Below are 57,201 nucleotides of genomic sequence, written 5' to 3'. Positions count from 1 at the left end.
GGGGTCTGGGGGCTGTGGCCCGCGACGGAGAGCCCGGCGGGGGACGCCTCGGCGACGGAGCGCTCGTAGGCGAGTTGCGACTCGCTGTCGGCCCGGGCGTACGAGAGCCCGATGCCGCCCTCCAGCACGGACTGCTTCGGCAGATTCACCTCCCAGCCCGGCTGCGTGACGTCGGCGTCCATGGCCTCCGGCAGCAGGCGCAGCACACCCAGCGCGGTGCCCGCCTCGGCCATGACCCGTCCGGCGGGCTTGTCCTCGTCGGAGATCGGCGGTTGCCCCTCGTCGGAGGGAACGGGGGGTGGGGTGGTGGGAACGGTCTGCGCCGTGGCGGGTGCGGCGAGCAGTAGGAGCATCGCGGCAGCCGTGGGCAGGGCGAAGGCGTGAGCGCGACGGTGGCGCTTCCGGCACATGCGGACTAGTCCTCCTGGTGACCAACATGCCGACGGACGTTGTCGGCATCCTGATCAACGACGACGGCCCCCACCGGTGACGCGCAAAAGTGGGGTGGTTATACTCGTGGGCAGCCGGGTTCGCCCCGCGCCGCCTTAGCTCAGTCGGCCAGAGCGGCTCACTCGTAATGAGCAGGTCGGGGGTTCGATTCCCCCAGGCGGCTCCGCAAGAAGCCCCCTCCACGACGGAGGGGGCTTCTTCGTATCTCGGCGATCGTCACGGCCCGGCCCGGTCCGTAGGGTGTGCTCATGCCGCTGTTCTCCTTCGAGGGCAAGAGCCCCACAGTGCACCCGGAAGCCTGGATCGCTCCCACCGCGACCTTGATCGGCGACGTGGTGGTCGAGAAGGGCGCCTCCGTGTGGTACGGCGCCGTGCTGCGTGGCGACTTCGGTCGGATCGTGGTGCGCGAGGGCGCCAACATCCAGGACAACACCGTGGTCCACGTCAACGACGGCGTGTGCGAGATCGGTCCCCGCGCGACCGTCGGACACTCGTGCATCGTCCACGACTGCACCATCGGTGAGCAGGCGTTGATCGGCAACGGCTCCGTGGTGCTCGACAGGGCCGTGGTGGGCAGGCGCAGCCTCGTCGCGGCGGGCGCGACCGTCACGCCGAACACGCAGGTGCCCGAGGAGTCGATCGCGAAGGGCAGCCCGGCGAAGGACTTCAGCCCGCTCACCGCCTCGGCGAAGGCGTGGGTGGACCACAACGCCGAGATCTACCGGTCGCTCGCGCGTCGGCACGCCGAGGGCGTCGAGGAGATTCACTCCTAGGCCGCTCCGCCCGCCCGAGCCGTCACGACCGCCGTTCCCGGACGAACGAAATCGGGCCCCGCCGCGAGGTGCGACGGGGCCCGATTCGAGGTCAGCTCACTGCTTCTCGGCGGCAGCCCGCTCCTTCTTGCGGGCGGCCTCCCGGTCGTACGACCGGTTGATCTCGGCCTCGGCCTCGGCGCGGCTCACCCAGGTGGAGCCCTCGACGCTCTTGGCCGGCTCCAGGTCCTTGTAGACCTGGAAGAAGTGCTCGATCTCCAGCTTGTGGAACTCGTTCAGGTGGTGGATGTCGCGCAGGTGCTCCATGCGCGGGTCGTCCGAGGGGACGGCCAGGACCTTGTCGTCCGGGCCCTTCTCGTCGGTCATGCGGAACATGCCGATGGCCCTGCACCGGATCAGGCAGCCGGGGAAGGTGGGTTCCTGCACGAGCACGAGCACATCGAGCGGGTCGCCGTCCTGGCCCAGCGTGTCGTCGATGAAGCCGTAGTCGGCCGGGTACTGCGTGGCCGTGAACAGGGTCCGGTCGAGCCGGATGCGCCCCGTCTCGTGGTCCACCTCGTACTTGTTGCGCTCCCCCTTGGGGATCTCGATCGTGACGTCGAACTCCACGCCGTCCTCGCTGACTCGTCTCTCGTGCCGCCGTTCATCCGGTCACCCGGGCGGCTAATACATGATCACTTCGGTCTTCACTAGTGTGGACCACGCACCGGGTGGGCGTGGCACGCATGGTGTCAAATGTGACGTCTGCCCTCTTGACCGCGAGGAGGGACTTTGCCTGACGCCGGAGATGGTTCGGGCCCGAGATGGCCGTCGGCCGACCATGATCCTGAACGGGCGCCGGACAAGTCTGACTCTTCGTCGGAGCAGACGACAGTCAGAGTGAGCATTCCCACGAATGCGAATCGCAATCCTCCCGGCGCCCGCTCGACCGAGGAACCGGAGAGGCAGCCGACGTCGGACGAGCCGTCCTGGCCGGAGCGAAGCGTCGAGTCGGACTCCCGTCCGACGTCGTCGGCTGAGCACACCGCGCCGCCGGGCTTCGCGGGAGCCCAGGCGCGCACGCAGCAGTTGCCGCAGCCGTCACAGCCGCCGCAGCACTCCCGGCAGCCGTGGCAGTCGCAGCATCCGCACCTGCAGCAGGGCGCTCAGCAGCCGCAGTGGAGTGGGGCCGAGCAGCCGCGGCAGGGCGCTCACCACCCGCAGCGGGGCGGGGTCGAACACTCGCAGCAGGGCGCTCAGCAGCCGCAGCGGAGCACGGCCGAACAGCCCCAGGCTGCTCCGGAACGGCCCGCGCAGAATCCGCCCAGTCGGTCGCCGCAGCCGGAGCAGCAGCACCGTGGCGAGGCGTGGCCGCACCGAGCGCCCGCGCCGCCCCGGCCCCATCCGGGAGCCGTCCCGCCTGCGGGCAGACAGGCGTGGCCGCAGCGCATCGGCCCTGAGCACACGGGCGAGCAGCAGGTGGTGTCCCAGAACGATGCCCACGGCGTGCCGCGCACGCCGGAACCCGGTCCCGCGCGTCCTGCAGGAGGGGCGGACACCGGAACCCAGGCCGCGGTGGCGTCGGCGGCCGAGCCCGAGCCCGAGTCCGGTGGCCCCACCGACCCACCCGCCGCCGAGGCGACCGAGAGCGGTGGTGGCGGTGGCAGGCGTCGTCGACTGCTCGTGGCCGTCGCCGTCGGCGTGGTGGTGTTGCTGGCGGCCGGGGTCACGCTGGCGCTGCCGCCCGTGTCGAACCGGCTCGGACTGCCGTGGGCGCCGAACGCCCCGCTCGCCGACCCACCGGCGCCGCAGGACGTGCGACTCGCGCTGCAGGAGGCGGCGGCGTCCGGTGCCGCGCCCACACCGCAGGGGGTCGCCGCCGCGATCGAGGAGCTCGCCGCGGACTCCGATCTCGGGACACTCCACGGCAGCGTGGTGGACCCGGCGACGGGTCAGGTGCTGTGGGAGCGCGACGCCGATGTCCCGGCGACGCCCGCGTCGACCACCAAGGTGCTCGTCAGCGCCGCCGCGTTGTTGTCGCTCGACCACGACATGAGGTTGCCGACCAGGGTCGTGGCGGGCGACGAGCCCGGGACCGTGGTGCTCGTCGGTGGGGGTGACGTCACGCTGTCCTCGCTGCCGGTGGGCGAAGAGTCGATCTTCCCCGGTGCCGCGCATCTCGACGACCTTGTCGAGCAGGTGAAGGAAGCCACCGGAGGTGCCGTCGAGCGGGTCGAACTCGACCTGTCGGCCTACACCGGGCCGGAGACCGGAGCCGGGTGGGCGCCGGAGGACGTGCCGTCGACGTTCATGGTCAAGGTGCAGCCCGCGATGCTCGACGGCGGCCGGACGAACCCGAAGGACAAGGCGTCGATGGGCCAGTCCGACCCGGCGGGCAACCTCGCCGAGGAGTTCGCGAAGCGGCTCGGTGCAGAGGTCGGTGGTGAGACGACGGCTCCGGAGAACGCCGAGGTGCTCGGCGAGGTGTGGTCGGCGCCGGTCGACGAGCTGGTGCGGCACACGCTCGTGGAGTCCGACAACCTGCTGGGCGAGGTGCTGGCGCGGCAGGTGGCCGCCGAGGAAGGGCGGGAGCAGTCGTTCGAGGGCGGTGCCGCCGCGACCCTGGAAGTGTTGCAGCGCAACGGCATCGACGTCTCCGACGCGGAGTTGAACGACGGCAGCGGGCTGTCGCCGCGCAACTCCGTCCCGGCGGCGACGTTGACCCGGATCCTCCAGCTCGCCGCGGCCGAGAACGACGACGACGAGGTGACGGCCAAGCTCCGGCCCCTGCTCATCGGGCTGCCCGTGGCGGGCGGCAGCGGCACCCTCGCCCCGCGCTACGACGAGGAGTCGTCGGCGGCCGGACGTGGCTGGGTGCGGGCGAAGACGGGAACGTTGTCGGGGGTGCACACGCTCGCCGGCGTGGTGCTGACCGAGGACGACCGGGTGTTGACGTTCGCCCTGATGTCCGACGGCAAGGACCAGAACCGGGCCCGTGCGGCGCTCGACCGCATCGCGGCGGCCCTACGTGGCTGTGGTTGCCGCTGAGGGCGGGTAGCGTCGGAAGTCGAGGTGCCAACGCGGCGAAAGGACGACACGTGAGCGCATTCGGTGCCGACAGCGTGATGTCGACCGTCCCGAAGAAGTCGTCGTGAGTCAGGCAGCGCAGCGCGGGACGCCGACCCCGCTGGTGGACTGGTCGGTGGCCGCCTCGACGGGTGCCTACCTGGTCCGGGGTGGTCCCGTGGTCGACCGTGCGGAGGCGGAGCGAGTCGTCACCGAGCTGTCGTCCTTCACGGTGGAGGCCGAACGCCATGTCAGAGAACTGACCGGCCTGGGAACCGACCTGCCGCTGTTCCCCGGGGAGGTCGTCGACCGGCCTGGTTGGGTGCGGGCGGCGGCCTCGGGGTTGGAGGCGTTGACGACCAACGCCGTTCCGGACGACGCCAGGAGAGGGGCGCTCACGCCGCTGCTGGCGGGAAGTGCCGGTGTCCAGACGGGTGTGGTGCTGGCGTTCCTCGGCACGAAGGTGCTCGGTCAGTACGACCCGTTCGGCGGTGACGACCACACGGGACGGCTGCTGCTGGTGGCGCCGAACGTGGTCACTGCACAGCGCGCCATGCGCGTGTCCGGTCGGGACTTCCGGATGTGGGTGTGTCTGCACGAGTGCACCCACCGCCTTCAGTTCACCGCGGTCGACTGGTTGCGGGAGCACTTCGCCTCCGAGGTCGGCAGGCTGGTCACCGGGTTCGCCGAGTCGGACGGGCTGGGGACGTTGCTGTCCCGAGTCGCCGACAACGTGCGACAGCGTCGGGACGCGCGGGAGCCGGGCGCGGTGGGCCTGGCCGAGCTGGTCCAGACGCCGGCGCAGCGCGAGGTGTTCGACCGGCTGCTCGCGCTGTCCACGCTGCTCGAAGGGCACGCCGACTACGTCATGGACGCGGTCGGCCCGGAGGTCGTGCCGAGCGTGGCCGCGATCCGACGGCGGTTCACCGTCCGCCGTAAGGGCGGAGGCCCGCTCGACCGGCTCCTGCGCGCGTTGCTCGGGGTCGACGCGAAGGTGCGCCAGTACGCGTTGGGCTCCACCTTCACGCGCACCGTGGTGGACGCGGTCGGCATGGAGGGGTTCAACGCGGTCTGGACGTCGCCGAACACATTGCCGAGCCGCGACGAGATCAGGGACCCGAAGGCATGGCTGCGTCGCGTGCACTGACGCCCCGACGCCCCCGTCTCGACGCCGTGCTGGCGGTACGCCGAGCGGTGCGGACGTTCCTCGACGACCCCGCCTCGGAAGCTCACCTGGCGTCCGGCGAACTCGCGGTGGCCGTCTCCGGAGGCGCGGACTCGTTGGCGCTCGTCGAGGCGGCCGCCCACACGGCACGCCGTCGCGACCTGCGGGTGTGCGCGTTGGTGGTCGACCACCGGCTGCAGGACGGCTCCGCCGACGTCGCGGAGGTCGCTGCGCAGGAGTCGATGCGGTTGGGCGCGCACACGGCGAAGGTGTTGCCGGTGACCGTGTCGGGGCCGGGCGGGCCCGAGGCCGCCGCTCGTCGGGCGCGGTACGCGGTGCTGCGCGAACACGCGGGGGAAGGCACGTTGGTGCTGCTCGGGCACACTCTCGACGACCAGGCCGAGACCGTGCTGCTCGGCCTCGGCAGGGGATCGGGGTCGCGTTCCCTGGCGGGGATGCGGCCGCTCGACCCGCCGTGGGCACGACCGCTGCTGCGCACTCCGCGGGCCGTGACGCGGGCGGCCTGCGAGGAACTGGGACTCACGCCCTGGGAGGACCCGCACAACGCCGATCGACGGTTCCGTCGCGTGCGGGTGCGTCACGAGGTACTGCCGCTGCTGGAGGACGTCCTCGCCGGTGGGGTGGCCGAGGCGCTGGCCAGGACGGCGCGGCAGCTCCGGGAGGACTGCGAGGCCCTCGACGCGGTGGCGGAGGACGTTGCTCGACAGGCCCGCGACGGCGCGGCGCTCCGTGTGGCTGTGCTCGCCGCGGCCCCGCCCGCGATCCGGCGACGGGTCCTGCGCGCGTGGCTGCTGCGACACGGGGCGAAGGAGTTGGCCGACGCGCACCTGCGTTCGGTCGACGACCTCGTGGGGGCGTGGCGTGGCCAAGGCGGCGTTTTCCTACCCGGCGGTGTCGAGGTGAAGAGGGCTCATGAAAAGCTCGTTTTGAACAACCGCCAACCCACCACACAAGGGAGCTGACCGTGTACGAAGGCGACATCGCCTCCGTGCTCATCGCCGAGGAGCAGATCAAGGACAAGGTCGCCGAGCTGGCCGAGAAGGTCGCGGCGGACTACCCGGTCGACAAGACGACCTCCGACCTCGTGCTCGTCGGGGTGCTGAAGGGCGCGGTCATGTTCATGACCGACTTCGCCCGCGCGCTGCCGATCCCGGCGCAGCTCGAGTTCATGGCCGTCTCGTCCTACGGATCGTCCACCTCGTCCTCCGGCGTGGTGCGCATCCTGAAGGACCTCGACCGCGACATCGCGGGCCGCGACGTGCTCATCGTCGAGGACATCGTCGACTCGGGGCTGACGCTGTCGTGGCTGCTCAAGAACCTCGCCAGCCGCAACCCCGCCTCGCTCAACGTGTGTTCGCTGCTGCGCAAGAAGGAAGCGGTGAAGGTCGACGTGCCGGTGCGTTACGTCGGCTTCGACATCCCGAACGAGTTCGTCGTCGGCTACGGGCTCGACTACGCGGAGCGTTACCGCGACCTGCCGTTCATCGGAACGCTGGACCCGCGGGTCTACTCGTCGTAACGGTCCGGCATCGTCCGCGATTACTTCCTGCGAACACGGAACCCGAACAGGCGAGAACGCGTCGTAGACGTACCTCGAGTGCGTTAGCCTTAGCGAAGATCGCAGGTGCTGAGCCTAGTCGGGTTTGTGCTGGGGACAGGAGAGCGAACACATGCCGAATAGCAGCTACGCGGACGCCGCCGCGTTCAGGGAGGCCGCGGCGAAGGGTCAGGTCGGCCTCGACCCGGACGCCGCTCAGGCGGTTCTGAAGAAGATCCGTACCGGCAAGGACGCGGTCGCAGCCCTGCTCGACAACACCGGGTTCCTCGCGACCTCGCCCAAGCTGGGGGCCAACCCGGTGGGCGAGGCGATCGCCAACAAGTTCGCCGAGCGTGCGGCCGGTATGAACGACTCCTACGCCCAGGCCTTGCGCAACCTGTACACGCAGTACGACGAGGCCGAGCACGCGATCGTCGAGGCGATGAGTCGTTACGACGAGTTCGACAGCTCCACGGCCCAGTCGCTGCGCGGGCAGCTCTGATCACTAGGGGGAAGCGGAAGACATGTACGCGGACGAGAGCGGTGTCGACCAGCCCGGCAGGACGCCTGGTTCTCCGGGGTACGGCTACGGCGTGAACACCGGGCCGACGGATGTCCGATGCGTCATGCGTGACGAGGGTGCCGAGGTCGCCGACCTGGTCAACCGGGCGCGGAGCCGTTCGGACGGCTTCCAGTACGGCAGCGACCGCGCCATCGGTGCTCGCCCGAACTGGGCCGCCAGGGGCAGCGAGCAGTTGTACACCTACGCGACGGTGAACAACGAGCCGGCCACCGCGGAGGAACTCGGCCAGACCTGGGGCAACCACGGTGGCGAGCTGGCCCGCATCGCCGACGACCTCTACAACGCGATCAAGGAACTCGGCAGCGCGTGGGTCGGTCAGGGTGCCGGCGCCGCCCAGGGTGCGCTCGTGGGCATCGCCAACTCCAGCGCGCAGGCGTCCGAGGCGGCGCACACGATGCGCGACCGGCTCGCCCAGCAGGCCTCGGCGGCGGCCAAGCTGAAGACGATGCCGCAGCCCAAGGAGTTCGACCCGGCTGCGCAGATGGGCTCTCTGCTCGCCGGTGGTCCCGCCGCGATGGTCATTGACATGAAGCGGCAGCACGCCGAGGCCCAGGCGGTGAAGGCCCAGCAGATCATGTTCCTGGAGGCCTATACCGAGGAGCTGTCGCAGATCGACAGCACGACCCCGAGCTTCGGCCCGGAGTCGCTCGGTCTCAAGCCGCTCGGCAACGGGGTCGCGGTGGAGGCACGGTCGCTCGGTGCCTCCGGTACGTACTCCGTCTCCGGCGTCGACAGCGGTGCCCCGTACGGCTCCGCCGGTGTGCCGAAGGCGGCGGTCAACACGGCGGTCGACGCGTACACGAACCTCTCCAGCGCGGTCTCGACCGAGACCCACGGTGTCGCCACGGGTTCGGCGTCCACGACGGGCTCGGGTCAGGTGCCGGCCTCCGCGCCCACCGGCGGTGTCAACGCCGGGTCGGCGCTCGGGGCGGCTGCGGCCGGTGGCGCCGTCGGGTACGCGGGTCTCAAGGCGGCCAAGGGCCTGTCGGGCAAGCGCACCGGCGCGAAGGGTGAGGTCGCCACCTCCGACACGGTCGCGTCGACGGCCGACCGCAGCGGCAGCGTGGCTCCCAACGCCGTCGGTTCGGGTTCCGCGCCGGCACAGGGTGTCGCCACGGCGGCTCCCGCGCCGGGTGGCCCGGTCGGTGCCGCGCCGTCCCCGGCCGCCGCAGCCGGAGCGCCCATGGGCATGGGCGCTGGTGCGGGTCGCAAGGACGAGGACAAGGAGCACACGCACGCGTCCTTCCTCATCGAGCCGGATCCCGACGAGACCTTCGGCGCCACGGAGGCGGCCGCGCCGCCGGTGCTCGGTGCGTGGGGCCCGGACGAGGGGTGATGACACGTGCGCGTCCAGCTCACCGAGGTCGAACTCGACTTCCTGTGGGAGTCGAGCGGCCTCGGTGAACTGCCGTACCCGGTGACGGTGCGTTCCCACGGCGACACGCTGGAGGAACGCGCCGCTCTGCGCGTGCAGGTCCTCACCGACCTCGCGCGCCGTGGGCTGGCCGACGACAACGGTCGGCCCGTTCCCGCCCTGGAGGACGCCTTCGGGTGCCTGGCCAGGGCGGAGTTGAGTCTCGACTCCGTGTTGATCAGCGCTCCGAACGCCGAGGCACGCACCGCCGTCGCCGCGGCGGCGGGTGGCCACGGCGTCCTGCTCGTGCAGGAGGCGGGCACGGTGCGGCTGGAGGACGTGCCCACGGACGGGCTCGCGAGTGCCATCGTGGGGCAACTTCCCGGTGCCCCGAGAGGCCGCGAGAAGTCGATCAACATGCCGCTCGAACAACTCGTGGCCGGTCCGGGTGCCGACTTCATGCAGCGGCGGCCCACGACCTCCGACGGCACCACGGCGCGTGCCGACGACGACCGCAAGGCGTTGGCCCGACTGCACGCGCAGGAACGCGAGCGGGGAGGTCAAATCGGGGCCAACGCCAGGAACTCCTCGGGCGGGAAGAGTCGCTCACCGGTGCTCAGTTGGTTCGACACGGAGAGCGGCCGCTACCTCACGCAGGCCAGTAGAGGCCCCGACGGTCGTGACTGGATCGTCATCGCCCCGGCGGACGCTCCCACGCTGCGGCACCGGTTGTCGGAGATGCTGGCGTCCGTCGCACGGGCCACCGCCGTGAGTCTCTGACCGCTATCCTTCTCGATCACCACGGAAACGGTCGTCGCGACAGCAGTTCGGGGGACATCGTGTCTGCGCAGGAATTCTTCACACTCGCCACCTTCGACATCCTGTGGGAGAAGGCCGAGGTGGGAGAGCTTCCGTACCCGTTCACCGTGCCGTCGCACGGTGCCGACGAGGTCGAGCGCGCCGCGCTGCGCAAGCGTGTCGAGACGGAACTGGCCGCGAGGGACATCGACAATTCGCCGGTCCACCAGTGGCTTGAACTGCTGTCGAGGCCGTCGGTGAGCATCGACGCGCTGCACATCCCCGAGTTCCGGAAGCCGCCGATCGCCGCGCTGGCGGCTTCGGACGGCACCAAGGCCGTGCTCGCGGTGCAGGACGCCGACGGTGTCTGGCTCCGCCCGCTCTACCCCGACGGGCTCGCCTCCGCGATCGTCGACCTGCTGCCCGCGGGATCGCGAGGCACCGAGTCGTCCATCACCCTGCCGCTCGACGAGGCGATGCGGATCCAGCCCTCCCGGACCGCCGCCGCGAGCGCGACGGGCAAGCGGAGCGGCCTGGCCGACCGGTCGCACGACCCGGTCGAGACGTACGCACAGCTCATCGCGCAGCCACGGCTCCGAGGTGGGCAGCTCGCGGCCAACAGCCGTGACGAGGTGGGCGGCAAGCGTCGCTCGCCGGTGCTCGCGTGGTTCGACACCGCGTCCGGGCGCTACCTGAGCCTGTCCCGGACGGGACCGGACGGCCGGGAGTGGGTGACGGTCGCCCCGGCGGACGCGAAGACGTTGCGCAGTCGGCTGGGCGAGATGGTCACCGACGTCACACGCTGACAGCCGCGACGACGGACCGGGGAACACGGCGTCGAGGTCGGCCGTTGACAGTAACAGCATCCAGGAGCGCCCGGCATCTCACGGGAGCCGGACTGTACGCTGGTGGAACGGCGACTCCGTAGCGCCCGCGCATCTGTCAACACCGCGACGGCGGATGTCACAACCTACCGCCTAGCCAGGGAGGGTCGAGGCCACTACGGCCGGATCGAATGGACCGCAAGCGCCTGCTCAGGAACCCACTGCTGTGGATACTCGTGGTTCTGCTGCTGATCTTCGGCATCAGCACCCTCAGCGACAGTGACCGCGGCTACACCGAAATCCCGACGTCGCAGGCCATCGAGCAGATCCGCTCCGGCAACGTCAAGGAAGCGACGCTCGAGGACCGCGAACAGCAGCTCAAGCTGACCCTCGACAACTCGATCGCCGTCGACGGCCAACAGGTCGAGCAGGTCCTCACGAAGTTCCCGGCGGGCGCGTCCGACCAGCTCTACAACACGCTGCTCAACTCCAGCACCGGTGAAGAGAACGTCAAGTTCAACACCACCGTCACGCAGGAGAGCTTCTTCACCCAGCTTCTGATCTACATGATCCCGCTGGGCATCCTCGTGCTGTTGCTCATGTGGATGATGAACAGCGCTCAGGGCGGCGGCAACCGGGTGCTGAACTTCGGCAAGTCCAAGGCCAAGCAGCTCAACAAGGACATGCCGACCACGACCTTCAACGACGTCGCGGGCGCCGACGAGGCCGTGGAGGAACTCCACGAGATCAAGGACTTCCTCCAGAACCCGGCGCGTTACCAGGCGTTGGGCGCCAAGATCCCCAAGGGTGTGCTGCTGTACGGCCCGCCCGGCACCGGTAAGACGCTGCTGGCCCGTGCGGTGGCCGGCGAGGCCGGGGTGCCGTTCTACACGATCTCGGGTTCCGACTTCGTCGAGATGTTCGTCGGTGTCGGTGCGTCGCGGGTGCGGGACCTCTTCGAGCAGGCCAAGCAGAACGCGCCGTGCATCATCTTCGTCGACGAGATCGACGCCGTGGGCCGTCAGCGTGGTGCCGGTCTCGGTGGTGGCCACGACGAGCGCGAGCAGACGCTGAACCAGCTTCTCGTCGAGATGGACGGGTTCGACTCGCGCGGCGGCATCATCCTCATCGCCGCCACGAACCGTCCCGACATCCTCGACCCGGCGCTGCTGCGTCCCGGCCGCTTCGACCGCCAGATCCCGGTCTCCGCCCCCGACCTGTCCGGCCGGAGGGCGATCCTGGAGGTGCACTCGAAGGGCAAGCCGCTCGCCGACAACGTCGACATCGAGGCACTCGCGAAGCGCACGGTCGGCATGTCGGGCGCCGACCTGGCCAACGTCATCAACGAGGCCGCGCTGCTCACCGCGCGTCAGAACGGCACCGTGATCACCGACGCGGCGCTGGAGGAGTCGGTCGACAGAGTGATCGGCGGTCCGGCCCGCAAGAGCCGGATCATCTCCGAGCACGAGCGCAAGATCACCGCGTACCACGAGGGTGGTCACGCGCTGGCCGCGTGGGCGATGCCGGACATCGAACCGGTCTACAAGCTCACGATCCTGCCCCGTGGCCGCACCGGTGGGCACGCGTTGATCGTGCCCGAGGACGACAAGCAGCTCATGACGCGCTCCGAGATGATCGGCCGTCTCGTGTTCGCGATGGGCGGTCGTGCGGCGGAGGAACTCGTCTTCCACGAGCCGACCACGGGTGCGTCGTCTGACATCGAGCAGGCCACGAAGATCGCCAAGGCGATGGTGACCGAGTACGGCATGTCGCCGCGGCTCGGCGCGGTGAAGTACGGCCAGGAGCACGGTGACCCGTTCCTCGGTCGGTCGGCGGGCCGTCAGCCGGACTACTCGCTGGAGGTCGCGCACGAGATCGACGAAGAGGTGCGCAAGCTCATCGAGACGGCGCACACGGAGGCGTGGGAGGTTCTGACGACCTACCGCGACGTGCTGGACGACCTCGTGATGGAGGTGTTGGAGAAGGAAACCCTCCAGCGCCGAGACCTGGAGCGCATCTTCGCCTCGGTGGAGAAGCGGCCTCGCATCACGACGTTCAACGAGTTCGGCGAGCGGCTGCCGTCGGACAAGCCGCCGATCAAGACTCCGCGTGAGCTGGCGATGGAGCGCGGCGAGCCGTGGCCGCCCGAGAGCGAGAGCGACGACCGGAAGCCCGCCGAGACCGAGCCGGAGCCCACGCCGGTGGCCACCGCTCCCGGTGCCGGTGACCTGCCCGGAGGTCCGCCGCATGGACAGCCGGAAACCGCGGCCCCCTCGTCGACCTACAATCCGTACGCTCCCCCGTCCGGGGACGCCCAGCCGAACGGAACCCGGCGGAACAACAGCGGTGCGACTCCGTGGCCGTCCAACGGCGGCCAGCCGAGTGGCGGAAGAACCAACGCCGGTCCTCCGCACTACGGGGCTCCTCCGGGCTGGACTCCGGCGACGCAGCCGAGCGGACGCAGCGGATACCCGTGGCGCGACCAGAACCCCGCGCCGCAGCAGCCGCCTGCTCCGCCGACTCCGGACGCGAAACCGGCCGAGCGCAACGACGACAACGATCAGGACGGCAACACGCCTTCGTGATCGAGGAAGGCAGTGACGTGACGGGCAACGGTTACTCTCCGCTCGAAGTCGACGCGGAACTCCCCAGGGCCGGTCACGCGGTGTTCGACCAGGAGAGGGCGGAGCGCGCGATCCGGGAACTGCTGCTGGCATGCGGTGAGGACCCGGAGCGCGACGGTCTCAAGGAGACGCCGGCCCGGGTCGCGAGGGCCTACCGCGAGATGTTCGCGGGCCTGTACAGCGACCCGGATCACGTGCTCGACCGGACCTTCGACGAGAGCCACGAAGAGTTGGTGCTGGTCACCGACATCCCGTTGTTCAGCCTCTGCGAGCACCACCTCACCCCGTTCCACGGGGTCGCCCACGTCGGCTACATCCCCAACGGCCAGGGCAAGGTGACGGGCCTGTCGAAGCTCGCCCGGCTCGTCGACCTCTACGCCAAGCGCCCGCAGGTGCAGGAGCGGCTCACCTCGCAGGTGGCGGACGCGCTCAACCGCAAGTTGCGGCCCCGCGGCGTCATCGTGGTGGTGGAGGCCGAGCACCTGTGCATGGCCATGCGCGGGGTGCGCAAGCCCGGCGCTCGCACGACGACGTCGGCGGTGCGGGGCCTGTTGCAGACGTCCGCGTCCTCGCGGGCCGAGGCGTTGGAGCTCATCAAGGGCGGCCGCCGATGACTGGCCTACCGCGTCCGGGCCGGTGCGCGGTGATGGGAGTCCTCAACGTCACCCCCGACTCGTTCTCGGACGGTGGCCGGTACCTGAGCACGGAGGACGCCCTGGCGCACGCCCACGCGATGTGGCGCCGGGGTGCCGACGTCATCGACGTCGGCGGCGAGTCGACGCGTCCGGGCTCGCAGCGGGTGGACGCGGAGACGGAGTCGGCCCGGGTGCTGCCCGTGGTGAAGGCGCTCGCGGCCGAGGGGCTGGTGTTGTCGGTCGACACCACCCGTGCGCGGGTGGCCGAGGCCGCGATCGAGGCGGGTGCCCGGATCATCAACGACGTGTCCGGTGGGCTGGCCGACCCCGACATGGCGAAGGTCGCCGCCGACTCGGGAGTGCCGTGGGTACTCATGCACTGGCGGGGCCACAGCCGCCACATGAACGAACTCGCCCACTACGACGACGTGGTCGCCGACGTTCGCGCGGAACTGAGCGCGCGGGTGGACGACGCGATGGCCGCCGGGGTGCGTGAGGAAGCGATCGTGCTCGACCCTGGCCTGGGCTTCGCCAAGCACGCCGAACACGACTGGGCTCTGTTGCACGGGCTCGACGCCCTGCTCGACCTGGGCTTCCCCGTTCTGGTGGGGGCGTCGCGCAAACGGTTCCTCGGGCGGTTGCTCGCGGACGCCGAAGGGCAGCCGCGCCCGCCGTCGGGCCGGGAGGTGGCCACAGCCGCCGTTTCCACCCTGGCCGCCCACGCCGGTGCGTGGGGCGTGCGAGTGCACGACGTCGGCGCGTCGTTGGACGCGGTCGCCGTGGCCGAGGCGTGGCGGAGGGGCCGTGCCTGAGGGCGACCGCATCACGCTGACCGGCCTGCGGGTCTTCGGCAGGCACGGGGTCTTCGAGCACGAGAAGCGCGACGGCCAGGAGTTCGTCGTCGACCTCACGGTGTGGCTCGACCTGTCGGCAGCGGCGGAGTCGGACGAGCTGTCCGACACGCTGAACTACGGGGAGCTGGCCCAGCGCGCGGCCGACGTGGTGGCGGGCCCTGCCCACGACCTCATCGAGCGCGTGGCGGGCTTGATCGCCGAGGACGTGCTGCGGGACGAGCGGGTGCGTGCCGTCGAGGTCACCGTCCACAAGCCGTCCGCACCGATTCCGCTGACGTTCGCCGACATCGCCGTCACCGTGCGGAGGGAACGGCGATGAGCAGGGCGGTGCTGTCACTCGGGTCCAATCTGGGCGATCGCTACGGCTACCTGCGGCTCGCGGTGGACGGACTGCGGGACGTGCTCGTGGCCGTGTCGTCGGTGTACGAGACGGCGCCGTGGGGAGTGACGGACCAACCTGACTTCCTCAACGCCGTGTGCGTGGTCGACGATCCTGGTCGAGACCACTGGGCATGGCTGCGGACGGCCCAGGAGCTGGAGCGGCGTGCCGAGCGGGTCCGGGAACGGCGGTGGGGGCCACGGACGCTCGACGTCGACGTCGTGACCGTGGACGACGTTCGTTCCGACCATCCCGAGCTGTTGTTGCCGCACCCGGGTACGCCCGAGCGGGCGACGGTGCTGATCCCGTGGCTGGAGATCGACCCGGACGCGGTGGTTCCCGGCCGGGGGCGTGCCGATGCGTTGCTTGCGGCGTTGGGCGAGGACGAGCGCGCGGGCGTACGGCGGCGCTCCGAATTGACACTCTGACCGCGCGCCCGCTTCGACCGCGCCGAGTCGGTTCCCGAAATCGGTCCGGATTGGTGGAGCGAACCGGTGCGCGTCGATCCTCGGTACGGTGGTGACCATGCACTTCACGCGGGCCCGGGATCTCCTCCTCGCCGCGGTGATCGGCTTCGGTGCGACGTTCTCGCTGTATCGCGTCGCGTTCGGATCGCTGCCCGATCTGCCCACGCTGGCCGGGGTGACCTTGCTGGTCCTGGCTCTCGGTGAGACCGTGCTCGCCTTCTCCGTGCGGTCGCGAATCCGGGAGCGTCGGGTGGAGTCGGGGATCGGCATCGCCAGAGCGGTCGCGTTGGCGAAGGCGTCGTCGTTGTTGGGGGCGCTCATGGTCGGCGCGTGGCTCGGTGCGCTCGCCTACCTGGCACCCCGGTCGAGTGAAATCGTGGCGGCGGCGAATGACGTCCCGGCGACCGTCGTCGGCGCGTGTTGTGCGGGGCTGCTCATCGGTGCCGCACTGTGGCTTGAACAGTGCTGTCGCACTCCGAGGAACGGAGAGCGCGATCCGGACGGTCCACCGACCGATTAGCGCAGCCACGCTGCCGCTCGAAGTACCGGAAAGGTCTCGGAAGGATCACTGGACGGTACGGTGTGGGGCATGAGTGGCGTGGGCGAGGACTCGCGGGACCGATCAGCGGCGAAGCCGTGGCTGGCTGTTGGCTTTCTCCTCGCCATCGGCGCCACGCTGGCCTTGGTGCTGACCGACGACCTGCGGTGGATTCGACTCGCGGTCGTCGCCGCCTTGTGGGCCGCGTTGATCGGTGCGCTCATGGCGGCGAAGTACCGCAAGCAGGCCGCGGTGAACGAGAAGTCGGTCGCCAAGGCGCAGAAGATCTACGAGCTCGAACTCCAGAAGGAGATCGCCGCGCGGCGGGAGCACGAGCTGGAGATCGAGGCCGAGACCCGGCGACGGGTCGAGGAGGAGAAGCGCGACGAGCTGGAGGCGTTGCGGGAGGAACTGCGGAGTCTGCGGGACAACCTGCAGAACCTCTTCGGTGGCGAGGTGCTGTGGGAGCGCGTGGCCTTGACGGCGCAGTCGACCCGCATGCGCAAGCTCGGTGACGACCAGCGGCTCGTCACGGCGGGCGAGGCGGAGGGACGGCCCGCGCTCACGGTCGATGCCGAGCAGGCCGACCAGGACGACCCGCCGACCGAACTGATCGGCCGCATCCGCGACCTCGACGCCGAACCGGAGGACGACGCCGAGGAACCGATGATGCCCCGGGTGGAGCCTCCTCGCCGACGGGAACCCGGTGCCGGGCGCAGCCGCTTCGTCCCGCGCTCGGCGCGTCCCGCGGAGGACATGCGTCAGCAGCCCGGCGAGCCCGCCGCCCGTCGCGTGCCGCCTCGCCCGGGGTCGGCTCTGGCGAGGGCGAGCGAGGCCGCCAGCCGGGCCCGCGCGGAGATGTCCCGCCCGCAGCAGCGTCCGGTCGCGCCCCCGAACGGCCCGGCCGGTCCTGCCTACGCGCCGCGTCGGCCCGCCGACGCCGAGGCACCACGGCCTCCGGCTCCGCCGCGGGAGGGGCACCTGGCTCGCTCGCTGAACCCGGAGACTCCCGCACGCCCTCAGCAGCCCGCGGTGGAGGAGGCTCCCACGCGGACGCAACGCGCCGTGGACCCGCGGACGGCGGTCACGCCGCCGGTTCGGCCTGGTGACACCGACGGCAGGGGAACGGGCTACCGCGCACCCGTCGAGCCGCCACGGCGTCCGATGGAGCCCCGGCCGACCGAGTCGCCCGCAGAGGCGACTGTCGCGGCGCGGGTCGACCCGCCCGCGCCGACGCAGCCGGAGCCGAATCCGACGCTGCCTCCCGAGGTCAGGGACGCGACGCCGTCCGGCGGTCGCAGGCGACGTCCGGAGCCCGACGAGCCCGCGCCGTCCTCCGGCGGTGGTCGGCGGCGTCGCGACGACGACGAGAAACCCGCGTGGTTGGACTCGGCGGCGTCCGGTGCACGGCACTCCCACGCGGAGGAGAGCGAGCCCGAACCGGCGGGTTCCCACTCCGAGGGGCGCTCGGTGAGCGAGTTGCTCGCCGCGTACGGCGCGAGTGGTTCCCGACCTCGTCGTCGCCGCCGCGCCGACGACTGACGACTGGCGGCGTGTCCGTCGGGCGGTCTCGCTAAGGTTCCCGCGTGAAGGGAGCCACCACCGACCGTCAGCCTTCGTCGTCCTCCACGCTGCGCAGGCACACGCCTCGGCGAGTGACCGTGCTGCTGCCCCTGGTCGGGATCGCCTGCCTCGCCTTGTCGGGACTGCTCGTGCTGGGCCTGGCCACCGTGCGTGTGGGAGCGCTCGCGGTGTTGATCGGCGTGGTCGCGGCCGTGGTGCCCGTGCTGGTCGTCGTGGCCGCGTTCCTGTGGATCGACCGCTGGGAACCGGAACCCGCCAAGCTGCTGTTGTTGACCTTCGCCTGGGGCGCGTGCGTCGCGACGCTCACCGCGCTGCTGGTCAACGACACCGCTCAGGCGTTGGGGGACATGCTGCTCGGCAGTGGCCAGGGCGGCAAGGTGAGTGCACTGGTGTCGGCGCCGCTGGTCGAGGAGGCTCTCAAGGCCGTCCCCGTCCTCGTGCTCATGCGGCGACGCAAGCACGAGTTCGACGGGGTCGTCGACGGCATCGTCTACGCGGGCTTCAGCGCGGCGGGCTTCGCGTTCACCGAGAACGTCTACTACTTCGGCAGGGCGTTCGTGGACCACGGCCTCGGGGACGGGGTCTCGGCGGGTGTCTTCGCGGCGTTCCTGCTGCGTGGCCTGCTGTCGCCGTTCGCGCACCCGCTCTTCACGGTGTTGATCGGGATCGGCGTGGGGCTGGTGGTGCACTCGCGGCACCGCGGCTTGAAGTTCGGCGTGCCGGTGGCCGCCTACGTCGCGGCGGTGCTGCTGCACGCTCTGTGGAACGCCTCGGCGACGCTCGGGGGCGGTGACGTCTTCCTCAACGTCTACTTCCTGATCATGGTGCCGATCTTCACGGCCGTGGTGCTGATCATGATGTGGCAGCGGCGACGTGAGCAGCGCATCATCGAGGCGACCCTGCCGGGTATGGCCGAGGCCGGCTGGATCGCTCCCTCCGAGATCCCGTTGCTGGCCGATCTGCGGGAACGCAAGAAGTGGCGGCGGCAGGCGCGGGCGGAGTCCGGCAGGGAGGCGGCGAAGGCCGTGGCCGCCTACCAGGCCGCAGTGACCGAACTGGCGTTCGCGCGTCGCTGGGAGGGCTCACCCGTGTCGGAGCGGATGCGCACCGACTACCTGTCCATGCGCCAGGCGTCCCTGCTGGCCGTGTTGAAGGAGACCCGAGCCGAGGCGGTGCGGCTCGCGCGTGGCGGCGCCGACGGGTGAAGCTGGTCACCTCGTGGGCGTGCGCACGCGCAGGTGGGGCTAGTCTCGCGCCGTCGTCTGGTACCCGCGACACAGGGTGGGACTGGAACGAGCTTGGGAGTCGATGTGCGTCCAGTGGGGCACGCAGTGAGCCGCCCTGCGCGGCTTGCCGTCGGTGTGGTGTCGGCGGGCCGGGTCGGGAGCGTGCTCGGCGCTGCGCTCGCCCGTGCCGGTCATCCCGTGGTCGCCGCCTCGGCGGTGTCCGACGCGTCCGTGCAGCGAGCCGAACGGTTGTTGCCCGGCGTGCCGCTGCGACCACCGGACGAGGTGGTGAGCAGCGCCGATCTGGTGTTGCTCGCTCTGCCCGACGACGTGCTCGGCCCGATGGTGACCGGCCTCGCCAACGCCGGTGCGTTCCGGGCCGGACAGATCGTGGTCCACACGTGCGGGGCTCACGGAATCGGGGTCTTGCGGCCCGCGACGGAAGCAGGAGCCCTGCCTCTGGCGTTGCATCCGGTGATGACGTTCACCGGGGCAGTCGAGGACTTGCAGCGGCTCGACTCGTGCGCCGTCGGGGTCACCGCGGCGGACGACGACGATGTCGCCTGGAACGTGGGCGAGGCCCTGACCATGGAGATGGGCGCGGAGCCCGTCCGCCTTCCGGAGGCCGCCCGCCCCCTTTACCACGCCTCCCTCGCCCACGGTGCCAACCACCTCGCGACGTTGGTGGCGGACTGTGTGGAATTGTTACGGCGCAACGGCGTCGGTGAACCCGAGCGGCTCCTCGCCCCGCTGTTGTCCGCCGCGCTCGACAACGCCCTACGACACGGCGATCGCGCGCTCACCGGACCGGTCGCGCGAGGCGACGTGGGAACGGTGCGGACTCATCTGCGGGTGCTCGCCGAACAGGCTCCGGAGATCCGTCCCGCGTACACCGCGTTGGCCCGGCGGACCGCCGCCAGAGCGAGCGAAGCCGGGTTGCTCGACTCCGACGCCGCCCGCGAGATCACCGACCTGCTCGACAACGGACGTGAGGGCACGTGACCACATCGAAGATCACCCCGAAGTTCACCCGTGGCCAGGTGAACGTCTACCGCACACCGAACGACGTGCGCCAGGTCACCGCGGCGCTGCGCTCGGTGGGACGCAACGTGGCGCTCGTCCCCACCATGGGGGCGCTGCACGACGGGCACCGTGAACTGCTGCGGAGGGCGAAGCGGCTGCCCAACACCGTGGTCGCGGCCTCGATCTTCGTCAACCCGCTGCAGTTCGGTGAGGGCGAGGACTTCGACGCCTACCCGCGCACCCTGGAGGCCGACCTGGAGGTGTTGGCCGACGCGGGCGTTGAGATTGCGTTCACCCCGAGCGCGGAGGAGCTGTACGCGCCGAACGCGTCGGTCACCGTGCACCCGGGCCCGCTGGGGGACGAGCTCGAAGGTGCTTTCCGGCCCGGTCACTTCGCGGGCGTGCTCACCGTGGTGGCGAAGCTTTTCAACATCGTGCGTCCGCACTACGCGCTGTTCGGGGAGAAGGACTACCAGCAGCTCGTGCTCATCAAGCGCATGGTGGCCGACCTCGACCTCGACGTCCGGGTGCTGGGCGTGCCCACGGTGAGGGGGGCGGACGGCCTCGCGTTGTCCTCCCGCAACGTCTACCTGACGCCGGAGCAGCGGGAGCTGGCGACGGTGCTCTCCAAGGCATTGGTGGCCGGTGTGCACGCGGGTGGTCGGGGAGCGGAGGCCGTGCTCGACGCGGCGCGCAGCACGCTCGCGGCGCGCCCCGAGGTGGCCGTCGACTACCTCGAACTGCGTGACACGGAGTTGGGACCCCCGCCGGAGGACGGTGAGGCCCGGTTGCTGGTGGCGGCGCGGGTCGGCAGCACCAGGCTCATCGACAACGTCGGGCTCCTGCTCGGCGCGGCGGCCGAGTACGGCATCGAGCAGTGAGACGCGAGAGCTAGGAGAGGGAATCTCGCCATGTATCGGACCATGCTCAAGTCCAAGATCCACCGGGCGACGGTCACGCAGGCGGACCTGCACTACGTCGGTTCGGTCACCGTCGACAAGACCCTCATGGAGGCGGCGGACCTGCTGCCGGGCGAGCAGGTCACCATCGTCGACGTCACCAACGGCGCGCGACTGGAGACCTACGTCATCGAGGGCGAACGGGACAGCGGTGTGCTCGGCATCAACGGTGCCGCCGCGCATCTCGTGCACCCGGGGGACATCGTCATCCTCATCGCGTACGGCCAGATGGACTCCGCCGAGGCGGCGTCGTTCACGCCGCGGATCGTGTTCGTCGACGGAGAGAACCGGATCGTCGAACGTGGCGCTGACCCGGCGTCGGTGCCCGACGGGTACGGGCTGGCCAGCGGGGCGGTGACCGAAGGTTCCGCGCCCGCCGACGGCGAACTGCCGACCGCCGAGACGGCCGACGCCGCCCGGCTCGACGCGTTGCTGCACGCGGAGCACTGATTGCTGCTCACCGTCGACGTCGGCAACTCCAACATCGCCCTCGGCCTGCACACCGGTCGCGGTGAGGCCGCGCGCCTGGTGCGTGACTGGCGAATGCGCACCGATCCCCGCATGACCGCCGACGAGATGGCGCTGACGATGCGGGGACTGCTGGGACGCCACGCCGACGGAATCACCGGCATCGCCGCGTTGTCCACGGTTCCCGCCGTGCTGCGGGAACTGCGCGTGATGCTCGACCGGTACTACCCCGAGGTGCCCACGGTCATCGTCGAGCCGGGGGTGCGGACCGGGGTGCCGTTGCTCGTGGACAACCCCAAGGAGGTGGGTGGCGATCGGTTGGTGAACACCCTCGCCGCCCACCACCTGCACAACACGGCGTGCGTCGTCGTCGATTTCGGCACGTCGACCAATGTGGACGCCATTTCCGCGAAGGGTGAGTTCCTCGGCGGAGCGTTCGCGCCGGGAATCGACATTTCGGTCGACGCCCTCGCCTCCCGGGCCGCCGCGTTGCGGAAGGTCGAGCTCGTCAGGCCCCGCTCGGTGATCGGCAAGAACACCGTCGAGTGCCTGCAATCGGGGATTTTGTACGGTTTCTCCGGTCAGGTCGACGGACTCGTCAGAAGGATCGCCCGAGAGCTGACGGGCAGTTCCGGCGAGCCTGTCGAGGTGATCGCGACCGGTGGTCTTGCCCCACTCGTCGTGAACGAGTCCGAAACGATCACCGAACACGTGCCGCACCTCACGCTCCTGGGCCTTCGGCTCGTTTTCGAGAGGAACACCGCCGACCGGAACGTTCCTCCGGGTCGCCGCGCACGGTCCTGAGCACGTCGTTCTCGTTTCCGCCAGTTCGCCGAGCGGGATTGTGTTGGCCGCATAAGGACATGCCAACGACCCAGACAATGGCTGAAGTTGATTTGCGTTATTCTGCACGTGCGGGTAACAATATGCTCGGTCAAGGCTTTTAGCTCGGGCGCGGGCACCACGTGATCTCAGCATGTCCCAAGCAGGAGGAATCAGATGGCGCAGAAGGTCCTTGTCTCCCTCGTGGACGATCTGGACGGGTCCGAGGCGGAGGAGACCGTCGAGTTCGGTCTCGACGGCGTCAACTACGAGATCGATCTCTCCGCCGAAAATGCGGAAGAATTGCGTGACGCTCTTGCTCAGTACGTCGAGCACGCTCGCCGGGCCGGTGGGCGGAAGCGGACGTCGAGCCGGAGTGCCGTGAAAGCTCCTGCCCGCTCGGCTGCTGTGGATCGCGAGCAGAACCAGGCAATTCGCGCCTGGGCGCGGAAGAACGGTTTCGAGGTCTCGGATCGTGGACGCATCCCGTCCGAGGTCGTGGAAGCGTACCACCGCAGGAACTGAAAGACTCTCTGCGGTATGGCCTCTCGGGTCCGGCTCGGGAGGCCATATTCAGTTTCACCTCCCTGCTTGGTTACTTTCTGTCGCCGCGCGTATGCTCCGGGCGGTGTACCGACGAGTGACGTGAAATCGCGGACGAAATGTGCCTGGTCGTTGTCGCCGAGTTCGGTGGGCGACGCTGTCCGGGGCGACGGGGAATCGGACGCGAGCGGCGACATCGTTTGAGGCCGGTGGCCCCGGACGGTCCCCGTCCTCCCGTTCCGATATGGGTGCTGAACAGTCACCGCATGCGCGCACCGTCATTCCCGTCCGCCTCGTGGGGTGCGTCGCTCGGGTGACGACCGGGTCGGCGGCGGTCGTGGAGACCACGGTTCTCGCGGCCCGATCGGAGTCGGTGAGCGGTCTGATCCGGCCGGTGAACAGCCGATCGAAGTTCGAGGCCCGCGTCCACCCGCAACATCCGGGACGATCTTCGCCGACGTGCCAGCCTCGATGCGTCCGTTGTTCCGTTCGATTGTTCCGTTCGACGACGCTGCCGTTCCACTCCCCGGAGCGCCCGCGTCGTCCGGCCGTGACCCGCTCGGAGCAGGTGATACGCCCTCTCAGACCCTTTCCGGCGTATTTGTGTGAAATCTCTGTCAGAGCGTGACTAACGCGCTACTCTCCGACGCATTCGCTTCGTGTGGGGCTCATGCGGAGGTGGGGATGACTGCGGCCGATGGCTGGTTGTCTGACGTGACGTTCTGGGTGGACGGCGTGGCGGCCGGAGGGTCGGTCGGGCCGCCTCCGCCGGGTGGTGGGTCCGGTTCCGTGCCCACCGGCGCACAGGGCTTCAGCCTGAGCAGGGAAGAAGCTCAGAAAGCGCTGGACGACTTCGAGGAGATCTCCAACAAGCTCAGGGAAATGCAGGGGAAGGCCCACAGCCTGGTCATGCTGGAACGGGCCGCGGACGACCCCGCGAGCAGCTCGTTCCATCTGACCCTCGCCAACGGTGGGGGACGAGGCGGTGGCGCCTTCGACGCCGGTTACGAGCACATCCAGCGGGAGATCGCGTTCTTCGAGGTCCTCGTGGCTCGCCTCAAGACGGCGCTGGGTGAGGTGACCGGTGCCGACGAGGACGCCGAAGCACAGATCGGAAGTGCGGGTGCTCTGCCCGGTGAGGACAAGGGGTATCTCGAATGACACGTCTCCTGCGTGTGGTGGCGGGCCTGGGCGTCATCGGTCTGCTGGCAGCGGGATGTTCGACGGCGTCGGAGGCGGGCGACCAAGCCTCCCCGGAGACGTCCTCCGCCTCGCGGTCCGCGACTGCCGGTGACGACGAGGCGGGCATGTTGCCGCACAGTGGCGCACCGGCCGTGAGCGAGCCATTGCCGATCTCCGCGTTGCCCCCCGACCCGTGCCAGACCTTCACCCGCGCGCAGGTCGAGGAAGCACTCGGCGAGGACGCCCCGGAAGGGAAGCGGGACGACATCGAGACCGGCCCCTGGTGTTCGTGGCAGGACCCCGACACCGGCGCGACGATCTCGGCGAGCTTCCTCGTCACGACGAAGCAGGGGCTCAGCGGCCTCTACCGGAACGCCAAGCCGATCGCCAAGGTGTGGCAGGAGATCCCGAGTGTCGGTGGCTTTCCCGCGGTGGCGTTCCAACTGGCGGAGAACGAGGTGTCGTGCTCGGTGCACATCGGACTGGCGGACGAGTACTCGCTGGGAGTCACGGTGGCGCCCGCACGAGAGAGCCGAGGCGATGCCTGCGCGTTCTCCCAGCGACTGGCCGAGATCGCGGTGGCCAATCTGAGAGAGGGAGCGAGGTCGTGACGGGTGGTGGCAGCGATCGGCTCGGCGGCCTCTATTCCATCGCCGAGATCGTGCGGATGGTGCACGCCGGTGATGCCTCACTGTGGCTGGAGGGGGTGAGGACGGCACAGGATCTCTCCCGTGAACACGCGGTCGTCAGCGATAGCGGGCGGCGAGCACTCACGGATCTCGAGAGTTCGTGGACCGGTGGGGGCGCAGAGGCGGCCCAGGAGCGCATCCGTCCCGCAGTGGAGGCGACCTACCAGGCTTCGGAGGCCTACCAGGACAACGCGAGCACGCTCTCGGAGGTCGCGTCCTCGTTCGAGTGGCTGAAGGCCACGTTGGAGCCGATGCCCGACGAACCGCCGACACGGACCTTCTGGGATCGCATCACGCCGTGGGACACCGACAACGAGGTGGCGATCAACCAGTACGCCGAGCTGGAGGAGCGTAACCGGCGGATCTACGAGACGTACGTGGAGCACACCCAATCGGCGCAGGATCGAGTCACGTACGACTACGGCTGGCTCGACGAGTGGGACAGCGAGATCGCACTGCGGCGCGTCGGTGAGGGGCACGAGCAGAGCGAGACCGTGCGCACGTTGAGCGAGCGGCGTGACTCCGGTGACTCCACCTCGAAGGACAGTTCCGACGCGAAGCGCGGCGGAGGCGATGCGCGCAGCGACACGCAGCGAGACGACACGACGCGCGATGAGCCCGGGCTAGTCCACCCGTCGGAGCCGCGCGACGACTCGCCCGTCCGCGTCCACGAGCGGGACACGACCGGCAACGACGACTCGTCGTTCTCCGATCGGACGTCGTCGTCCGGCTACCGGACGACGACCGACCCGACGACCTACCGACCTGCGGCGCAACTGCCGTCGTCCCCGCCCGCCGGCGGTCCCGCGCCGACCGGGCCGACCGGGCCAGGTGCGCCGAATACCTGGTCTGTCGGTGGCACGCCTGTCACGGGGTACACCGGAGCGCCGGGTGGCGGCGCGACGGGCGGCTCGGGCGGGTTCGGTCCGGGCGGTGCGAGGTCGGCCGTGCCAGGCGGCCCGGGCAACGCCCCGGCACCGGGTCGTGGCAGCGGGGCGATGCCGTTCGGGCCGGCGGCGAACGCCGGGCAGGCCGGGCCCAGGGCAGCAGCCGGTATGGCCGGACGCGCCGGGATGATGCCGATGGGTGCCATGGGCGGCGCCGGTGGTCGTGGTCAGGGCGGTGAGGACTCCGAGCATCAGCGTCGCTTCGTCCAGGACACCGACGAAGCGTTCTCGTTGGACGGCGGTGACGACGACCTGCGTGATCCCGAGACGGGTCACTTCGTCGTGCCACCCACCCTCGGCGAGTAGGCGGTGAGTGTCGTGTTGCACCAGGCGGTCGCCGTCCCCAGGGCGGCTCTGCTCCACGCGTGGAATCTCGAAGCTCCCGGGGATGTCCACCCCGCGCTGCGATCGTCCGGCCTGTACGTGCCGGACGACCGTGCCGAGGAGGTCACCAGGGAAAGCCTCCGGCTGCTCGCCGAGGCCGGACTGCCGTCGGGGCAGGACGGGACGCTCCGCGAGGTCCTGTACACGCTGGCCCGGCCGAGCCGCGAGGTGTACGGGTGGAGCAGCTACGCCGATCCGAGTCTGGACACCGCGTCGTTGGTGGCCGAACGCGAGGGGGTCGCGGTGGGGGTGACCGTCCACGGCGATCAGGTCCTGCTTCGGCCGGTCGAGCCACGTGATCTCGTCGAGGAGCTCGTGACGAGCCTGCCCGCCGTGCCGGCCGCGGCCGTGCCGCCGCTTCGCGTCGCCCGAGCCGAGATCGACGGTGAGGGGGAGGACGGCCGGTGGCGGTCCGGCGTCACCGAGGTCGAGGGCTTTCGTCGACAGCTCGCCCGCCCCCGGGACGGGGCCCACCAGTTGTACGGCGCCGTGACCGTCGACGGCGTGCGCCGTCGGAGTCGCCCGCTGTCCGTGCTCGACGTCTCCGGGCTCGGTCGCATGCTGGTCTTCCTCGACGCTGACGATCACGTCCACCGCCGACCGGGTACTCCCGCCGAGCTCACGGGCGCACTGCACACCACGTTGAGCGGCCTGTGACGGCCGGCGAGCGCTCCGGGACGGCGTCTCGACACACGGACCGGCCTTGTCGGGGTCGGTCCGTGGCATCGGAGCCGCTCGCGACCTCGTTGTGTCGAGGATCACGGCTCGAATCCGAGGCCGACTCGGGGTCGGGTCGGCCTCGTGATCGAGAAGGTGCTCGACTGGCGAAGGTGTCCCGACGCGGCCTCCCGCGGTGGTCGCACTCGCCCGGCCGACACCCCGGCGAGCGGCGTGTTCGCGGTGAGCGGACAACGCCCCGCACCGGAATTCCCCCATGGAGCGCTTCGTTGTTCCGTACGTCAGCAGCCAGCAACGAGTCGACTGTGAGCGTGTCCTCCGCGAGTGCTCGCGGCGCTTCAGGGCCTGCTCCGTGAGGTTCCATCCGCACGAGTGGTAGCCACGCAACGTGTGCTCGGCTACTACAGTGGTCATACGGTGCCGAGCTCACCGGTGGAGCGAACCGGTAGGAGTGTCGGGCCGCCGGCGCAGCAGTCGAGGGAGTGGGAATGTTCGAAAGGTTCACCGACCGCGCGAGGCGGGTGGTTGTCCTGGCCCAGGAAGAGGCCCGGATGCTCAACCACAACTACATCGGCACCGAGCACATCCTCTTGGGTTTGATCCACGAGGGTGAGGGTGTCGCCGCCAAGGCGCTCGAGTCGTTGGGTATCGCGCTGGAGGGTGTCCGCCAGCAGGTCGAGGAGATCATCGGCCAGGGCCAGCAGGCTCCCAGCGGGCACATTCCCTTCACTCCGCGAGCCAAGAAGGTGCTGGAGCTGTCTCTGCGTGAGGCGCTGCAGCTCGGCCACAACTACATCGGTACCGAGCACATCCTGCTGGGCCTGATCCGCGAGGGTGAGGGCGTGGCGGCGCAGGTGCTCGTGAAGCTGGGCGCCGACCTCAACCGGGTTCGTCAGCAGGTGCTCCAGTTGCTGTCCGGCTACCAGGGCAAGGAGCCCGCCGAGGCCGGTACGGGCCGTGGCGAGGGCACCCCGTCGTCGTCGCTGGTGCTCGACCAGTTCGGGCGCAACCTCACCGCCTCCGCGCGGGAGAACAAGCTCGACCCGGTGATCGGGCGCAGCAAGGAGATCGAGCGGGTCATGCAGGTGCTGTCCCGCCGTACGAAGAACAACCCGGTCCTCATCGGTGAGCCCGGCGTCGGCAAGACCGCCGTCGTGGAGGGTCTCGCCCAGAACATCGTCAAGGGCGAGGTGCCCGAGACGCTGAAGGACAAGCAGCTCTACACGCTCGACCTCGGGTCGCTGGTGGCCGGTTCGCGCTACCGCGGTGACTTCGAGGAGCGGTTGAAGAAGGTCCTCAAGGAGATCAAGACCCGGGGCGACATCATCCTGTTCATCGACGAGCTGCACACGCTCGTCGGCGCGGGTGCCGCCGAGGGTGCGATCGACGCGGCGAGCATCCTCAAGCCGATGCTGGCCCGTGGTGAGCTCCAGACGATCGGTGCGACCACGCTCGAGGAGTACCGCAAGTACATCGAGAAGGACGCCGCGTTGGAGCGCCGGTTCCAGCCGATCCAGGTCGGCGAGCCGTCGCTGGAGCACACGATCGAGATCCTCAAGGGGCTGCGCGACCGTTACGAGGCGCACCACCGCGTGTCGATCACCGACTCGGCGCTGGTGGCCGCGGCGACGCTCGCCGACCGCTACATCAACGACCGCTACCTGCCGGACAAGGCGATCGACCTCATCGACGAGGCCGGTGCGCGGATGCGCATCCGCCGGATGACCGCGCCGCCGGACCTGCGCGAGTTCGACGAGAAGATCGCCGACGTGCGGCGGGAGAAGGAGTCGGCCATCGACGCGCAGGACTTCGAGCGGGCCGCTCGACTGCGCGACGAGGAGAAGACTCTGCTCGGCCAGAAGTCCGAGCGCGAGAAGCAGTGGAAGGACGGTGACCTGGACGTCGTCGCCGAGGTCGACGACGAGCAGATCGCCGAGGTCCTTGCCAACTGGACCGGTATCCCGGTGTTCAAGCTCACCGAGGAGGAGACCACGCGTCTGCTCCGCATGGAGGACGAGCTGCACAAGCGGATCATCGGCCAGGAGGACGCGGTCAAGGCCGTGTCGCAGGCCATCCGCCGTACGCGGGCCGGTCTGAAGGACCCGAAGCGCCCGTCCGGTTCGTTCATCTTCGCCGGTCCGTCCGGTGTCGGTAAGACCGAGCTGTCCAAGGCGCTGGCCAACTTCCTGTTCGGTGAGGACGACGCGCTCATCCAGATCGACATGGGTGAGTTCCACGACCGCTACACCGCCTCGCGGCTGTTCGGTGCCCCTCCGGGCTACGTCGGCTACGAGGAGGGCGGCCAGCTCACCGAGAAGGTGCGCCGCAAGCCGTTCTCCGTGGTCCTCTTCGACGAGATCGAGAAGGCCCACCAGGAGATCTACAACACGCTGCTGCAGGTGTTGGAGGACGGTCGCCTGACCGACGGTCAGGGTCGCACGGTCGACTTCAAGAACACGGTGCTGATCTTCACCTCGAACCTGGGCACGCAGGACATCTCCAAGTCCGTGAGCCTCGGCTTCTCTTCCGGTTCCGACGAGACCGGTCGGTACGAGAAGATGAAGCAGAAGGTCAACGAGGAGATGAAGAAGCACTTCCGGCCCGAGTTCCTCAACCGGATCGACGACATCATCGTCTTCCACCAGCTCACGCAGGAGCAGATCATCCAGATGGTGGACCTGATGGTGTCCCGCGTGGAGGAGCAGCTCAAGGCCAAGGACATGGCTCTGGAGCTGACCGACAAGGCGAAGGCTCTGCTGGCCAAGCGGGGCTTCGACCCGGTGCTCGGCGCCCGGCCGCTGCGCAGGACCATCCAGCGGGAGATCGAGGACCAGCTGTCCGAGAAGATCCTGTTCGGCGAGGTGCAGCCCGGTCAGATCATCATCGTGGACGTCGAAGGCTGGGAGGTCGGCGACGCTCACGACGACCAGGCGAAGTTCATCTTCCGTGGCGAGCCGAAGCCGTCGGACGTGCCCGATGCCCCGCCGGTGAGCATCGCCGCCGCGGGTACCGAGGAGCCCGGCGAGTCCGAGCAGGAGTGACCGACAACTGAAAAGCCAGTCCGGAGGGCCCTCGCACAGCACGTGCGGGGGCCCTCCGGCGTGTCGGAGTGAGGGACGCTCTGCCGTCCCGAGCCCCGATTCAGGTCAGGAGTTCGTCGAGCGTCGTGAGAGCGGCCAGCGCGCCGACGGGCAGGGAGACCCCGCGGCCGTGGCGGACCTCGGGCTCACGGGGATTGATGCGAACGAGGCCGCCGTTCGCCGCGCTCGCCAGTTCGGCCTGCCTGCGCACGGTGGGGACGGCGCGCCCCGCGCCGAGTTCCACGACCACGAGGGAGCGCTGGGTCCGCCGCCACGCGGTGAAGGCGTCGAGCTGTCGTTGTGAGCGGTCGGGCACCCAGTCGTAGTCGCCGAACATGAGGATGTTCGGCCGGGCGAGCGACCCGCAGCGCGGGCACGACGGCAGGGGAGTGCGGGCGCGCATGGACTCCGGGTCGACGTCGATCACGACGTCGTCGGCGGGCCAGATCCCGATCCCGCAGTGGGCGAGACACTGGAGGTGGTGGATCGAGCCGTGCACCTCCGCCACGTCGGCGAAACCGGCCCGCTGGAACTGACCGTCGACGTTCGACGTGAAGACGTGCACCCCGCCCGGCTTGGCCTCACCCCACTTCCGCAGAATCGCGAACCCGTCGTGGGGGTGTGTCCGCCGGTACAGGTCGAGCCGGTGTCCGTAGAAGCCCCAGGCCAGTTCCGGGTCGGCGGCGAAGTGTTCGGGGTCGGCGATCTCGACGAACCGCAAGCCGAGCCGTGCGTACGGCGGGTAGGCACGCCAGAACCCCTCGTCGCCCCGGAAGTCCGGCAGCCCGGAGTCGACACCCATGCCCGCTCCCGCGCACACGAGCAGCGCGTCGGCCGAGGAAATCAGTTCGGCCGCGCGCTGGTACTGCTCGTGCATCTAGGAGGCGGGACCGGAGCTCTGTACGACCTCGAACTCCAGCAAATCCGCTCCGTTGGCCACGGACTTGCCCTGGTGACCGGCGTGGGCCTCGCGGGCGGGACCGTTGGCCCATGCCTGGAAGTGTTCCTCCGACTCCCACTTCGTGTAGACGAAGTAGCGGTCGTCGCCCGCGACGGGGCGCAACAGCTCGAAGCCGAGGAAACCGGGCTGGTTGTCGACGGCGTGCAACCGGGCGGCGAACCGCTTCTCCAGTTCGGGACCCGCTCCCTCGGGAACGGAGATTGCGTTGATCTTCACGACTGCCATACCGAACACGGTAGTCGTCGTTCGGCGACCGGCTCGGGTCAGCGGGGCTTCGGGTGCAGGTGCTCCTCGGCAGGGCGCTCGGTGCCGCGGAACCAGGCTTGGAAGAACTCGTCCAGGTCCTCGCCCGACACCTGCTCGACGAACTCCTCGAAGTCCTCCCACCGGGCGTTGCCGTGGGCGTGTTCGGTGGGCCAGCGGCGCAGTACCTCGGCGAAGGCCTCGTCACCGATGCGCAGGCGCAGAGCGTGCACGGCCACGGGGCCCTTCTGGTACACGGCGCCGAACTCGTTGCCCGCGCCCATGTCGTAGAGGGGCAGCGACCAGAGCCCGTCACTCATGTTCGCCACCTGCGTGCGGTACCGGGCGTCGAGGTCGGCGTCCCGGGTCTCCTCGGCCCACAGCCAGGTGGCGTAGCCGGCGAAGCACTCGTTGAGGCAGATGTCGGCCCACGAGTGCACCGACACGGAGTTGCCGTACCACTGGTGGGCGAGCTCGTGGACGAGGAGGTCGGCGTCCGCGTCGAGCGGGTAGGTCGGGGTGCCCTGGGTCTCCAGGGCGAAGCCCGGATTCGTGTCGAGGTAGACGCCGCCGACGGTGCTCGCGGGGTAGTCGCCGAAGTGGGACTCGAGGAATTCGACGATCCGCGGGGTGTGCTCGGCGGCGGCGCGAGAGGTGTCGGCGCCGGGGGAGAAGACGTTGCGGACGGGCGTGCCGTCCGCGAGTGTCGCGGTCTCGACGTCGAACTTGTCGACGGCGAACAGGGTGAGGTAGCTCGCCACCGGCGTGTCCTCGGTCCACGTCGTGGTGGTCCAGCCGTCCTTCGTGGTGGCCTTGCCCGTCCGACCGACCGAGACGGCGGTCCAGCCTTCGGGGACGGTGGCGGTGAGGGAGAACGCTGCCTTGTCGCGGGGATGCTCGTTCGCCGGGTACCAGAACGACGCCGATTCGGGCTCGCCGAAGACGTAGGCGCCTCCGGACGGCGTGCGGTACCAGCCGTTGCCGCCGAGCTGTCCGCGGTTGGCGACCACGGGCGTGCCTTCGTAGCGCACGCGGGTGCGGAACTCCGTCCCCTCGCGCACCGGGTTCGCGGGCGTGACGACGAGCTCGGCCGCTCCTTCCCTGGTGAACTCGGCGGGCTCGTCGTCCACCTCCACGGAGGTGATCGCGAATCCCCGCAGGTCGAGGTGGAATTGCGAGAGGTCCTGGGAGGCCCGCGCGACGACCGTGGTGTCGCCGGTCAGCTCGTGCTCGCCCGGGTCGTAGCGGACGTCGATTTCGTAGCGGTCGACGTCGTACCCGCCGTTGCCCGCCTCGGGGTAGTACGCGTCACCGATTCCCGCTGCCCCGTGGGTCGGCGCGGGGGCGGGTTCGGACGGAGCTTCGGTGTCGGTGCACGCGGCTACGATGCAGGCGATCCCACACAGTGCTGCCAGCCTGGCGCGGCGGTCGACCATGGAGTGAGCCTAATGCCAGTTCGATCTTCCCTGGCCCCGAGTGTGGTCGACTTCGGCGGCAGCGGGCGGCCCATCGTGCTGTTGCACGGGCTCATGGGGCGGGCGACCACGTGGTGGCGGGTGGCCCGATGGCTGACGTCGTACGGCCACGTCGTGGGGCTCGACGCCCGGGCGCACGGTCGGGCGCGGCGGCGAGGCTCGTGGCGCACGGAGGAGTTCGCCGACGACGTCGCTGATCTCGTCGCGGACCTCGACGCCGGGCCGGCGGTCCTCATCGGACATTCGATGGGCGGGCTGCACGCGTGGGTCACGGCGGCGCGCGCGCCTCAGCTCGTCGACGCCGTGGTGACGGAGGACATGGCGCCCGACCAGCGCGGCAAGACCGTGGACGCATGGCGTTCCTACTTCGAGGCGTGGCCTGTGCCGTTCCGGTCGCTCGCCCACGTGTCGGAGTTCTTCGGCGACCTGGGCGACTACTTCGTCGAGTGCGTGGAGGAGCGCGACGACGGCTACCACTTGATCGCGGATCTGGAGGACCTCTACGCCATCGCCTCCGAATGGGGACGGCGTGACTACTGGGACTACCTCGACGCGGTGCGGTGCCCGATGCTCGTGATCGAGGCTGAGCACACCAGCATGCCGCCCGGCCAACAGGCCGAGATGGCGAGACGAGCCCGCAACGGGCGTCACCTCGTGGTCGCGGACGCGGGGCACGTCGTGCATCACGACCAGCCGGAGGTCTACCGGGGAGCGGTCGAGGCGTTCCTGAGCGAGCTCGACTCCCGATGACGCCGCGGCGCCGAAGGCCGCCGACAGCGGTGTACCCGTGTGGCCGGGCCATCCCCCTCAGCGGCCCGGCCACGCTCGGCCGGTCGATCCGGCCGAGCCCGGGTAGGTCGGAGGACGCGGCGTCCTTGTTGCCGCAGTCCGAGGAAAACAGTCGTCTTGCCGAGGAAAACTGCTGGTCACGCTCGTGGTTCGAGCGAAGGGGCGTAGTGTAGTTAAGGCTCTTAACGACAGCGGCGTGAGGATAGCAGACGACTGTGTCGGTGTCACAGTCGTTCGCGTATGCTGCCTGCGGCATTCGGTGGAGGTGTGGTGGCGACGACTCGGCGGGAGCGGCTTCGGGCCGCTTTGGACCGTGACCTTCGCCGTTCGGCGCGTAGGCTCCTGGTGGGTGGCGGCATCGACGCGGTGACGCTCGCCGCCATCGCCCGAGAGGTCGGCATCACGCCGCCCGCCATCTACCGCTACTACCGCAGTCGTGACGACCTGCTGCTCGCGTTGGCGGAGGATCTGATCGGCGAGCTCGTGGGCGAGTTGCGGGCCGCTGCCGCGAAATTCCCCGACGAGCGCCCCGATCAGCAGATCACGGCCATGATCAGGGCTTTTCCGGCCTGGGCGACGCGGAACCGCGCGGAGTTCGGTTTCGTCTTCGCCGCGCCGCCACCGGTGGCGGGACACCTGCACCGGGAGATCACCGAGGCGTGGACGATCGCCGTGGGCGGCGCGTTCGGGGAGCGGTACCTGCGGCTGTGGGAGCAGCAGCCGTTCGAGGTGCCTGACGAGAGCGAGCTCGAATTCGGCCTGTCGAAGCAGCTTGAGGGCTACCGTTCCGTCGTCCGGCTCGACCCGATGCCGCTGGGTGCGATCCTGGTCTTCGTCGAGTGCTGGTCGCGCATCTACGCCTCGATCTCGTTCGACGTGTTCGGACTGTTGAGCACGCCGTTTCCCGACATGAGCGTGATGCACGAGCGCATGTGCCGCGCGATCTGCGAGCGCCTCGGTATCTCCTACGAGCTCCCGGCAGCTCCCGAGCGCGACTGACGAACGCAGAAGGCCGGGCCGTCCGCGTGGACGACCCGGCCTTCAGGTGTCGGTCAGCGGGCTGCGAGGCGCTCCCACAGGTCGACGCCGAGGAAGCCGCGCTCGTCGGACTGGGCGCACGCCTTGCAGGTGGGTTCGGCCATGCGGTTGTCGGCGGCGAAGGCCGCGACGGCGTCGCGGGTCGCGTCACCGAACACGCCGTCGACGGGGACGTCGTAGCCCCGCGCACGGAGGCGACGCTGGGCGAGCCGCACGTTCTCGCCGGTGTCGCCGGGCCGGAGCAGCGGCGTCGGCGCGGGCTGCTTGACCGCGACGCCGAGTCGGGCCGCGACCTCCTCCCGCAGCTCGGGCAGTCGCGCGTACAGGACGTCGCCGGGGCAGGCGGTGGAGTTGAAGTCGCGGTGGCCGCGGATCAGGTCCGGGCTCACGTCGTACTGCGCGGCCATGTACGCCACCAGCGACACGAGCGAGTCCCACAGCGTCTGCGGCACGTCGACCTCCATGTAGAGGCCCTCGTTCTCGATGCCGATGACTTCGCTGTTGTGGTCGGCGACGTTGGCGCCGAGGACGTGCTGGGTTCCTCCGGTCAGCGCCTCGATGCTGCGGTGCCGGCCTTCGGTGATGTAGCCGCCGCGGCTGATGGTGAACTGCTGGCCGCTGTCGATCCAGCCGTTGGAGTCCATGTGGTAGTTCTGGATGCTGCGGGAGATCGCGAACGCCCGGTCGAGCGAGAAGTCGTCCGTGTTGCCGGGCTCCACCGTGTGGTGCACGACGATGTAGGTCGGCTTGCGGTCGAGCAGGGTGACGGGCTCGGACGGCGGCCGGGCGCCCCAGTCGGCGGTGCTGTACATGGTCGGTGCCGCCACCGAACGCACCGGGCGATTCCGGTCAGGGGAGGCGCTCGCGGTACCGGTCAGGGCGGCGGTTCCGAGGGCGGTGACGGCGAGGCCACCGCCGACCAACAGCGTGCGGCGGTCGAAGACGGGCTTTCGGGCCATGATGATCTCTCCCTCGCAGGCGGTGAGGTGAGGATCTTGCCAACTGCCCCTGCAAATCTGTCAATGCTCGCCGGGCAGCGCGAACCGGCCGTCGGCGGTCTGTTCCACGAGTCCGTCGGTCAGCAGGGAGGCGAGACACGCGTCTCGCTGACCGGCCTTCGGCCACGCCTGATCGAGGCGTGACTTCGCCACCGGTCCGGTGGTGTTCCGGAGGACGTCGAGCAGCAGTCCGCGGACGTGTCGGTCGGTGCCGCCGTAGCGCTGGGTCGGTCGCGTCGGACCCGTATACGCAGGTCGACCAGCCTTTTGCCAGGCGCAGGTGTCGATGATCGGGCAGTCGGCGCACCGTGGTGTGCGGGCCGTGCAGACCAGTGCGCCGAGCTCCATCAGCGCGGCCGAGAAACGTGCTGCGGGGCGCTCGTCCGGCCCTTCGGGAAGCAGCTTCTCGACGTCGTCGAGGTCCCGTTTGGTCGACGGCGGACCGGCCTCGCCGGCGCCGTGGACGGCCCTCGCAACCACCCTACGAACGTTGGTGTCCACGACCGGCGCGCGACGGCCGAAGGCGAAGGCGGCCACCGCCCGCGCGGTGTACGCGCCGATGCCCGGAAGCCCGAGAAGCGTGTCGACGTCGGCCGGCACCTCGTCGCCGTGCTCGGTCGCGATCGCCGTGGCGGCGGCATGCAGCCGGAGGGCGCGCCGAGGGTAGCCGAGCTTGCCCCAGGCCCGCACCACCTCGCCCTGCGTCGCAGCCGCGAGAGCCGACGGCGTCGGCCATCGGCGCAGCCATTCCTGCCACACGGGCAGCACCCGGGCCACCGGGGTCTGCTGCAGCATGATCTCGCTGACCAGCACGCCCCACGGAGTGCAGTCCGCGTGCCGCCACGGAAGGTCACGGGCGGCGGTGTCGAACCAGTCGATGAGTGTCTCGGCGTCGATGGACATCGGTCGACAAGGCTAGCCGGGGCGGCTCACGCGACCTCGCGGAGCTCCCCGGTCTTCACGTCGTAGACGAAGCCCCGTACGGAGTCGGTGTGGAGCAGGTACGGGTTGCGCCGGACCCGCTCGACGGACTGCCGCACGTTGGCGTCGACGTCGCGGAAGGCCTCCACCGCCCACGGGGGCCGCATGCCGCTGGCTTCCTCCAGCTCGTCCTTGAAGCTGTCCTCGGTGACCTGGTTGAGGCCGCAGTCGGTGTGCTGCACGATCAGCACCTCGCGGGTGCCGAGCTTACGCTGGGACAGCGAGAGCGAACGGATCATGTCGTCGGTGACGACGCCGCCCGCGTTACGCAGCACGTGCGACTCGCCCTGCAGCAACCCGAAGATCTCGAACACGCGGATACGCGCGTCCATGCAGGTCAGTATCGCCACCCGGAGCGAGGGGCGCGGCGACGACCGATCGCCGGGGATCACGTTGCCGAGCGCCCGATTGCGGCGCAGGAGATCGTCGATCGCGGTCATGGCCTCTCAATCCTGCCGGGGACGGACGACGTTGTGCGGCCGGGGCAGCCGGGGCCTCTCAGGGGCCGAACCATTGTTCCTCGGCGGTGCGGGGCGGCGCCGACGTCGTGCCGACCCGGAGTTCGGTGGGCAGCGTGATCACCTTCGCGCCGACTCGGTCGTTCGCGCCGAGCAGCAGCTTCCCGGCGGCGCGGCCCTTCTCCAGCACGGGCTGGTGCACCGTGGTGAGTCCCGCGCGGGACGCCTCGGCGATGCCGTCGAAGCCGGTGATCGTCAGGTCCGCGGGCACGCGGAGTCCTCGTCGACCGGCCTCGGCGAGTGCGCCGAGAGCGAGGATGTCGGACGTGCAGATGAGAGCCGTGACGCGCGGGTGGGCGTCGAGGAGTTGCCGCGCGGCGGTGGCGCCGTCGTCGACGGTGTGGTCGAAGCGCTCGACCACCGGCACGGTGTTCCAGTCGACCCCGGCGGCCTCGAAGGTCTTGGCGAGCGCGGCGAGTCGGGTGCGTTGGACGTGGTAGTGCGCGGTCCGCTGGCGGTCGATCGACGCGAACGAGTCGTTGCGGTCGCGGCCGAGCCGCATGCACAGCACGCCGATCTGACGGTGGCCGAGGCCGACGACGTGTTCGGCCACCTGCACGATGGCGGTCTCGTCGTCGGGGGAGACGCGGTCGATGCCGTCGAGTCGGGGCTGGTCGATCACGACGGTGGGCACGGGACGTGACAGGACGGCCGCGAGGTGGGGGTCGTCGTCGGGGACGGAGTAGACGACGAACCCGTCCACGCCGGCGCGGTGCACGGCGGCGACCTCTTCCCGACCGGGGCTGGCCGGGACGAGGTGGAGTCCCACGCCCGCGTCCTCGCAGGCGAGCGCGAGACCTTCGAGCACGCCCACGGCGGCGGGGTCGCGGAACGCGTACGACAGGTTCTCGGTCAGCAGCAGACCGACGGCGCCCGCCTTGCGGGTGCGAAGCGACCTGGCCACCGGGTCGGGGCCGGGGTAACCGAGTCGGCGTGCCGTCTCCAACACGCGGCGGCGCAACTCCGGAGACAGCTGGTCCGGCCGGTTGTACGCATTGGACACGGTCGTCCTGGACACGCCCAGTTCGGCGGCGAGCGACGCCAAGGTCGCACCTCGCCTGGTTCGCATCGGCCGGTTCATGAACAAACCGTAACGGTTCAGATCCGTAGACAGAAGCCGCAGCCAGCGCGCGTCACATGGTTGCTCTGCGTGTCCGTCGGATTCACCCGATCGGTGGGTGACGGGGTGAACCGTCAGGTACAGTGTTATCGATAATCATTTCCAACAACGTGGATGGGGTTCCCGATGCACCACGCCCGCCGTCGGCGCACGCTGGCCGGCGTCACCGTGTCCGTCCTCCTGGCTGTGACGATGTCCGCCTGCGGGGGAGGCTCGGGCGGCGCCGACGACTCCGACGACGTGGTGCAGGTCGTCGCATCCACCAACGTCTGGGCGAGCGTCGTCTCCGCTGTCGGAGGTGACCACGTGACCGTGACGGCGATCATCGACGACCCCGCCGCCGACCCGCACTCGTTCCAGGCGGGAGCGGCCGACGCGGCCGAGGTGGCGTCGGCCGAGCTGCTCGTGTGGAACGGCGGCGGGTACGACGACTTCTTCCCCCGCCTCGCCGAGAACGCCGACGCACCCGCCGTGGTGGCCGTCGACCAGCTCGACGACGACGCCTCCGGCGCGGACCACTCCGACCACGCGGGACACGATCACGGCAACGAACACGTCTGGTACGACCTGGCGGCCGTCTCCGCCGTCGCCGATCAGGTGGCGGCCGAGCTCGCCGACCTGCTGCCGCAGCAGAAACAGACCTTCGAGGACAACGCCGCCGAGTTCACCGACGCTCTCGACACGTTGCGGGCCGACCTCGCCGACGTCGCCGAGCGCCACGGCGGCGCCACCGTGGCGGCCACGGAACCGATCGCGGCGCACCTGATCACCGAGGCCGGGCTGACCGACGTCACGCCCCACGACTTCGCCGCCGCGGTGGAGAACGAGACCGACGTGCCCGTGGCCGCCCAGCAGCGCATGCTGACGTTGGTGGAAGAAAAGGTCGACGCCGTGGTCCGCAACGCCCAGACCGCCACACCCGCGACGGAGAAGGTCGTCGAGGCGGCACGGCAGGCGGGTACTCCGGTCGTGGAGGTCACCGAGACGCTCCCCGAAGGACAGACGGACTACCTTGCGTGGATGACTGGACAGGTCGAAGCACTCGCGAAGGCACTGGACGCGTGAGCGGTGAACAGGTGGACGTAGCCACGAAGCGGGCCGCCGTCGGCATCCGCGGTGCGGCGCTGCGCTTCGGTGAGCGGACGCTGTGGTCGGGGCTCGACCTCGACGTCGCACCCGGCGAGTTCCTGGCCGTGCTCGGTCCCAACGGCTCCGGGAAGACCAGCTTCCTGCGCGTCCTGCTCGGGCTCCAGGAACTGAGCGCGGGATCGGTGACCGTGGCGGGGCGGCAGCCCGGCCGAGGCAACGAGCGCGTCGGCTACGTGCCGCAACAACGCGCCATGGACGAGGGTTTGACCCTGCGGGGGCGCGACCTCGTGGGACTCGGACTCGACGGCCACCGGTGGGGGCTCGGGCTGCGGGGCCTGCGCCGACGCAGGGAACGGATCGAGAAGGCGATCGACGCCGTCGGCGCGCGCCGCTACGCCGACGCTCCGGTGGGCACGCTCTCGGGCGGGGAGCAACAACGACTCCGGGTCGCCCAGGCGCTCATCGGAGAACCGGAAGTGCTGCTGTGCGACGAACCGCTCGCGTCGCTCGACCTGGCCCACCAGCGGATCGTGGCGGAGCTCATCGACGAGCGCAGGCGGGAGGCGAACACGGCGGTCCTGTTCGTCACCCACGAGATCAACCCGATCCTGCCCTACGTCGACCGCGTGCTCTACCTCGTCGACGGACAGTTCCGGGTCGGCACGCCCGACGAGGTCATGACGTCGTCGACGCTGTCCGAGCTGTACCGCTCGCGCATCGAGGTCGTGCGAGTGGGAGGGCAGATCCACGTGGCGGGTGCGCAGAGCGCGTTGTGCGAGGACGAAGTGCACCATCCCTGAGCGACACCTCGACCTCCCCGGACGACCCGCACCCATCCGCACCGACTCGAAGGCGCTCACATGGACAAGCTGTTCGACTTCGACCTGACTCTGGAGCTGCTCGGCTTCGACTTCGTGCAGACGGCGCTGCTCGCGGCGGCGGTGCTGGGGCTCGTGGCCGGGGCGCTCGGGCCGATCATCGTGATGCGCCGGATGTCGTTCGCCGTGCACGGCACGGCGGAGCTCGCCTTCACGGGCGCCGCGGCGGCCCTGCTGCTCGGCGTCGGTGTCGGGTACGGGGCGCTCGCCGGAGCGGTGCTGGCCGCGCTGCTGCTGGGACTCCTGGGAGGGCGGGAGTCCGACCGCGACTCGGTGATCGGCGTGATCCTGGCCTTCGGGCTGGGCCTCGGCGTGTTGCTGCTGTGGTTCTACCCCGGGCGGGCGTCCAACAAGTTCGGCATCCTCGTCGGCCAGATCGTGGCCATCGAACCGACCGACGTGACGGTGTTGCTGATCGCCGCGGTGGTGGTGCTCGCGGTGCTCGCCGTCGTGTACCGGCCGTTGTTGTTCGCGAGCGTCGACCCCGCGGTGGCGACGGCCCGGGGAGTGCCCGCCGCGTGGCTGGCGCCGTTGTTCGCGGTGCTCATCGGTGCGGCCACCGCGCTCGGTGTGCAGATCGTCGGCGCGTTGCTGGTGGTGGCGTTGATGGTGACTCCGGCGGCCGCGGCCGCGCGGGTGACGGCCAGCCCGTTGCGGGCCACGATCCTCGCGGTGGTGTTCGCGGAACTGGCCGCTCTCGGAGGCATCGTGCTCTCCCTGGCTCCGGGCGCACCGGTCAGCTTCTTCGTCACCGCGATCTCGTTCACGATCTACCTGGCCTGCCGGGTCGTGGAGTACGTCCGCAATCGGGCCGCGGGCGTGAACGGCGAGGCCGTCAGTGCAGCATCACCAGAACCTGCAGCTCCCCGACCACGAAGCCGATGAGCCCGCCGACGGCGACGAGCTTCCACTCGTCCTGTCGGAACGCGGGTCGCAAGAGATTCTCGTACTCGGTCGAGGTCATGCGGAGCATGCGCTGTTCCACGAGGTTCGCCACGTTCATCGCGCGACCGAGATAGCCCTTGGCGTGCTGGAGCGTGTCCGGTAGCCGGTCGATGGCCTTCTGCGCGGCGGAGTCCTTGATCCGGTCGAGCCGTTCCCCTCCGATGGTCGCGTCGACCAGCGGCCGCGCGGCGGCTGCCTGTTCGTCGACCGCCTCGGCGACGAGAGTGCGAACCATCGCCCGAAGCCGGTCGGAGCGCGGCCCGTGCAGGAGCGTGTCGAGCACGTTGTCCACCGTGAGGAGCTCGCCCGCGATCATCTCGCCGTACTGCCGGGCGACCTCGGCGCGTCGTCGTTGGAACATGCCGTGCAGCAGAATCCCGCCCGGCAATCGGATCGGATCGCGCGGAACGAAGATCAATTTGATCGCGAGCCAGTCGGTGAACAACCCGATCGAGGCACCGAAGATCGGCATGACGATCGGGTTCTTCGTCATTGCCCACACGATCGACTGAACGATGCCGAGGAAGAAACCGAAATAAATACCCGATCGGGCGATGAACGCCATTTCCGGTCTGGACGTTTCACGGATCAGTTTCACGAGCAGCCGCTTGTCGCGCGTCAGCCGCTGCACGCTCAACTGCCGGACGTCCAGGATGTCGGCGACGTCGTGGCGCAGCTCGTCCATGACGGTGCGCACCAGTCGGGGCGCGCCCGCCTGGACGTGCTTGACGACCAGGTCCTGCGCCATCGGCGGCAGTCGCTCCCACAGGCGGGGGTGATGTTCTGCCAGGACCTCGCGGGTGATGTCGTCGACGGCCTTCAACAGCGGCTGTTCGATCTCCCTGGCGAGCCGGTCCGCGTTGATCCGGGCGAAGACGTCTGCGACGTCGAGGACGTTCTTCGTGAGCAGATCCGTTGCCGTGGCCGCCATCCGGCCCCCATGACGGGGTACGACACCCTGCCAACCGAGGAAGGTTCCTTTGATGCCGATGAACTCGATCGGGCGAAACATCATTTCGATGGCCACGCGCTTGGTGACGTACCCGATGAGCGCCGCCACGACGGGAATCGCCGCGTACAGAAGCCAGTTACCGGCGAGATCGTCGAAAACAGCTTCCACCGCGACCCCTTTCGTCGGCATGCCTCCGGTTCCACCATTCGGCGCCCGCAGCGGTTGATCCACCGGAAACGACGTCGGAAAGGTTGGAGAGGCAACCCGGACTCATTATGGTGTCCGGATGGTTGAACCGCAGGCATCCCCCACACAGGCGACGACCACCTTGTTCCCGACCGCTTTCCGCGGATACGACCAGGCCCAGGTGGACGAACACATCGCCAAGCTGAACACCGAACTCGCCAACGCGGCGCGTCACCGGGACGAGGCCACGGCGTCGGTCGCCGAACTGACGAAAGCGCTGAGCTACGCGCAGAAGGAACTCAACGACACGAAGAACGCGCTGGCCCGCATGGTGGAGGACCCGGCAGGACCGGCCGCCATGACCGAACGGGTCAAGACCATGATGCAGCTCGCGGAGGAGGAGATCGCGGAGCTGAAGGCGAAGGCCGACAAGGAGGCCGCGGACGTGCGCGCCGCCGCCGACGCCTACGCCGAGAAGACCCGGGCCCGGGCGCAGGCGGAGGCGGAGAAGCTCGCCGCGGACGCCGCTGCCGAACGGGAACGGCTGGACAAGGAGGCCGAGCAGCGGCGCGAAGAGCTCCGCGAAAGCGTCGAGAGCGAACTCGCCGCGCTGCGGGAGAAGACCGAGAAGGAGGCCGCGGAACTCACCCGGACCACCGAGGAGAGGACCCAGGCGATGATCAGCGACGCCGAGGCGAGGCTGGCCGAGGCCAGGACCCTGCGTAAGGAGGCGTACGAGCTGCGTTCCGTGGTGCACGAACGGCTCTCCGCGACCCACTCGGCGTTGCAGACCGCGGTCGAACGGCTGGGGTCGGACCCGAGCCTGGCGGAGATCGAGGCCGAGGACGCCGTCGCTGTCCGGAAGACGAAGTCGAAGTCGAAGGAGAAGCAGCCGGCCTGAGCCGTCCGTAACTCGGTTGCCGTCACCCGAGATCTGGGTGAGAGTGCCGATCATGCGTACCGTGCTCGTCACCGGGGTCAGCAGAAGCAACGGCATCGGGTTCGCCATCGCGCGCCGACTGCTCGCCGACGGACATCGGGTGTTCGTGCAGTCGTGGTCGCCGTACGACGCGACCGAGCCCTGGGGGGCGGACCCACGAGGCATCGACGGAGTGCTCGACGAACTCGCGCGCGGGGAGGGCGACACCCCCTCGTACGCGGACGCGCTCGGGCATCTGGAGGCCGACTTCGCCGACCCGGCCGCCCCTGATCGGGTGATTCGTGCGGCGGTGGCGCGGTTCGGGTCGATCGACACGGTGATCGCCAACCACGCGCGGAGTTCGGTGGCGACCCTCGACGAGGTGAGCGCCACCGAACTCGATCTGACGTGGGCCGTCAACGTGCGGGCCACGTTGCTGTTGGTGCAGGCGTTCGCGCGCCAGTACCGGGACGCCCAGCCCCGGCCGAGATCGGGCCGGGTCGTGTTGTTCACGTCCGGACAGCACTTGGCTCCCATGGCGTCGGAGATCCCGTACGCCACCACGAAAGGCGCGTTGCACCAGCTCACCTGGACTTTGTCGGACGCGCTGATCGACGACGGGATCACCGTCAACACCGTCAATCCGGGCCCGACGGACACGGGGTGGGCCCACGAGGCCCTGACCGCCTCGGTCGCCGACCAACTCCCCCGGGGCCGGTGGAACAGTCCCGACGAGGCGGCGGCGGTGGTGTCGCTGTTGCTGAGCGAGGACGCGGGCACCATCACCGCCAACGTCGTCGACGCCGAGGGCGGTTTCCGCCGCTGGCAGCGGTGACGCCGGTCCCCGGGCGGGGGTGACATCGAGCTGCCGGACCAGCGCCGACGGTGCACTATCGTCGAGTGGACTCCAACGCCGTCCCCCAGACATCGTCGGTCGTCGACTTCCAGGTGTACGGCCTCGACGAGACCTTCCGCGGTGCACGCTGGGTGGATTTCTTCGAGGGGCTGCCCGGTACGCCGCCCTGGGCGTTGTGGCTCGGGCACAGGGAACCCGACTCGGACAACGGCGTGCGTGTCGGCACCCTGCCGAAGGCACGCTACGAGGCGGTCATGTGCCCGAACGGCAAGGACCCGCTCGTGGAGGTCGCCTTCAGCGGCGCGTTCGGCGCCGTCAACGTCACCCTGCCCGACAGCACGGTGACCCGGCCCGACGGCCTCATTCCCGCGCTCGTCGAGCACGCCGAGAAGCAGGCCCGCCGCTACGCGGACTGGCCCATCGTGTGGTGGCGCATCGAGGGCGCCCAGGTCAGGGCCCGGGTCTGGCGTTTCGCGGGCGGTTGGGCGGCGTTCTCGACCGCGCTCGCCGACGCCTACCTCGTGGCCGTCGGCGTCGGTATGGAACCGGCCGATCTGGCGATGGAACCGGTCCGCGACGCCGCCGTCTACCACGCCGACCTCTCGCTGCCGCTGAACTTCGCCGAGCTCGGCAGGCAGAAGAGCAGCCGCCCCGAGGCCTGGCTGCCGCCGCCCCGCCGCGACGCCTTCCACCCCGACCAGCTCGCGTTCGTGCCGGACGAGCCGGAGGCGTGAGGGCGGCCTCGGGGACGTCAGCGGCGTCTACCCAGCCCGGGTAGGCCACCACTGACGGTGTAGACCGAGGTCGACTGGTTTCTGCGCTCCCGTTCCTCCCGGGACGGCGAGCGCGGAACGTGCTTCAGATTCAGGAGAACCGTGTGAATCTCCGTGCGAATGGCGTTGGCCTGCTGTCGCTGCTTCTCGGAATTGGCAAGCCCGGCCACCCGATGTTCCAGCGACGCGATCCTGTCGCGGTGGCGGATGAGGGGATCCGAGCCAGCTCGGGATTGTCTGCGCTTGCGACGGCCCATCCGTTCCTCCGTTTCCGCGCCGCGGGGCGGCGGTCGAGGTGATGTTCGACACTTTGTCGGAACGAAAGCACACAGTGTTACGGGCGGCGGCCGGCCGGGCAGGCGAACCGCTCGGTCGGGTTCCCTTGTCAAGCACCATGCCGTCACTACAGTGAGACGCGCTGGTGGTTCGTCCTCCGCCGAGGCGGTGGGCGAGGCAAGAGGGAACCCGGTGGGAATCCGGGACTGCCCCGCAGCGGTGAGTGGGAACGAACGCCGTGGCCGGTCGCTCGACCGGTTCCAACGCACTGGGCCACACGGCCTGGGAAGCGACGGTCAGTAGGAGCCCCGGGTGGGAGCCGGGTCGTGCCCGCGAGTCCGAAGACCTGCCACCGGTGCGCACACCGCCGGTGTGCGTGACCTCCGGGCGTTCGCGGGCAACCCCGGCGGACGAGTGGTTCGGCGACGTCGCGTCGCCACCCGCTCGCCTGCGAGGCCGCCGTCGCACGTCCGGTGCCGCCGTCGAGCTCGCGAGGAGAGAGCCTTGACCAGCACAATCGGATCGACCGTACTCGGTTATCCCAGGATCGGACCGAACCGGGAACTCAAACGAGCGCTGGAGAACTACTGGGCGTCGCGCATCAGCGAGGCCGAGTTGCGGGACATCGCTCGCGACCTGCGTGCCGACACCTGGCGTTCGTTGCGCCAGGCCGGACTCGACTCGGTACCCGGCAACACGTTCTCCTTCTACGACCACGTACTCGACACGGCGGTGACCTTCGGAGCCGTGCCCCGCCGGTACGCGGACCTGGGACTGAGCCCACTCGACACCTACTTCGCCATGGCGAGGGGCGTGGAGTCGACGCCGCCGCTGGAGCTGACGAAGTGGTTCGACACCAACTACCACTACCTCGTGCCGGAGATCGGGCCGGACACGCGGTTCTTCCTCGCCGACCACGGTGTGCTGGGGCAGGTTCGGGAGGCCGACGAGCTCGGCATTCCCGTCCGGCCCGTGCTGGTGGGTCCGGTGACGTTCCTCCTTTTGTCCAAATCGGATTCCGAAGCGGCTCCCGGATTCCGTCCGCTGGACACAGTGGACGAACTGGTCGACGCCTATGCCGAACTGTTGCGCGAACTCGCCCGTGCCGGTGTGGAATGGGTGCAGCTCGACGAGCCAGCGTTCGCCACCGACCGCACCGAAGCCGAACTCGCGGCACTCCGCGAGGCGTACCGCTCGCTCGGCTCGCTGGCCGAGCGTCCGAAGCTCTTCGTTGCCGGCTACTTCGGTGACCTCGGGGAGGCACTGGAGATCCTGTCGGACGCCCCCGTCGAGGCCGTGGGAGTCGACTTCGTGGCCGGTGACCCGGGCCTGGACTCACTGGCCGCGTTGCCGGGCCTGCGGGACAAGACGCTGGTGGCCGGACTGGTCGACGGCCGCAACGTCTGGCGCACCGATCTCGACCGTGCCCTCACCACGGCGGCCACACTGCTCGGCCTGGCGGGCGAGGTCGCCGTCAGCACGTCGTGTTCGCTGCTGCACGTGCCCTACGACGTCGAAGCGGAGCCGAACCTCGACCCGCAGGTGGCCTCGTGGCTGGCGTTCGCGCGGCAGAAGGTGCACGAGGTCGTCGTCCTCGGCAGGGCACTGCGCGAGGGGCGCGACGCGGTGGCCGAGGAACTCGCCGCGGCTCGGCGAGTGGTCACCGACCGGGTGAACGCCGAACGGGTGCGAGACGAGCAGGTCAGGCGTCGCCTGGCGGGGCTGCGGCCTCAGGACACCCGCCGGACCGACTACGACGTCCGCCGGGAGGCTCAGCAGGAGGCGCTGCGGCTGCCACCGTTGCCGACGACCACCATCGGATCGTTCCCGCAGACCGCCGATGTGCGCAGGAGCAGGGCCGCCCTGCGCCGAGGCGGTATCGACCACGCCACCTACACCAGCCGGATGCGCGCGGAGATCGAGCGGGTGGTGCGGTTGCAGGAGGAGCTGGGGCTCGACGTCCTCGTGCACGGCGAGCCCGAACGCAACGACATGGTGCAGTACTTCGCCGAGCACCTCGCCGGTTTCGCGGACACCGAGCACGGCTGGGTCCAGTCGTACGGGTCGCGCTGTGTGCGCCCGCCCATCCTGTTCGGCGACGTGTCCCGGCCTGAACCCATCACCGTCGAGTGGGCCGCGTACGCGGCGAGCCTCACGGACCGGCCGGTGAAGGGCATGCTGACCGGACCGGTGACGATCCTGGCGTGGTCGTTCGTGCGTGACGACCAGCCGCTCGCGGACACGGCGAAGCAGGTGGCCCTGGCCATCCGCGACGAGATCGCCGACCTGGAGGCCGCGGGACTCGGCGTGATCCAGGTGGACGAACCAGCGCTGCGGGAGCTGTTGCCGTTGCGGGCCCACCGGCACAAGGAGTACCTGGACTGGGCCGTGGAGGCGTTTCGGCTGGCCACGTCGGGTGCACGAGTGAGCACGCAGGTGCACACGCACCTGTGCTACTCGGAGTTCGGCGACGTCATCGACGCGATCGCCGCGCTCGACGCCGACGTTACCAGCATCGAGGCCGCGCGGTCGCGGATGGAGGTGCTGGGCGATTTGGGGGCCGCCGGATTCGCGCGCGGAGTCGGGCCCGGCGTGTACGACATCCACTCCCCGCGGGTGCCGGAGGTGGCCGAGATCGTCGAACTCCTGCGGGCCGCACTGGCGTCGGTGCCGTCCCCACGGCTGTGGGTGAACCCGGACTGCGGGCTGAAGACCCGAGGCTACGCCGAGGTGGAGCCCGCGTTGCGCAACCTGGTCGCCGCGGCCACCGAGGTGCGGCGCACGCTGGGATAGCAGGGGCTCCCGCGCCGCCACGAGCTCGGACGGTGGCGGCGCGGGAACCGTCACCGGTGGCCTTCACAGGTCGCCGAGGGCCGCACACCCGGGTTCTCGCCACCGCGGTCGACACTGCGGGCGGGTCCCGCGCGTGTGAGGCTTGAGAAGGCAACGGCCCCTCCGACGAGCGCGAGGTGCCCCATGAGTGACCCGGTGGCACAGGTGCGGCAACACAGCGATCAGCGGCGCGCGGAGATCGTCGACGTGCTGGTGAACGCCTTCGACGAGCTGATGCGGGCCGACCCGGCGGCGTTCCGCAAGAAGTTCCGCAAGATGGCGGCCGACCCTTACAGCTTCTACCGGGGCGCGGCCTGCGTCTTCTACCACGACATGGCCGCCGTCGACGACCCGTGGGCGGACGAGCGCACCGGCCGGGTGTGGATCCAGGGTGACCTGCACGCCGAGAACTTCGGCACGTACATGGACTCCTCGGGCGTGCTCGTGTTCGACGTCAACGACTTCGACGAGGCATACCTCGGCAGTTTCACGTGGGACCTGCGCAGGCTCGTGGCGAGCGTGGCACTGCTGGCGTGGAACAAGGCCGTCTCCGACAACGGTATCCGGCGGCTCGCCGAGATGTACCTGCGCGCCTATCTCTCCCAGGTGCGACACTTCGCCGAGCACCCGGGTGACCAGAAGTACCGGCTGCAGCTCGACACCACCGACGGAATCGTGCACGAGGTACTCCTGGACGCCCGCATGAAGACGCGCGTGGAGTTGCTGGAGCACCTCACGGTGGTGGACGGTCACGACCGGCGCTTCCGGCGCGGAGCCGGGGTGCGAGAGCTGGACGAGGCCGAACACGCCGCCGCCACGCGCGCCTTCGGCCAGTACCTACGCACGATCCCCGAGAACAAGCGCTTCGGAAGCCTGACGTACGAGGTGAAGGACATCGTCGGGCGGCAGGGCTTCGGTATCGGCTCGGCCGGGCTGCCCGCGTACAACGTTCTGGTGGAGGGCCGTACCCAGGCGTTGGAGAACGACGTCGTGCTGTCGATGAAGCAGGGCAACGTGGCCGCGCCCAGCCGTATCGTGCCCGACGAGCGCATCCACCGGTACTTCCGGCACCACGGGCACCGCACCGCCGTGTCACAACGCGCGTTGCAGGCGCACGCCGATCCGTGGCTCGGCCACACGGAGATCGGCGGTACCGGATTCGTGGTGTCGGAGCTGTCGCCCTACGTCCAGGACCTCGACTGGTCGGACCTCACCGAGCCCTCCGACATGGCTTCCGTGCTCGACTACCTCGGCCGCGCGACGGCGAAGATGCATTGCGTGGCCGATGCCGACTCGAAGCAGACGCTCGTGACGTTTCAGGTGGAGCAGGCCATCGCCGAGGCGGTGGGACGAGACGACACGGAGTTCGTGCGGTCGCTGACCGAGTTCGGCATGCGCTACGCCGTGCAGACGCGCGAGGACCACCGGCTTTTCGTCAACGCCTTCCGTGGCGGCGAGATCCCGGGAGTGCAGTCGTCGGTGGCCTGGTGAGGGTCACTGCTTAGTCCACTCACCGCAGCGGTTCGTCTGGAAGTCTTGGCCTTCCGACAAGGTCACCGAGGGGTTGCCGCCACCCGGGAGGCCGTTGTTGATCACTCCCTCGAACCCGGTGACACCGGTCTGGCGGATCTCCCAGTAGCACATCGAGCTCACGTCTGTGGCGCGGTAGGTGCCGGGCTCGATGTCCACCCCGACGGTCCAGACCCCTTCGCCGATGGTGTTGGCAGCGACTTCCTGCTCCTCCTTTTGAAGGGCCGCCTCCCGGGCGTCGAGTTCGGTGCTGCGCTCGTCGAGTTCGATGTTGCGCTCGTCGAGTTCGGCCTCCCGCTGTTGGAGGGCCTCCCGCTGCTCCCCGGGGATCTCTCCGGGAACTTCGACCTGCTCGGTGACGACCTTGGTCGCCTTGCTGTCACCGACGGCGCCGACGGCGAGGCCGAGCAGGAACGCGGCGGCGCACCCGGTGAGCCAGGGCCAGCGCCTCGGCTTCGAGCGGGCCGGAGCCGAGACAGGGCCCGGGGTGGGTAGTGGTGTGAAGGCCTTGGACATGGGGTTTCCCTTCGAACGAGCGTGCGCGTGTTCGTCGGGTCCGTTCCCTCGTCCGTTGCGGCCACGTCGTGGTTGTTGCCTAGTTGTGACGGACTTTTCAGTTTTCCCGGAGACCGGCGAGGAGATCACGCACGTACGGCACGGTGGGATGCCGTTCGCCGTGGTGGAGCACAAGGTCGTCCAGCAGCCGTCGTAGTGTCGAGCCGGCTTCGCCATGACGTCCAGCGGCCAACTGCCACAGGCCGATCTGTCGACGTAGATCGAGAGTACGGGGATCGGCGCCACCGTACACACGGTCGAGGTCTTCGAGCAGGTCGATGGCCACAGTCACCGCATCCTCGGTCTTGCCCAGTCTGGCCTGGCATTCCGCGTACTGGGCGCGGCACCGGAACGCCAGCTCACTGTCGCGGCCGTCCCGTTCGACGAGGTACGCGACCAACTTCTCGTACGCCGGGGCGGCGGCATGATAGTCACCTCCCTCGAACAACACATTCGCGAGTTCGAGTCGCACCGTCAGCACTTCGTCGTCGGCTTCGCCGAAGGTCTCGGCCGCGCTTTCGGCCACGGCCGCGAGTACTTCGGCAGCCTCCCGGTAGCGGGTCTGCGTGGCGAGCTCGCCGGCGTCCGCTCGGGCCTCTTCGAGTTCGTCCCGAGTGATCGGCCCGCGAAATGGCGTCGGACCGGATTCACCGGGACCAGGCCTTTCGTCCTGCTCGGTGCGTCGACTGTCCGCCGCGTCCTCGGTGGGCGTCTCAGGTACACCGACCGACCCGGCGAAGGCGTGACCGACCACAGTGGCGTACATCCGCACCGGGCTCCGCACGTTCGGCGGTGTGAGTACGCCCGGGATCGGGCCGACTTCGACAGCGAACGGCAACAGCCGCTCGTACACCTCCTGCGCCGACCCGGGTCGGTCCTCCGGCTTCTTCTCCACGAGCTCACCGACCAGCGCGTCCAGCTCGGGGGGAACTTCCGGGCGCAACGACCTCACAGGTTCCGGACGCTCACCCACCTGCTTGTTCATGACTGTGTAGGACGTCTGTCCGGTGAACACCGGTTGTCCGGTGAGCATCTCGTAGACAGTGCAGCCGAGGGCGTAGAGGTCCGTGCGGGGTTCACTCATGGCTGCGAGAACCTGTTCGGGCGCCATGTAGGCGGGGGTGCCGACATTTTGGCCCGTGCGGGTGATACGTGACATGCCGGCGAGGTCGAGTGCGACGGCGAGTCCGAAGTCGAGCACCTTGACGGTGCCGTCGGGCTCGAGCATGAGGTTGCTCGGCTTCAGATCACGGTGGACGAGTGACTCGCGGTGCGCCGCGGTGAGTACGGCGCAGGTCTGCGCCGCGATGGTGGCCGCCCAGTCGATGGACAGTCGACCCTCCTGCGCGAGGAGGTCGCTGACGCTGATTCCGTGCACGCGCTCCATCACCAGGTAGGGCTTACCGTCATCGGTGCCCACGTCGAAGATCGCCGGAACGCCCGGGTGGCGGATGCGCGCGGTGATGCGGGATTCCCGCACGAACCGGCGCACGATCTCGTTCTCGGGAACCCCGTCTGTGAACCGCACGAACTTCACGGCGACCTCGCGGTCGAGTCTCGTGTCGTGGCCTACCCAGACGTCACCCATCCCGCCCCGGGCGAGCGGCTGGAGTTCGTAGCGGCCGTGCCCGATTGTGCGCTGCCTCACCTGTCTCCTTCACGTCTCGGTGTGTTCCACCACCGCGCGTATGGTGCCAGGACGTCCGCGAGCGGTTGTGGCGCAACGGCGTCGAGACGGCGCCGGAGTAGCGTGGCGTCGCCACCGCTGAGCGCGACGAGTGGGCGTCGCAGCCGGATACTCCACGCCTGGCCCGTCCCGGCGAAGACGTCGAGTCCGTCGACGAGCGTCCCCAGCTCGACCCCGTGCCCCCAGGGAGCCGCTGTGGAGAACGTGACGTCGCAGCCGACCGGAAAGGTTCGACCACCAACCCGTACCGGCTCCTCCAAAGGTGTCACCGCGCTTGTCGCCGTCCCGGCGGCGATGACACGGCCCCGGTCCCGCGTGGGGTTCTTGAAACACCCTGGTCGTGTAGAGGAAGAGCGTGTCACCCGGCGAGAGTGCGCGTACTTCCGACCGTCGCAGGTCGGGAAACGCACTGGCAGATCCTCTCGCCCGTGCGCGGACGCGAACACGGGACCGTGCAGCTCAACCGCCACCTCAAGCTCACCCACCGGGGTGGCGAGCTGCGTTCCGGGCGCTGCACCAGCAGCGTCCACCCCGGGCGGTCTCGAAGTTCTGCGTCCGGTACCCGATCTTCGGCGCGAATCCCGCGAACTGGCACACCTCCATCGCGTGGTGGGAGCTCGGCGGCGCGTCGAGCCGCACCATGGGCTCGTCGGCGAGGTCGGACAGGCGCAGCGGTCCGTCGACCGACGCGAGCGGATGCTCGGGTGCCAGCGACACGGCAGGGGCACGGGAGGACAGGCGCACCGTCTGCTGCCCGGCGGCAGGTCGAGCGCGTCAACTGCACCCTCAACGCCTTCTCGAGATCGGTGAGCGCCCCCGCCAGCGCCGACGGCGACAGGTGAACGCGCTCCGCCGCGGCGTTGATCGTGCCGGTCTCCGCGACCGCGACGAACGCCGCGAGCTGACGAAGGGTGTAGCCAGGCACAGGGTCGATGCGCGACATACCCCAGACGGTAATCGCACCTACCCGCACGGGGTGTGGGCCGAGTCCGGTCAGCTCGGGTCCTCGCGGGCGCGGTGGCCGGCGACGGTGCCGAGAGTGCGGAGGTGTACGGCGAGGGCGGTGATGATCAGCACGAGGGTCATCGGCCAGTGCGCTTCGGCTTCGGTGTAGCCCGACGTCGGTAGGTAGGGCGTCAGGTCGGGCTGGACGTTGTGCAGTGCCCCGCAGAGGAGCCAGAGCAGCAGCGTCGTCAGTCCGGACCACAGCGGGCCGAGAAACGGTGTCGCCAGCCAGAGGGTCGCCGAGAGCGCGAGGATGTCGGCCAGGACCCAGTCCCAGGGTGTGCCGTCGGGTAGTTGCGGCACGACGGCCAGAACGCAGGCGGCCGGAAGCGCGACCCCGGTGGCGGCGACCACGGCGGCGACGGCGCGTGCGCGGTGGGTGTGGGCGACGCGGTCCCATTCCCAGAGACGGGGGCGGGTGATGATGGCCAGCGTCGTGGCGGCGAGGATGGCGCAGAGTTCGGCCAGCGGCAGTTTCTCCGGGCGTGCGGGTGCGAGCTCGATGCGAAGGACGTGGGTGCCGATGAGGGCACTGAGCCCGGCGGCGCACAGCAGCGCCGCCAGGGCCCAGTGAGCGGACCGGCTGGCGAGGATGATCCGGATCATGTGTGCGGCACGTCCTGTTCGCCGAGGGAGCAGGTGGCCAGCTGGTCGTTGTGCCTGTCGATCCAGGCGTGAACCTGGTGCGGTCGCAGTCCGCTCAGGAGGCCGGTGAGTGCGCCGGTGTCGAGGTAGTCGTAGAGGTTGGCCTGCAACTGCTCCACCTGCGGCGGAGGGGGTGTCGCGCAGAGGCCGACACCGGAAAGCGTCATCAGGATGCCCGAGGACATCGTGTCGACCGAGCCGTCGGGGTCCAATCTGGTGACGACCACACCGTCGACGGGCAGGCCGCTCATCGGCTGGTGCAGCAGCAGCGTGTGGTCCCAGATCGCGTCGAACTGGCTCGGTGTCGTGCCGTAGCGGGCCAGAACGGGCTCGAACGCCTCGATCATGCCGTCCAGCCGAGGCGCGTTGTTCTCGTGTACGCAGAACTCCAGCCCCTGGGCGGTCGTGCAGGTGCGTTCGTCGGCGCTGGCTTCGATCTCGAACAGGTCCGGCGTGGTGACGACGGCCGTGCTCACGAGGACCACCGGGGCGAGGGCGTAGACGGCCACGTCACGCGCCTGCATCAGTGGTGAGCGGTACCGACCGGTGGCCCGACGTCGCAGCACGGTGGCCGCCAGCGTGGTCGAGGCGGCAGCCACGGTGAGGAAGAGGGCCAGTCGGAAGACGACCAGCGACGTCGATTCGGTCAGCCCGAGGACCGGGTCGACGTAGAGCTGCGGCACGATCGCACCGAAGGTGTCGGTGCCGTAGGCGGCGAAGGCGTCCAAGCAGTACAGCGCCACAGCGAGGATCGGGACGGCCGCCAACGAGCGCACGAGTGTGCCGACGACGTAGCCCAACGCCGTGACCGCTGCCATGGCGAGCACACCCGATGCCATGACCAGAGGCTCGGGCTCTCCGATCCCTCCCTTGACGGCTGTCGTCACCGTCAAGGGCAGCAACGCGAGGACGTAGGCGCCGACGAACCAGGCGGTCAACAGACCCAGGTGCCGAACCACGACGCCACTGCCCACCCGCGGCGCGGCGAACTGGGACCAGATCCTGTCGGCTCCGTTCAACCGCACCGCCCACAGCGCCGCCATGGCACCGGCGATGGGACCGGCGAAGGTGAACTGCTGATGCCAGTGCGCCGACGTCTGCACCCACACCGGATACGGCCACGACCACATCGGGTGAGTCCGCACCAGGACCACCACGAAGATCAGCACAGCGGGGAGCAGCACGAACAGACCGTTGAGCGGCCAGAACCACGAACGGCGACCGTTCACTGCACGCCACCACCCAGCTCGTCCATCAGCGTGCGATATCCGCGCTCCAGCGCGGATTCCAGGCCACCGCTCTCCTGGGCGTGCATCTTGTGCTTGATCTCGGACACCGTGCCGTCGAAGGCGATCCGACCTCCGGTCAACAGCCCCACGCGGTCGCACAGGTGATGCACGTCCTCGAGCACGTGGGTCGAGAGCAGCACCGTCCGCGAGCGGCCCAGCGACGCCACGACCTCACGCACCCGGACCCGTTGCGCCGGGTCGAGCCCCACGGTGGGCTCGTCCAACACCAGGACGTCCGGAGCGTGCGCAAGACCTGCCGCGATCCCCAGCCGCTGCCGCTGACCACCCGACAACGACCGCACCCGGTCGCGCGCACGGTCCGCGAGATCGACAGCCTCCAACGCCCGCACAGCGGCGTCGTGGCTGTCCCGGCGAGCGAGGCCGTTGACCCAGGCCGCATAACTCACCGTGTCCATCACCCGCATCTCCGGTGGTGTGGAGAACCGCTGCGGCACGAAACCGAACCGCGGCGCTGCGGACGCCCCACTGAAGTCGACCGTCCCGGAATCCGGGCGGCGCAATCCAGCCAGCACCGACAACAGCGTCGTCTTCCCGGCCCCGTTCTCCCCCAGAAGCCCGGTGATCCCGGGCTGAATCGTCCACTCCAGATCGCGAAGCACGTGCTTGCGGCCGTAGCGGATGTTGATCCCCTCAAGTTCGATGGTGTTCACGTTCCCCCGTCAACCTTCACGATGTCTGCCGAAACACGGCGGTGGGGTGACGCGCACGCACCGGCCACCCCACCGCGGTCACTCAGCGTCTCTCAGCACCGCCATGGATGCCCGGACTCGTCGGATGCACCGAGCGGTGTCGCTGCGCCCTCCGTGTAATAACGGGCACCAGGACCGCACGCTCCTCGGGCGTCGACCCAGCCGTTCGTCACGTAGGTGTCGTAATTCGAGGCGTGTGTCGCGTCCGGCCAGTTGTTGATGTCCCGCTTGACGTACGACCACAGATACGTGGTCGTGTTCGAACACCCACCGCGCCCAGTGCGACCGGTGAGCGTCGTGCCTGACTGCGTCGGCTGATAAGCCTTGACCCCGCACGCCATGGCCGACATGTCACCGTCGGATGACGGGTTGGCCGCGAAGGCCGGCACCGACAGTGCCCCCACACCTGTCGTCATCGCCCCAGCGATCAGTGCGGCACCGACGTACTTGCGCAATCTCATGTGCACTCTCCCCTCGTGAATGACGACATCACGCTAGGGACGCTGCGCACGCAGAGTGAGAGGATTTCGTTTCCTTCACCCGGAAGAGTCAACGGTGTCGCAACTGGGCTACCTGCTCCGTCAGAACTGGTAGTACAGGAACGGGCTGAAGGTGCCCGTGGCGACGAGGATGGCGGCGTAGAGCGCGCCCACCGTCATCACCGTGACCCGCAGCGCGGCGGCGGGCTTGGTGCGAGCCGACTCCAGGAGCGGGCCCGTCACGGGGGAGGCGGGCAGGAAGAACACCACCAGCGCGAGCAGGAGCAGGACGAGGCGTTGGTTGGTGAACGCCGCCCCCACGACCTCGGTCAGGCCGGTGAAGTCCGGCAGCAGCATGTTGCCGATCATCGTGAACGCGTAGCCGAGGTCGGGTGCCCGGAAGAACACCCAGCCGACGATCACCAGCAGCAACGTGAGCACGCGTCGGCCGAGTCGAGCGCCGGGGGAGTGCGGTGTGCGGTCGCGCCCGGTCGCGCGTTCGATCACGAGCAGCACGCCGTGGTAGACGCCCCACACCACGTACGTCCATGCGGCGCCGTGCCAGAAACCGGTCAGCAGGAAGACGATCCACAGGTTGCGGTAGGTCTTCGCCGCACCGCCCCGGTTGCCGCCGAGCGGGATGTAGACGTAGTCGCGGAACCACCGCGACAGCGACATGTGCCAGCGCCGCCAGAACTCCGTCACGGTCACCGACGAGTACGGGCGGGCGAAGTTCTCCGGCAGTCGGAAACCCAGCATGCGGCCGAGCCCGATGGCCATGTCCGAGTAACCCGAGAAGTCGAAGTAGAGCTGCAACGTGTAGGCGATCGCGCCGAGCCACGCGATCGCGAACGTCATGTCCTCGGACGGCGTGGAGAAGCAGGCGTCCACCAGCGGCGCGAGCGAGTCGGCGATGACCGCCTTCTTGCACAGCCCGAGCGCGAACCGGGGGAAGCCCGCCGCGATGTCGTCCAGGCGGTGCGACCGCTCCTGCGGGAGCTGGTCGGCGATCTCGTGGTATCGCACGATGGGGCCCGCCGCGAGCTGCGGGAACATGGAGATGTAGGTGCCGAACGACACCGGGTTGCGCAGCGCGGGCCGTTCACCGCGGTAGATGTCCACCACGTACGAGATGTGGTGGAAGGTGAAGAACGAGATACCGATGGGCAGCGCGAGTTCGGCGACGGGGAAGTCCCCGCCGAAGAGTTGTGCGAACCACGCGATCTGCTCCGTCGCGAACCCGGCGTACTTCCAGACCAGCAGGATCGACAGGTCGAAGGCGATGACGCAGATGAGCAGCGTGCGCCGTCGGGAATGCAGGCGTGGGGGACTCCACGGGTTCGGTTCCAGCGCTGGGCCCGCCGCGTAGTTCACCACCATGCACGCCAGGAGCAGGAGCGTGAACGCGCCGGCACCCGTGGCGTAGAAGATCAGGCTGCCGACCGCGACGATGCCGTTGCGCCAGCTCCGCGGTAGCACCAGCACCGCGATGAGCACCGCGGGCATGAAGTACCACAGGAACAGTGGCGAGACGAACGACATTCAACGGCCCCCTGGTCACGATCGCGCAGGGTGACTCTAACGGAGGCCGTCCCCCGTCGAGGCGAACATGGCGCACCCCGATCGAGACCCTGCCCGCCCGGAACCGAGGACACGAGTACGAGAACCGAGGACACGAGTACGAGAACCGAGGACACGAGTACGAGAACCGAGGACACGAGTACGAGAACCGAGGACACGCCGGCAACGGCGCCGTTCGTCGGCGTGTCCTCGGGTTGTGCACTCGTGTCCGCGGGTTGTGCACGGGTGTTCGCAGTTCCGGGACGGGACGGGGCGGGAC

Annotated in this window: 56 protein-coding genes, 1 tRNA gene, 1 pseudogene and 1 riboswitch (1 of these 59 only partly in view); of the genes and pseudogenes, 38 read left to right on the top strand and 20 right to left on the bottom strand. The window is 69.5% G+C overall.

What is annotated here, in order from left to right; genetic code table 11:
• On the bottom strand, positions 1-410 hold part of the coding region annotated (locus JAV51_RS19755) for a hypothetical protein (RefSeq protein ID WP_197322246.1) (this coding region is incomplete at its 3' end). 1,259 nt of the annotated region lie to the left of the window's left edge; 410 of 1,669 annotated nt are visible.
• Between the two features lie 129 nt (positions 411-539).
• Between JAV51_RS19755 and JAV51_RS19750 the strand changes: the two genes are divergently transcribed.
• Both JAV51_RS19750 and JAV51_RS19745 read left to right on the top strand, forming a co-directional pair.
• Positions 540-613, top strand: a tRNA-Thr gene (locus tag JAV51_RS19750).
• 85 nt (positions 614-698) lie between these two features.
• Positions 699-1,223: a gamma carbonic anhydrase family protein gene (locus JAV51_RS19745; protein ID WP_197322245.1), complete on the top strand. Its 525-nt coding sequence runs from the start codon at positions 699-701 to the stop codon at positions 1,221-1,223.
• A 96-nt stretch (positions 1,224-1,319) separates the two neighbouring features.
• Here the strand turns inward: JAV51_RS19745 and JAV51_RS19740 are convergent, their stop codons facing one another.
• Entirely contained in the window at positions 1,320-1,832 is a 513-nt protein-coding gene (locus JAV51_RS19740) for an inorganic diphosphatase (RefSeq protein ID WP_197322244.1), read from the bottom strand.
• 471 nt (positions 1,833-2,303) lie between these two features.
• The gene (locus tag JAV51_RS19735; protein ID WP_197322243.1) at positions 2,304-2,705 is read right to left on the bottom strand and encodes a hypothetical protein; all 402 of its coding nucleotides are present in this window, start codon (positions 2,703-2,705) and stop codon (positions 2,304-2,306) included.
• Here JAV51_RS19735 and dacB point away from each other — a divergent pair.
• The 26 genes from dacB (at position 2,685) to JAV51_RS19605 (ending at position 29,593) form a co-directional block, all read left to right on the top strand.
• The gene (gene dacB / locus JAV51_RS19730; RefSeq protein ID WP_307845950.1) at positions 2,685-4,250 is read left to right on the top strand and encodes a D-alanyl-D-alanine carboxypeptidase/D-alanyl-D-alanine-endopeptidase; all 1,566 of its coding nucleotides are present in this window, start codon (positions 2,685-2,687) and stop codon (positions 4,248-4,250) included. The genes JAV51_RS19735 and dacB overlap by 21 nt on opposite strands.
• A gap of 103 nt (positions 4,251-4,353) precedes the next feature.
• Positions 4,354-5,415: a zinc-dependent metalloprotease gene (locus JAV51_RS19725; protein ID WP_307845949.1), complete on the top strand. Its 1,062-nt coding sequence runs from the start codon at positions 4,354-4,356 to the stop codon at positions 5,413-5,415.
• Positions 5,394-6,416: a tRNA lysidine(34) synthetase TilS gene (gene tilS / locus JAV51_RS19720; protein WP_197322242.1), complete on the top strand. Its 1,023-nt coding sequence runs from the start codon at positions 5,394-5,396 to the stop codon at positions 6,414-6,416. The genes JAV51_RS19725 and tilS overlap by 22 nt, the downstream gene beginning before the upstream one ends.
• 2 nt (positions 6,417-6,418) lie before the next feature.
• Positions 6,419-6,973 (top strand): hypoxanthine phosphoribosyltransferase, encoded by a 555-nt coding sequence (gene hpt / locus JAV51_RS19715; protein ID WP_197322241.1) that lies wholly within the window; start codon positions 6,419-6,421, stop codon positions 6,971-6,973.
• 151 nt (positions 6,974-7,124) lie between these two features.
• Positions 7,125-7,493, top strand: coding sequence for a hypothetical protein (locus JAV51_RS19710; RefSeq protein ID WP_197322240.1), 369 nt, complete (start codon positions 7,125-7,127; stop codon positions 7,491-7,493).
• Positions 7,494-7,515: 22 nt separating this feature from the next.
• Positions 7,516-8,910 (top strand): hypothetical protein, encoded by a 1,395-nt coding sequence (locus JAV51_RS19705; protein WP_197322239.1) that lies wholly within the window; start codon positions 7,516-7,518, stop codon positions 8,908-8,910.
• 6 nt (positions 8,911-8,916) lie between these two features.
• A complete protein-coding gene (locus JAV51_RS19700) occupies positions 8,917-9,708 on the top strand; it encodes an ESX secretion-associated protein EspG (protein ID WP_197322238.1) in 792 nt (263 codons plus the stop codon).
• 59 nt (positions 9,709-9,767) lie between these two features.
• Entirely contained in the window at positions 9,768-10,532 is a 765-nt protein-coding gene (locus JAV51_RS19695) for an ESX secretion-associated protein EspG (RefSeq protein WP_197322237.1), read from the top strand.
• Between the two features lie 209 nt (positions 10,533-10,741).
• The gene (gene ftsH, locus JAV51_RS19690) at positions 10,742-13,135 is read left to right on the top strand and encodes an ATP-dependent zinc metalloprotease FtsH (protein ID WP_197322236.1); all 2,394 of its coding nucleotides are present in this window, start codon (positions 10,742-10,744) and stop codon (positions 13,133-13,135) included.
• Entirely contained in the window at positions 13,132-13,788 is a 657-nt protein-coding gene (gene folE / locus JAV51_RS19685; protein ID WP_197322235.1) for a GTP cyclohydrolase I FolE, read from the top strand. Before ftsH ends, folE begins: the two co-directional genes overlap by 4 nt.
• Before the next feature lie 32 nt (positions 13,789-13,820).
• On the top strand, positions 13,821-14,621 hold the full coding sequence (gene folP, locus JAV51_RS19680) for a dihydropteroate synthase (protein WP_231642730.1): 801 nt from the start codon (positions 13,821-13,823) through the stop codon (positions 14,619-14,621).
• Complete coding sequence (gene folB / locus JAV51_RS19675) at positions 14,614-14,982, top strand: dihydroneopterin aldolase (RefSeq protein ID WP_197322233.1); 369 nt, start codon at positions 14,614-14,616, stop codon at positions 14,980-14,982. The genes folP and folB overlap by 8 nt, the downstream gene beginning before the upstream one ends.
• Complete coding sequence (gene folK / locus JAV51_RS19670) at positions 14,979-15,470, top strand: 2-amino-4-hydroxy-6-hydroxymethyldihydropteridine diphosphokinase (RefSeq protein WP_197322232.1); 492 nt, start codon at positions 14,979-14,981, stop codon at positions 15,468-15,470. Before folB ends, folK begins: the two co-directional genes overlap by 4 nt.
• Before the next feature lie 97 nt (positions 15,471-15,567).
• Positions 15,568-16,029, top strand: a complete 462-nt coding sequence (locus JAV51_RS19665) for a DUF3180 domain-containing protein (RefSeq protein WP_197322231.1) — start codon at positions 15,568-15,570, stop codon at positions 16,027-16,029.
• Positions 16,030-16,098: 69 nt separating this feature from the next.
• Entirely contained in the window at positions 16,099-17,589 is a 1,491-nt protein-coding gene (locus JAV51_RS19660) for a DUF6779 domain-containing protein (protein WP_197322230.1), read from the top strand.
• Between the two features lie 44 nt (positions 17,590-17,633).
• On the top strand, positions 17,634-18,836 hold the full coding sequence (locus tag JAV51_RS19655; protein WP_307845948.1) for a PrsW family intramembrane metalloprotease: 1,203 nt from the start codon (positions 17,634-17,636) through the stop codon (positions 18,834-18,836).
• 126 nt (positions 18,837-18,962) lie between these two features.
• A complete protein-coding gene (locus tag JAV51_RS19650) occupies positions 18,963-19,859 on the top strand; it encodes a Rossmann-like and DUF2520 domain-containing protein (RefSeq protein ID WP_197322229.1) in 897 nt (298 codons plus the stop codon).
• Positions 19,856-20,761: a pantoate--beta-alanine ligase gene (gene panC, locus JAV51_RS19645; RefSeq protein ID WP_197322228.1), complete on the top strand. Its 906-nt coding sequence runs from the start codon at positions 19,856-19,858 to the stop codon at positions 20,759-20,761. The genes JAV51_RS19650 and panC overlap by 4 nt, the downstream gene beginning before the upstream one ends.
• 30 nt (positions 20,762-20,791) lie before the next feature.
• Positions 20,792-21,289: an aspartate 1-decarboxylase gene (gene panD / locus JAV51_RS19640; protein WP_197322227.1), complete on the top strand. Its 498-nt coding sequence runs from the start codon at positions 20,792-20,794 to the stop codon at positions 21,287-21,289.
• The gene (locus JAV51_RS19635) at positions 21,290-22,111 is read left to right on the top strand and encodes a type III pantothenate kinase (RefSeq protein WP_197322226.1); all 822 of its coding nucleotides are present in this window, start codon (positions 21,290-21,292) and stop codon (positions 22,109-22,111) included.
• Positions 22,112-22,306: 195 nt separating this feature from the next.
• Positions 22,307-22,654, top strand: a complete 348-nt coding sequence (locus tag JAV51_RS19630; RefSeq protein ID WP_005441653.1) for an Lsr2 family protein — start codon at positions 22,307-22,309, stop codon at positions 22,652-22,654.
• A gap of 702 nt (positions 22,655-23,356) precedes the next feature.
• Positions 23,357-23,833 (top strand): hypothetical protein, encoded by a 477-nt coding sequence (locus JAV51_RS19625; protein WP_197322225.1) that lies wholly within the window; start codon positions 23,357-23,359, stop codon positions 23,831-23,833.
• Complete coding sequence (locus tag JAV51_RS19620; protein WP_197322224.1) at positions 23,830-24,465, top strand: DUF3558 domain-containing protein; 636 nt, start codon at positions 23,830-23,832, stop codon at positions 24,463-24,465. Before JAV51_RS19625 ends, JAV51_RS19620 begins: the two co-directional genes overlap by 4 nt.
• Positions 24,462-25,796 (top strand): hypothetical protein, encoded by a 1,335-nt coding sequence (locus JAV51_RS20430; RefSeq protein WP_197322223.1) that lies wholly within the window; start codon positions 24,462-24,464, stop codon positions 25,794-25,796. The genes JAV51_RS19620 and JAV51_RS20430 overlap by 4 nt, the downstream gene beginning before the upstream one ends.
• Positions 25,797-25,799: 3 nt before the next feature.
• Complete coding sequence (locus tag JAV51_RS19610) at positions 25,800-26,531, top strand: ESX secretion-associated protein EspG (protein WP_197322222.1); 732 nt, start codon at positions 25,800-25,802, stop codon at positions 26,529-26,531.
• 509 nt (positions 26,532-27,040) lie between these two features.
• Positions 27,041-29,593 (top strand): ATP-dependent Clp protease ATP-binding subunit, encoded by a 2,553-nt coding sequence (locus JAV51_RS19605; RefSeq protein WP_197322221.1) that lies wholly within the window; start codon positions 27,041-27,043, stop codon positions 29,591-29,593.
• Between the two features lie 100 nt (positions 29,594-29,693).
• Here JAV51_RS19605 and JAV51_RS19600 read toward each other — a convergent pair whose 3' ends face one another.
• From JAV51_RS19600 to JAV51_RS19590, 3 genes are read right to left on the bottom strand one after another with little or no spacing between them, the layout of a single operon-like run.
• Positions 29,694-30,509, bottom strand: a complete 816-nt coding sequence (locus tag JAV51_RS19600; protein ID WP_197322220.1) for a Sir2 family NAD-dependent protein deacetylase — start codon at positions 30,507-30,509, stop codon at positions 29,694-29,696.
• Positions 30,510-30,818, bottom strand: a complete 309-nt coding sequence (locus tag JAV51_RS19595) for an antibiotic biosynthesis monooxygenase (RefSeq protein ID WP_197322219.1) — start codon at positions 30,816-30,818, stop codon at positions 30,510-30,512. It lies immediately after the preceding gene.
• Positions 30,819-30,856: 38 nt separating this feature from the next.
• The gene (locus tag JAV51_RS19590; protein ID WP_197322218.1) at positions 30,857-32,272 is read right to left on the bottom strand and encodes a M1 family metallopeptidase; all 1,416 of its coding nucleotides are present in this window, start codon (positions 32,270-32,272) and stop codon (positions 30,857-30,859) included.
• Positions 32,273-32,284: 12 nt separating this feature from the next.
• Here JAV51_RS19590 and JAV51_RS19585 point away from each other — a divergent pair, with 12 nt between their 5' ends.
• Both JAV51_RS19585 and JAV51_RS19580 read left to right on the top strand, forming a co-directional pair.
• Positions 32,285-33,061, top strand: coding sequence for an alpha/beta fold hydrolase (locus tag JAV51_RS19585; RefSeq protein WP_197322217.1), 777 nt, complete (start codon positions 32,285-32,287; stop codon positions 33,059-33,061).
• Positions 33,062-33,340: 279 nt separating this feature from the next.
• Positions 33,341-34,099: a TetR/AcrR family transcriptional regulator gene (locus JAV51_RS19580; RefSeq protein WP_197322216.1), complete on the top strand. Its 759-nt coding sequence runs from the start codon at positions 33,341-33,343 to the stop codon at positions 34,097-34,099.
• Between the two features lie 53 nt (positions 34,100-34,152).
• Here the strand turns inward: JAV51_RS19580 and JAV51_RS19575 are convergent, their stop codons facing one another.
• The 4 genes from JAV51_RS19575 to JAV51_RS19560 are packed head-to-tail and all read right to left on the bottom strand — an operon-like array spanning position 34,153 to position 37,716.
• Positions 34,153-35,097 carry a peptidoglycan recognition family protein gene (locus JAV51_RS19575; protein WP_197322215.1) on the bottom strand — a complete coding sequence of 315 codons (945 nt, stop codon included), beginning with the start codon at positions 35,095-35,097 and terminating at the stop codon, positions 34,153-34,155.
• A gap of 60 nt (positions 35,098-35,157) precedes the next feature.
• Complete coding sequence (locus JAV51_RS19570) at positions 35,158-36,039, bottom strand: A/G-specific adenine glycosylase (RefSeq protein WP_197322214.1); 882 nt, start codon at positions 36,037-36,039, stop codon at positions 35,158-35,160.
• 26 nt (positions 36,040-36,065) lie between these two features.
• The gene (locus tag JAV51_RS19565; protein ID WP_197322213.1) at positions 36,066-36,557 is read right to left on the bottom strand and encodes a carbonic anhydrase; all 492 of its coding nucleotides are present in this window, start codon (positions 36,555-36,557) and stop codon (positions 36,066-36,068) included.
• A 58-nt stretch (positions 36,558-36,615) separates the two neighbouring features.
• The gene (locus JAV51_RS19560) at positions 36,616-37,716 is read right to left on the bottom strand and encodes a LacI family DNA-binding transcriptional regulator (RefSeq protein WP_197322212.1); all 1,101 of its coding nucleotides are present in this window, start codon (positions 37,714-37,716) and stop codon (positions 36,616-36,618) included.
• A 165-nt stretch (positions 37,717-37,881) separates the two neighbouring features.
• Here JAV51_RS19560 and JAV51_RS19555 point away from each other — a divergent pair, with 165 nt between their 5' ends.
• The 3 genes from JAV51_RS19555 to JAV51_RS19545 are packed head-to-tail and all read left to right on the top strand — an operon-like array spanning position 37,882 to position 40,607.
• The gene (locus JAV51_RS19555) at positions 37,882-38,820 is read left to right on the top strand and encodes a metal ABC transporter solute-binding protein, Zn/Mn family (RefSeq protein ID WP_197322211.1); all 939 of its coding nucleotides are present in this window, start codon (positions 37,882-37,884) and stop codon (positions 38,818-38,820) included.
• Positions 38,821-38,831: 11 nt separating this feature from the next.
• Complete coding sequence (locus JAV51_RS19550) at positions 38,832-39,644, top strand: metal ABC transporter ATP-binding protein (RefSeq protein WP_307845947.1); 813 nt, start codon at positions 38,832-38,834, stop codon at positions 39,642-39,644.
• A gap of 60 nt (positions 39,645-39,704) precedes the next feature.
• Positions 39,705-40,607: a metal ABC transporter permease gene (locus tag JAV51_RS19545; protein ID WP_197322209.1), complete on the top strand. Its 903-nt coding sequence runs from the start codon at positions 39,705-39,707 to the stop codon at positions 40,605-40,607.
• Here JAV51_RS19545 and JAV51_RS19540 read toward each other — a convergent pair.
• Positions 40,558-41,787, bottom strand: coding sequence for a DUF445 domain-containing protein (locus JAV51_RS19540; protein WP_197322208.1), 1,230 nt, complete (start codon positions 41,785-41,787; stop codon positions 40,558-40,560). The two genes, JAV51_RS19545 and JAV51_RS19540, sit on opposite strands and share 50 nt — an antisense overlap.
• Positions 41,788-41,905: 118 nt before the next feature.
• On the opposite strand from JAV51_RS19540, the gene JAV51_RS19535 reads away from it, so the two are divergent.
• The 5 genes from JAV51_RS19535 to JAV51_RS19515 all read left to right on the top strand — a co-directional run bounded on the left by JAV51_RS19535 (position 41,906) and on the right by JAV51_RS19515 (position 48,952).
• Positions 41,906-42,706 carry a DivIVA domain-containing protein gene (locus JAV51_RS19535; protein WP_197322207.1) on the top strand — a complete coding sequence of 267 codons (801 nt, stop codon included), beginning with the start codon at positions 41,906-41,908 and terminating at the stop codon, positions 42,704-42,706.
• A 52-nt stretch (positions 42,707-42,758) separates the two neighbouring features.
• Positions 42,759-43,559 carry an SDR family oxidoreductase gene (locus tag JAV51_RS19530; protein ID WP_197322206.1) on the top strand — a complete coding sequence of 267 codons (801 nt, stop codon included), beginning with the start codon at positions 42,759-42,761 and terminating at the stop codon, positions 43,557-43,559.
• A gap of 65 nt (positions 43,560-43,624) precedes the next feature.
• A complete protein-coding gene (locus JAV51_RS19525; RefSeq protein WP_197322205.1) occupies positions 43,625-44,314 on the top strand; it encodes a hypothetical protein in 690 nt (229 codons plus the stop codon).
• Positions 44,315-44,758: 444 nt separating this feature from the next.
• A riboswitch (cobalamin riboswitch) is annotated at positions 44,759-44,998 on the top strand.
• A gap of 135 nt (positions 44,999-45,133) precedes the next feature.
• Positions 45,134-47,422, top strand: a complete 2,289-nt coding sequence (metE, locus tag JAV51_RS19520) for a 5-methyltetrahydropteroyltriglutamate--homocysteine S-methyltransferase (protein WP_197322204.1) — start codon at positions 45,134-45,136, stop codon at positions 47,420-47,422.
• 183 nt (positions 47,423-47,605) lie between these two features.
• Complete coding sequence (locus JAV51_RS19515) at positions 47,606-48,952, top strand: DUF2252 domain-containing protein (protein ID WP_005441620.1); 1,347 nt, start codon at positions 47,606-47,608, stop codon at positions 48,950-48,952.
• Between the two features lie 3 nt (positions 48,953-48,955).
• Here JAV51_RS19515 and JAV51_RS19510 read toward each other — a convergent pair whose 3' ends face one another.
• From JAV51_RS19510 to JAV51_RS19475, 9 genes and pseudogenes are all read right to left on the bottom strand, one after another.
• Positions 48,956-49,507 (bottom strand): DUF4200 domain-containing protein, encoded by a 552-nt coding sequence (locus tag JAV51_RS19510; protein ID WP_197322203.1) that lies wholly within the window; start codon positions 49,505-49,507, stop codon positions 48,956-48,958.
• A gap of 97 nt (positions 49,508-49,604) precedes the next feature.
• Positions 49,605-51,194, bottom strand: coding sequence for a serine/threonine-protein kinase (locus JAV51_RS19505; RefSeq protein ID WP_197322202.1), 1,590 nt, complete (start codon positions 51,192-51,194; stop codon positions 49,605-49,607).
• Between the two features lie 516 nt (positions 51,195-51,710).
• Entirely contained in the window at positions 51,711-51,977 is a 267-nt protein-coding gene (locus JAV51_RS20350) for a LysR substrate-binding domain-containing protein (RefSeq protein ID WP_307845946.1), read from the bottom strand.
• Between the two features lie 22 nt (positions 51,978-51,999).
• Positions 52,000-52,176 (bottom strand): annotated as a pseudogene (locus tag JAV51_RS20565) (LysR family transcriptional regulator); the annotation flags it as partial.
• Positions 52,177-52,226: 50 nt separating this feature from the next.
• Positions 52,227-52,844 carry a hypothetical protein gene (locus JAV51_RS19495; protein ID WP_197322201.1) on the bottom strand — a complete coding sequence of 206 codons (618 nt, stop codon included), beginning with the start codon at positions 52,842-52,844 and terminating at the stop codon, positions 52,227-52,229.
• Entirely contained in the window at positions 52,841-54,112 is a 1,272-nt protein-coding gene (locus JAV51_RS19490; protein WP_197322200.1) for a hypothetical protein, read from the bottom strand. The genes JAV51_RS19495 and JAV51_RS19490 overlap by 4 nt, the downstream gene beginning before the upstream one ends.
• The gene (locus tag JAV51_RS19485; protein WP_307845945.1) at positions 54,109-54,843 is read right to left on the bottom strand and encodes an ATP-binding cassette domain-containing protein; all 735 of its coding nucleotides are present in this window, start codon (positions 54,841-54,843) and stop codon (positions 54,109-54,111) included. The genes JAV51_RS19490 and JAV51_RS19485 overlap by 4 nt, the downstream gene beginning before the upstream one ends.
• Before the next feature lie 92 nt (positions 54,844-54,935).
• Complete coding sequence (locus JAV51_RS19480) at positions 54,936-55,343, bottom strand: hypothetical protein (protein WP_197322199.1); 408 nt, start codon at positions 55,341-55,343, stop codon at positions 54,936-54,938.
• Positions 55,344-55,463: 120 nt separating this feature from the next.
• Positions 55,464-56,903 (bottom strand): MBOAT family protein, encoded by a 1,440-nt coding sequence (locus JAV51_RS19475; RefSeq protein ID WP_197322198.1) that lies wholly within the window; start codon positions 56,901-56,903, stop codon positions 55,464-55,466.
• Between the last annotated feature and the right edge of the window lie 298 nt (positions 56,904-57,201).

This window comes from Saccharomonospora sp. NB11 (assembly GCF_015910535.1).
GTDB lineage: Bacteria > Actinomycetota > Actinomycetes > Mycobacteriales > Pseudonocardiaceae > Saccharomonospora.
The sequence above is the reverse complement of the archived record's forward strand: the minus strand, read 5'-3'. Positions and strand labels throughout refer to the sequence as shown.

Bases quoted from the DNA above. Each gene is read 5' to 3' on its own strand.
- JAV51_RS19745 (WP_197322245.1), top strand. From the start codon at position 699: ATGCCGCTGTTCTCCTTCGAGGGCAAGAGCCCCACAGTGCACCCGGAA.
- tilS (WP_197322242.1), top strand. From the start codon at position 5,394: ATGGCTGCGTCGCGTGCACTGACGCCCCGACGCCCCCGTCTCGACGCC.
- JAV51_RS19710 (WP_197322240.1), top strand. From the start codon at position 7,125: ATGCCGAATAGCAGCTACGCGGACGCCGCCGCGTTCAGGGAGGCCGCG.
- JAV51_RS19705 (WP_197322239.1), top strand. From the start codon at position 7,516: ATGTACGCGGACGAGAGCGGTGTCGACCAGCCCGGCAGGACGCCTGGT.
- ftsH (WP_197322236.1), top strand. From the start codon at position 10,742: ATGGACCGCAAGCGCCTGCTCAGGAACCCACTGCTGTGGATACTCGTG.
- folP (WP_231642730.1), top strand. From the start codon at position 13,821: ATGGGAGTCCTCAACGTCACCCCCGACTCGTTCTCGGACGGTGGCCGG.
- folK (WP_197322232.1), top strand. From the start codon at position 14,979: ATGAGCAGGGCGGTGCTGTCACTCGGGTCCAATCTGGGCGATCGCTAC.
- JAV51_RS19665 (WP_197322231.1), top strand. From the start codon at position 15,568: ATGCACTTCACGCGGGCCCGGGATCTCCTCCTCGCCGCGGTGATCGGC.
- JAV51_RS19660 (WP_197322230.1), top strand. From the start codon at position 16,099: ATGAGTGGCGTGGGCGAGGACTCGCGGGACCGATCAGCGGCGAAGCCG.
- panD (WP_197322227.1), top strand. From the start codon at position 20,792: ATGTATCGGACCATGCTCAAGTCCAAGATCCACCGGGCGACGGTCACG.
- JAV51_RS19630 (WP_005441653.1), top strand. From the start codon at position 22,307: ATGGCGCAGAAGGTCCTTGTCTCCCTCGTGGACGATCTGGACGGGTCC.
- JAV51_RS19625 (WP_197322225.1), top strand. From the start codon at position 23,357: ATGACTGCGGCCGATGGCTGGTTGTCTGACGTGACGTTCTGGGTGGAC.
- JAV51_RS19620 (WP_197322224.1), top strand. From the start codon at position 23,830: ATGACACGTCTCCTGCGTGTGGTGGCGGGCCTGGGCGTCATCGGTCTG.
- JAV51_RS19605 (WP_197322221.1), top strand. From the start codon at position 27,041: ATGTTCGAAAGGTTCACCGACCGCGCGAGGCGGGTGGTTGTCCTGGCC.
- JAV51_RS19600 (WP_197322220.1), bottom strand. From the start codon at position 30,509: ATGCACGAGCAGTACCAGCGCGCGGCCGAACTGATTTCCTCGGCCGAC.
- JAV51_RS19595 (WP_197322219.1), bottom strand. From the start codon at position 30,818: ATGGCAGTCGTGAAGATCAACGCAATCTCCGTTCCCGAGGGAGCGGGT.
- JAV51_RS19590 (WP_197322218.1), bottom strand. From the start codon at position 32,272: ATGGTCGACCGCCGCGCCAGGCTGGCAGCACTGTGTGGGATCGCCTGC.
- JAV51_RS19585 (WP_197322217.1), top strand. From the start codon at position 32,285: ATGCCAGTTCGATCTTCCCTGGCCCCGAGTGTGGTCGACTTCGGCGGC.
- JAV51_RS19580 (WP_197322216.1), top strand. From the start codon at position 33,341: ATGCTGCCTGCGGCATTCGGTGGAGGTGTGGTGGCGACGACTCGGCGG.
- JAV51_RS19575 (WP_197322215.1), bottom strand. From the start codon at position 35,097: ATGGCCCGAAAGCCCGTCTTCGACCGCCGCACGCTGTTGGTCGGCGGT.
- JAV51_RS19570 (WP_197322214.1), bottom strand. From the start codon at position 36,039: ATGTCCATCGACGCCGAGACACTCATCGACTGGTTCGACACCGCCGCC.
- JAV51_RS19565 (WP_197322213.1), bottom strand. From the start codon at position 36,557: ATGACCGCGATCGACGATCTCCTGCGCCGCAATCGGGCGCTCGGCAAC.
- JAV51_RS19560 (WP_197322212.1), bottom strand. From the start codon at position 37,716: ATGAACCGGCCGATGCGAACCAGGCGAGGTGCGACCTTGGCGTCGCTC.
- JAV51_RS19555 (WP_197322211.1), top strand. From the start codon at position 37,882: ATGCACCACGCCCGCCGTCGGCGCACGCTGGCCGGCGTCACCGTGTCC.
- JAV51_RS19545 (WP_197322209.1), top strand. From the start codon at position 39,705: ATGGACAAGCTGTTCGACTTCGACCTGACTCTGGAGCTGCTCGGCTTC.
- JAV51_RS19535 (WP_197322207.1), top strand. From the start codon at position 41,906: ATGGTTGAACCGCAGGCATCCCCCACACAGGCGACGACCACCTTGTTC.
- JAV51_RS19530 (WP_197322206.1), top strand. From the start codon at position 42,759: ATGCGTACCGTGCTCGTCACCGGGGTCAGCAGAAGCAACGGCATCGGG.
- JAV51_RS19515 (WP_005441620.1), top strand. From the start codon at position 47,606: ATGAGTGACCCGGTGGCACAGGTGCGGCAACACAGCGATCAGCGGCGC.
- JAV51_RS19510 (WP_197322203.1), bottom strand. From the start codon at position 49,507: ATGTCCAAGGCCTTCACACCACTACCCACCCCGGGCCCTGTCTCGGCT.
- JAV51_RS19495 (WP_197322201.1), bottom strand. From the start codon at position 52,844: ATGATCCGGATCATCCTCGCCAGCCGGTCCGCTCACTGGGCCCTGGCG.
- JAV51_RS19480 (WP_197322199.1), bottom strand. From the start codon at position 55,343: ATGAGATTGCGCAAGTACGTCGGTGCCGCACTGATCGCTGGGGCGATG.
- JAV51_RS19475 (WP_197322198.1), bottom strand. From the start codon at position 56,903: ATGTCGTTCGTCTCGCCACTGTTCCTGTGGTACTTCATGCCCGCGGTG.